General features: G+C 63.0%; 52 protein-coding genes (2 of these 52 running past the window's edge). 26 read left to right on the top strand and 26 right to left on the bottom strand.

Going from position 1 to position 56541, the window contains the following annotated elements:
- The 3 genes from ACL58G_RS04560 to ACL58G_RS04570 all read left to right on the top strand — a co-directional run.
- Nucleotides 1-508, top strand: the 3' end of a protein-coding gene (locus ACL58G_RS04560; protein WP_440965406.1) for a hypothetical protein. 734 nt of this gene lie to the left of the window's left edge; 508 of the gene's 1242 nt are visible here — the last part of the coding sequence; the start codon falls outside the window, past its left edge; its stop codon occupies nt 506-508.
- Nucleotides 505-987: a three component ABC system middle component gene (locus ACL58G_RS04565; protein ID WP_440965407.1), complete on the top strand. Its 483-nt coding sequence runs from the start codon at nt 505-507 to the stop codon at nt 985-987. Before ACL58G_RS04560 ends, ACL58G_RS04565 begins: the two co-directional genes overlap by 4 nt.
- 74 nt (nt 988-1061) lie before the next feature.
- Nucleotides 1062-2831: a DUF3732 domain-containing protein gene (locus ACL58G_RS04570; protein WP_440965409.1), complete on the top strand. Its 1770-nt coding sequence runs from the start codon at nt 1062-1064 to the stop codon at nt 2829-2831.
- Nucleotides 2832-3089: 258 nt separating this feature from the next.
- Here ACL58G_RS04570 and ACL58G_RS04575 read toward each other — a convergent pair whose 3' ends face one another.
- From ACL58G_RS04575 to ACL58G_RS04585, 3 genes are all read right to left on the bottom strand, one after another.
- On the bottom strand, nt 3090-4187 hold the full coding sequence (locus tag ACL58G_RS04575; RefSeq protein WP_440965411.1) for a hypothetical protein: 1098 nt from the start codon (nt 4185-4187) through the stop codon (nt 3090-3092).
- Nucleotides 4188-4533: 346 nt separating this feature from the next.
- On the bottom strand, nt 4534-5298 hold the full coding sequence (locus ACL58G_RS04580; protein WP_440965413.1) for a hypothetical protein: 765 nt from the start codon (nt 5296-5298) through the stop codon (nt 4534-4536).
- Nucleotides 5299-6903: 1605 nt separating this feature from the next.
- Nucleotides 6904-7086, bottom strand: a complete 183-nt coding sequence (locus ACL58G_RS04585) for a hypothetical protein (protein ID WP_440965415.1) — start codon at nt 7084-7086, stop codon at nt 6904-6906.
- Between the two features lie 28 nt (nt 7087-7114).
- Between ACL58G_RS04585 and ACL58G_RS04590 the strand changes: the two genes are divergently transcribed.
- Genes ACL58G_RS04590 through ACL58G_RS04600 form a run of 3 tightly spaced genes read left to right on the top strand, consistent with a single transcriptional unit; the run spans nt 7115 to nt 9589 of the window.
- Entirely contained in the window at nt 7115-8332 is a 1218-nt protein-coding gene (locus ACL58G_RS04590; protein WP_440965416.1) for a PfkB family carbohydrate kinase, read from the top strand.
- On the top strand, nt 8329-8931 hold the full coding sequence (locus ACL58G_RS04595) for a 7-cyano-7-deazaguanine synthase (protein WP_440965418.1): 603 nt from the start codon (nt 8329-8331) through the stop codon (nt 8929-8931). The genes ACL58G_RS04590 and ACL58G_RS04595 overlap by 4 nt, the downstream gene beginning before the upstream one ends.
- Nucleotides 8912-9589, top strand: a complete 678-nt coding sequence (locus ACL58G_RS04600; protein WP_440967957.1) for a nitroreductase family protein — start codon at nt 8912-8914, stop codon at nt 9587-9589. Before ACL58G_RS04595 ends, ACL58G_RS04600 begins: the two co-directional genes overlap by 20 nt.
- Here the strand turns inward: ACL58G_RS04600 and ACL58G_RS04605 are convergent, their stop codons facing one another.
- The 6 genes from ACL58G_RS04605 to ACL58G_RS04630 form a co-directional block, all read right to left on the bottom strand.
- A complete protein-coding gene (locus ACL58G_RS04605) occupies nt 9590-10159 on the bottom strand; it encodes an 8-oxoguanine DNA glycosylase (protein WP_440965420.1) in 570 nt (189 codons plus the stop codon).
- Between the two features lie 254 nt (nt 10160-10413).
- On the bottom strand, nt 10414-11091 hold the full coding sequence (locus tag ACL58G_RS04610; protein WP_440965422.1) for a DNA adenine methylase: 678 nt from the start codon (nt 11089-11091) through the stop codon (nt 10414-10416).
- A gap of 1239 nt (nt 11092-12330) precedes the next feature.
- Entirely contained in the window at nt 12331-12543 is a 213-nt protein-coding gene (locus tag ACL58G_RS04615) for a hypothetical protein (protein WP_413337471.1), read from the bottom strand.
- A gap of 161 nt (nt 12544-12704) precedes the next feature.
- On the bottom strand, nt 12705-13031 hold the full coding sequence (locus ACL58G_RS04620) for a DUF1496 domain-containing protein (RefSeq protein ID WP_440965424.1): 327 nt from the start codon (nt 13029-13031) through the stop codon (nt 12705-12707).
- Nucleotides 13032-13085: 54 nt separating this feature from the next.
- Complete coding sequence (locus tag ACL58G_RS04625; protein WP_440965425.1) at nt 13086-16223, bottom strand: TonB-dependent receptor; 3138 nt, start codon at nt 16221-16223, stop codon at nt 13086-13088.
- A 65-nt stretch (nt 16224-16288) separates the two neighbouring features.
- The gene (locus tag ACL58G_RS04630) at nt 16289-17611 is read right to left on the bottom strand and encodes a hypothetical protein (RefSeq protein WP_440965427.1); all 1323 of its coding nucleotides are present in this window, start codon (nt 17609-17611) and stop codon (nt 16289-16291) included.
- Between the two features lie 421 nt (nt 17612-18032).
- On the opposite strand from ACL58G_RS04630, the gene ACL58G_RS04635 reads away from it, so the two are divergent.
- Genes ACL58G_RS04635 through ACL58G_RS04645 form a run of 3 tightly spaced genes read left to right on the top strand, consistent with a single transcriptional unit; the run spans nt 18033 to nt 23127 of the window.
- Nucleotides 18033-18797, top strand: a complete 765-nt coding sequence (locus ACL58G_RS04635; RefSeq protein WP_440965429.1) for a foldase protein PrsA — start codon at nt 18033-18035, stop codon at nt 18795-18797.
- Nucleotides 18798-18811: 14 nt separating this feature from the next.
- Nucleotides 18812-21868 (top strand): peptidase domain-containing ABC transporter, encoded by a 3057-nt coding sequence (locus ACL58G_RS04640; RefSeq protein WP_440967959.1) that lies wholly within the window; start codon nt 18812-18814, stop codon nt 21866-21868.
- A 5-nt stretch (nt 21869-21873) separates the two neighbouring features.
- A complete protein-coding gene (locus ACL58G_RS04645; protein ID WP_413380865.1) occupies nt 21874-23127 on the top strand; it encodes a sigma-54 interaction domain-containing protein in 1254 nt (417 codons plus the stop codon).
- Nucleotides 23128-23134: 7 nt separating this feature from the next.
- Here the strand turns inward: ACL58G_RS04645 and ACL58G_RS04650 are convergent, their stop codons facing one another.
- The 8 genes from ACL58G_RS04650 to ACL58G_RS04685 all read right to left on the bottom strand — a co-directional run bounded on the left by ACL58G_RS04650 (nt 23135) and on the right by ACL58G_RS04685 (nt 26215).
- A complete protein-coding gene (locus tag ACL58G_RS04650; protein WP_413380867.1) occupies nt 23135-23902 on the bottom strand; it encodes a PP2C family protein-serine/threonine phosphatase in 768 nt (255 codons plus the stop codon).
- Entirely contained in the window at nt 23902-24231 is a 330-nt protein-coding gene (locus ACL58G_RS04655; protein ID WP_229501859.1) for a hypothetical protein, read from the bottom strand. Before ACL58G_RS04655 ends, ACL58G_RS04650 begins: the two co-directional genes overlap by 1 nt.
- Nucleotides 24232-24271: 40 nt before the next feature.
- The gene (locus tag ACL58G_RS04660) at nt 24272-24547 is read right to left on the bottom strand and encodes a hypothetical protein (RefSeq protein ID WP_056133721.1); all 276 of its coding nucleotides are present in this window, start codon (nt 24545-24547) and stop codon (nt 24272-24274) included.
- 19 nt (nt 24548-24566) lie between these two features.
- Nucleotides 24567-24821 (bottom strand): hypothetical protein, encoded by a 255-nt coding sequence (locus ACL58G_RS04665; RefSeq protein WP_036237151.1) that lies wholly within the window; start codon nt 24819-24821, stop codon nt 24567-24569.
- Nucleotides 24822-24831: 10 nt separating this feature from the next.
- Nucleotides 24832-25107: a hypothetical protein gene (locus ACL58G_RS04670; protein ID WP_440965432.1), complete on the bottom strand. Its 276-nt coding sequence runs from the start codon at nt 25105-25107 to the stop codon at nt 24832-24834.
- Nucleotides 25108-25117: 10 nt separating this feature from the next.
- Complete coding sequence (locus ACL58G_RS04675; RefSeq protein WP_440965434.1) at nt 25118-25387, bottom strand: hypothetical protein; 270 nt, start codon at nt 25385-25387, stop codon at nt 25118-25120.
- Between the two features lie 259 nt (nt 25388-25646).
- Entirely contained in the window at nt 25647-25826 is a 180-nt protein-coding gene (locus tag ACL58G_RS04680; protein WP_440965436.1) for a hypothetical protein, read from the bottom strand.
- Nucleotides 25827-25927: 101 nt separating this feature from the next.
- A complete protein-coding gene (locus ACL58G_RS04685) occupies nt 25928-26215 on the bottom strand; it encodes a hypothetical protein (RefSeq protein ID WP_056133709.1) in 288 nt (95 codons plus the stop codon).
- Between the two features lie 221 nt (nt 26216-26436).
- Between ACL58G_RS04685 and ACL58G_RS04690 the strand changes: the two genes are divergently transcribed.
- The gene (locus ACL58G_RS04690; RefSeq protein WP_440965438.1) at nt 26437-28470 is read left to right on the top strand and encodes a protein kinase domain-containing protein; all 2034 of its coding nucleotides are present in this window, start codon (nt 26437-26439) and stop codon (nt 28468-28470) included.
- Between the two features lie 3 nt (nt 28471-28473).
- On the opposite strand, the gene ACL58G_RS04695 is transcribed toward ACL58G_RS04690, so the two are convergent.
- Nucleotides 28474-29640: a formylglycine-generating enzyme family protein gene (locus tag ACL58G_RS04695; RefSeq protein WP_440965440.1), complete on the bottom strand. Its 1167-nt coding sequence runs from the start codon at nt 29638-29640 to the stop codon at nt 28474-28476.
- Between the two features lie 154 nt (nt 29641-29794).
- On the opposite strand from ACL58G_RS04695, the gene ACL58G_RS04700 reads away from it, so the two are divergent.
- The 6 genes from ACL58G_RS04700 to ACL58G_RS04725 are packed head-to-tail and all read left to right on the top strand — an operon-like array spanning nt 29795 to nt 36991.
- On the top strand, nt 29795-30214 hold the full coding sequence (locus ACL58G_RS04700; RefSeq protein ID WP_440965442.1) for a DUF4399 domain-containing protein: 420 nt from the start codon (nt 29795-29797) through the stop codon (nt 30212-30214).
- Nucleotides 30215-30227: 13 nt separating this feature from the next.
- Nucleotides 30228-30647: a DUF4399 domain-containing protein gene (locus ACL58G_RS04705; RefSeq protein WP_440965444.1), complete on the top strand. Its 420-nt coding sequence runs from the start codon at nt 30228-30230 to the stop codon at nt 30645-30647.
- 54 nt (nt 30648-30701) lie between these two features.
- The gene (locus tag ACL58G_RS04710) at nt 30702-32651 is read left to right on the top strand and encodes an HD domain-containing phosphohydrolase (protein WP_440965446.1); all 1950 of its coding nucleotides are present in this window, start codon (nt 30702-30704) and stop codon (nt 32649-32651) included.
- Entirely contained in the window at nt 32648-34045 is a 1398-nt protein-coding gene (locus ACL58G_RS04715; RefSeq protein WP_440965448.1) for an efflux transporter outer membrane subunit, read from the top strand. Before ACL58G_RS04710 ends, ACL58G_RS04715 begins: the two co-directional genes overlap by 4 nt.
- Nucleotides 34046-34056: 11 nt before the next feature.
- Complete coding sequence (locus ACL58G_RS04720) at nt 34057-35628, top strand: FHA domain-containing protein (protein WP_440965450.1); 1572 nt, start codon at nt 34057-34059, stop codon at nt 35626-35628.
- Entirely contained in the window at nt 35615-36991 is a 1377-nt protein-coding gene (locus tag ACL58G_RS04725) for an HlyD family efflux transporter periplasmic adaptor subunit (protein WP_440965452.1), read from the top strand. The genes ACL58G_RS04720 and ACL58G_RS04725 overlap by 14 nt, the downstream gene beginning before the upstream one ends.
- A gap of 3 nt (nt 36992-36994) precedes the next feature.
- Here ACL58G_RS04725 and ACL58G_RS04730 read toward each other — a convergent pair whose 3' ends face one another.
- Together ACL58G_RS04730 and ACL58G_RS04735 are read right to left on the bottom strand one after the other, a co-directional pair.
- The gene (locus tag ACL58G_RS04730; RefSeq protein ID WP_440965454.1) at nt 36995-37615 is read right to left on the bottom strand and encodes a hypothetical protein; all 621 of its coding nucleotides are present in this window, start codon (nt 37613-37615) and stop codon (nt 36995-36997) included.
- A gap of 1 nt (nt 37616) precedes the next feature.
- Nucleotides 37617-38204: a papain-like cysteine protease family protein gene (locus ACL58G_RS04735; protein WP_440965455.1), complete on the bottom strand. Its 588-nt coding sequence runs from the start codon at nt 38202-38204 to the stop codon at nt 37617-37619.
- Nucleotides 38205-38359: 155 nt separating this feature from the next.
- Here ACL58G_RS04735 and ACL58G_RS04740 point away from each other — a divergent pair, with 155 nt between their 5' ends.
- The 5 genes from ACL58G_RS04740 (at nt 38360) to ACL58G_RS04760 (ending at nt 45290) form a co-directional block, all read left to right on the top strand.
- A complete protein-coding gene (locus ACL58G_RS04740; RefSeq protein WP_413380893.1) occupies nt 38360-38722 on the top strand; it encodes a hypothetical protein in 363 nt (120 codons plus the stop codon).
- A gap of 188 nt (nt 38723-38910) precedes the next feature.
- A complete protein-coding gene (locus ACL58G_RS04745) occupies nt 38911-40143 on the top strand; it encodes a TolC family protein (RefSeq protein WP_440965457.1) in 1233 nt (410 codons plus the stop codon).
- A gap of 10 nt (nt 40144-40153) precedes the next feature.
- Nucleotides 40154-41344, top strand: a complete 1191-nt coding sequence (locus ACL58G_RS04750; RefSeq protein WP_440965459.1) for an efflux RND transporter periplasmic adaptor subunit — start codon at nt 40154-40156, stop codon at nt 41342-41344.
- Nucleotides 41345-41354: 10 nt separating this feature from the next.
- Entirely contained in the window at nt 41355-44489 is a 3135-nt protein-coding gene (locus tag ACL58G_RS04755) for an efflux RND transporter permease subunit (protein ID WP_440965460.1), read from the top strand.
- 93 nt (nt 44490-44582) lie between these two features.
- Entirely contained in the window at nt 44583-45290 is a 708-nt protein-coding gene (locus ACL58G_RS04760; RefSeq protein ID WP_440965462.1) for an MOSC domain-containing protein, read from the top strand.
- Between the two features lie 9 nt (nt 45291-45299).
- Here ACL58G_RS04760 and tssG read toward each other — a convergent pair whose 3' ends face one another.
- Genes tssG through tssE form a run of 3 tightly spaced genes read right to left on the bottom strand, consistent with a single transcriptional unit; the run spans nt 45300 to nt 48720 of the window.
- Complete coding sequence (tssG, locus tag ACL58G_RS04765) at nt 45300-46394, bottom strand: type VI secretion system baseplate subunit TssG (protein ID WP_440965464.1); 1095 nt, start codon at nt 46392-46394, stop codon at nt 45300-45302.
- Nucleotides 46358-48214, bottom strand: coding sequence for a type VI secretion system baseplate subunit TssF (gene tssF / locus ACL58G_RS04770; RefSeq protein ID WP_440965465.1), 1857 nt, complete (start codon nt 48212-48214; stop codon nt 46358-46360). The genes tssG and tssF overlap by 37 nt, the downstream gene beginning before the upstream one ends.
- A gap of 2 nt (nt 48215-48216) precedes the next feature.
- A complete protein-coding gene (gene tssE / locus ACL58G_RS04775; RefSeq protein ID WP_440965467.1) occupies nt 48217-48720 on the bottom strand; it encodes a type VI secretion system baseplate subunit TssE in 504 nt (167 codons plus the stop codon).
- Nucleotides 48721-48930: 210 nt separating this feature from the next.
- Here tssE and tssK point away from each other — a divergent pair, with 210 nt between their 5' ends.
- Together tssK and ACL58G_RS04785 are read left to right on the top strand one after the other, a co-directional pair.
- A complete protein-coding gene (gene tssK / locus ACL58G_RS04780; protein WP_413385935.1) occupies nt 48931-50271 on the top strand; it encodes a type VI secretion system baseplate subunit TssK in 1341 nt (446 codons plus the stop codon).
- A gap of 77 nt (nt 50272-50348) precedes the next feature.
- Nucleotides 50349-51740 (top strand): hypothetical protein, encoded by a 1392-nt coding sequence (locus ACL58G_RS04785; RefSeq protein WP_440965468.1) that lies wholly within the window; start codon nt 50349-50351, stop codon nt 51738-51740.
- A gap of 4 nt (nt 51741-51744) precedes the next feature.
- Here ACL58G_RS04785 and ACL58G_RS04790 read toward each other — a convergent pair whose 3' ends face one another.
- The gene (locus ACL58G_RS04790) at nt 51745-52113 is read right to left on the bottom strand and encodes a hypothetical protein (protein ID WP_440965470.1); all 369 of its coding nucleotides are present in this window, start codon (nt 52111-52113) and stop codon (nt 51745-51747) included.
- 154 nt (nt 52114-52267) lie between these two features.
- Here ACL58G_RS04790 and ACL58G_RS04795 point away from each other — a divergent pair, with 154 nt between their 5' ends.
- A complete protein-coding gene (locus ACL58G_RS04795) occupies nt 52268-52615 on the top strand; it encodes a GFA family protein (protein WP_413339002.1) in 348 nt (115 codons plus the stop codon).
- 3 nt (nt 52616-52618) lie between these two features.
- On the opposite strand, the gene ACL58G_RS04800 is transcribed toward ACL58G_RS04795, so the two are convergent.
- Together ACL58G_RS04800 and ACL58G_RS04805 are read right to left on the bottom strand one after the other, a co-directional pair.
- Nucleotides 52619-54463, bottom strand: coding sequence for a hypothetical protein (locus tag ACL58G_RS04800; RefSeq protein WP_440965471.1), 1845 nt, complete (start codon nt 54461-54463; stop codon nt 52619-52621).
- A 47-nt stretch (nt 54464-54510) separates the two neighbouring features.
- Complete coding sequence (locus tag ACL58G_RS04805) at nt 54511-55278, bottom strand: TOBE domain-containing protein (RefSeq protein ID WP_440967961.1); 768 nt, start codon at nt 55276-55278, stop codon at nt 54511-54513.
- A 106-nt stretch (nt 55279-55384) separates the two neighbouring features.
- Here ACL58G_RS04805 and modA point away from each other — a divergent pair, with 106 nt between their 5' ends.
- Nucleotides 55385-56125, top strand: a complete 741-nt coding sequence (gene modA / locus ACL58G_RS04810) for a molybdate ABC transporter substrate-binding protein (protein ID WP_440965473.1) — start codon at nt 55385-55387, stop codon at nt 56123-56125.
- Nucleotides 56122-56541, top strand: partial view of a molybdate ABC transporter permease subunit gene (gene modB / locus ACL58G_RS04815; protein WP_440965475.1) — the 5' portion only. The gene runs 267 nt beyond the window's last position; only the first 420 of its 687 coding nucleotides appear in the window; its start codon is at nt 56122-56124; the stop codon falls past the right edge of the window. The genes modA and modB overlap by 4 nt, the downstream gene beginning before the upstream one ends.

A 56541-nucleotide genomic window follows, 5' to 3' on the forward strand; every position in this document is an offset into this window, starting at 1 on the left:
CGCAAAGCTGCAACTGACTTTTGAAGAATTCTGGACAAACTATAAAAAATACTTCAGTGATGGACGCTCCAAAAAGCTGCAATATACGAAGTACCAGCATCCGCTGCCGGCTAACTTGTTTGCTCAGACGTTCGTCAAACGCCTCTTAGAAATTGGCGCAATTACACAAACCGACATCGATAAAGTTACTACTTATACCCTCGCGAAATTACGGCTGGTCACCAATTTGGAACGTTGGCGACAACAAGGAAGGATAGTTTCTGATGATATAGAAGCCCTGCACGACGAGGTGATAACGCGTTGGGAAAATGAATTTGACCTAGCGTTTGCTGGATGCGGGACGGAACAAGAAATCATCACCGCTGCGCTCGAAATGCTGCGCGAACTACGCCGTGCAAATTTCCTCCTCGACGGAACTCAATTACCCATCGAACTGAGCAACGGTGAGCTATATCATCTTTCCGACCTTGTTCAGATTGGCTGGCACAAAGATTGGAGGCAGAAATGACACCTGAAATATCAACTGACGTGTCCAGTGCGACTTCAAGCGAATGGAACGGTTACAATAATGTTGGCATTTGCGCAGTGGCTTTAATGGCAGTTCTCGCTCATATCAAGCAGTTATCGCTGCCTAAAGCACTTCTTGTGATGCCTCTCGTCATGCACGATGGCACCGTGAAATTCATGGGCAACAGTCTCGTCCGGCATCGCCAAATCGCTGCACTTGTCGCTGCTCGTGCGGACCTCTTTGCAAATTTCCGACAGCGATACGAAAGCAGTCTTGTGGTAACAATAAACGCTATCCAGATGTTAGTAGCATCCGAGCACATTCACTTCGATAATGCCATACGTGTGAATCGCTCATTGGAGGTCAATAAGAATTTTGGCTCTCGGGCGCTCAAAATTGAGAAAGCATCGGCAAACCTTGCCGCCTTATTGGAAAGCTCGGAAGAAGAACTGTATCTAAACATGAGGGTGTGGCTTTGAACTTCGGAATTGACTCCATCACGGTATGGTCCAATAGTGGCGTCAGCCGTAGCTTGACGTTTGCACGTAACCGCGTGAACATCCTTACCGGCGAAAGCAACACGGGCAAAAGTGCTCTGCTGTCCATTATCGACTATTGCTTACTGGCCAGTAAGCATAACATCCCGCACAGCATCATCAACGACAACGTCGCTTGGTATGGCCTTAGGTTTTTCATTAACGACAAAACCTACAGTCTTGCCCGAAAAAGCCCATTGAACAATGACGTTTCCAAAGACTACTATTTCTCTAGCACAGGCGTAATCCCGGATGTTCCTTCGGCCAACATCGCTGAAGGTGATTTGAAATCCATCTTAGAGGCTGAATTCAGCATTAGTGAGAAGACGGTGATGCCATTTGGTGGAAAGACCATCAAGGCAGGTTCCAAATTTTCATTTAGGTACTTCTTTCTTTTCAATACAATATCGGAAGACATCATCACCAATAGTCGCGTATTTTTCGATAAACAGTCGGAGAACCGATATCGCGAGGCGCTACCTCGAATCTTCGATATTGCGTTAGGCATCGATGATATTGCCAATATAGATGCACGCGAAAAGGCCGAACGGTTGCAAACCAAAATCGACAGGCTTCAAAACAAGAAGAATCATCTTGACACAGGGAGCGTCCTGTTCAAACAAGAACTGGCTGACGTGACCCGGGAGGCCGCTAGTTACGGTTTAACCATTGACATTCCTGACGATGCCACGCTTACATCAACAACGGAATACTTCGAAAAGTTTAGGGACAACGATTATTTTGAGGAGAGCGCGGAGCGAGAGGCCTTGAAATCAGAGCTGTTCGACCTGAACCGCCAAATTCGAAATATTACCCAATTTACGTCCGAATTTCGCGACTATAAAGAGAATTTAAAAGCGTCGGCCGACAGCTTACGGCCGTTTGATGAGTTGCTACGGCAATCTTCAGAACTGCTGAAGTCGTCTATCTTCGAGCAACTCATCGTCAACCTGCAGCAAGATTTGCAGGCTGTTAAACAGGCTATTACTGAAAAACACCCGGTCGAAAGCCAGTTAGCAGACCAACTTGCTCCTCTAAAAAAGCGCCGCAATATCATCAATGAGCGTTTGGCAAAGATTGCTGTCGAACAGAAGCCACCATTAACTGAGCGTGACAAATTGCTCTTCATTGGGAAGACGATAGGTAAGCTTGAAGTCTACAGCAAGACTCCGAGCACGATGGCCGTTCCAGGAGAAAACGCAGAATCGCTGAAGGACGCTTTAGATGAGCTCAACGTACGTGATGTCAGCGAGGTACGCGACACTGTTGTTTCATTAATTAATGAAACCGCACGCGAGCTATTGGCCGAGACAGGCCAGGCTCTGCAGAACTATGCAAACTACCAGGCCGACTTCAACTATACCGAGAAAAGGCTGCGCCTACGACGCCCTAAGTCCACGGTCGTGGAAAACATCGGTAGCAGCTCGAATCATATGTTCCTTCACCTGCTGCACTTCTTAGCTTTGCATGAGGTTGCTCTTGCTCAGAAATCGGTTTTCATTCCGAGCTTCTTAGTCATCGACCAGCCAAGCCGCCCGTATTACTCCGATAAAAAAGCGGCGAGGAAGGAGATTTCAAATAGCGACAGCGAGAAGGTGCGTATTGCATTCAGCTTGCTCAATAGCTTTGTGCGGCGTGCGAACAAAGATTATCAAGCGCAATTTCAAATGATTGTCTTTGAACACGTTCCCCGGGAAGACCTCGAAAACCTGGAATTCGTACACCTACTTCCGGATTTCTCTGAGGGTGAGGCCCTCATCCCTAGTTCTTGGATTAACGCAAATTGACGACGAAGTGGTCATTCAACAGAAAAGCATTTACACTTCAATTTCTTATAGCTATGGCTAACTGACGCCCACGACATTTGTCGGACGCTACCAGCTGGGCGTCAGCCAAGTCGCGTGTCCTATGAAGATACAAAACAAGGTGCACTTCGGTTCACTAGCCCCAGCCTTCCGGAGCACTTCTCTTACGTAGTCTGAGACGGTTCAGCAGCCTTGTTTAAAATGAAGGAATATAGACGGCCAACTTTGAATTTAATTTTTTTATAATAAAGCAAATATTTTATCTAGACCAAAGAATTTTATCTTTTCTTGTGCGGAAATTGTATAGGTGACGACCTGTATCCCCAAATCATTTTCAATAATACATCCTAACATTTCCTCTGGACTCTCCGGAACTACTAGCACTTTTTTCACATTTTTCTCAAGAATTTGACTTACAGTTGGGGAGTGAACAGCAAGCTGTCCAACTGCGGTATATATGCTTTGAGAGTCAGATTTTGTTTTCACTTCAAAGAGCACGGCAACTTCGGCGAAATTGGCGACTAGGTCAATTGCACGCGACTTTAGAGTCGCACCGCGCTGAACCATTTCCTCGTGGAGCGCATGTACTACTTTGCCATGGTAGGAGGTTGGAAAAGATTTCTTTGGGATGTATGCTCGCCGATTACCGCTAAATTCTTTAAAGTAGTCTTGTAAGCCGGCTGCGCCTTTTCGAGTTATCCCGGCTGCCGATGGGCCATCAATCTCAACAGAATCGTCTTCTCCGTTCGCCTCATCCTCTGTGTCTACTGCAATTTCCGAATCCTCTCCCAGATTACGAATAGCATTTCGGAGCCGACGCGAAAATTTACTGAGGTCGTCCACTAAAGTTGCCGAACTTAATGGAGCCACGAGCATATATTCGTCAATCCTCTGTGAATTCTCTGCCTCGAATACCTCTGCGGCCATAGCTTCAAGTATCTTATCCTTAGGGACTCTCTGACCGAGCGTCACGATGCCTCTATGCGCCAGAAATACGTCGCCTGTAATCACATCCTCTAGAAACGCGGCGCCCATACGCCGGTGAAATTTTCCCAGTGGATAGTTAAACTGAACGTCGATAGAAAGCCAATCATTGCTACCGTATGTGCCATGACCAAGTAGCGTTATCATTTTGTTACCTTTTACGCCAGGCCAGCTTATATACCAGAGAGAATCTTCTCTATTTTCTTCTAGGAAATAGACATCCTTGTCAGCATGTCCTCCGGGATATCCGATTCTGCGAGTCTCGTGATGTATATAATGTTGCTGAAGTGAGTCAGTAAAGATTTTTTGCAACGTTGCAATGCGATTTACGTCTTCAATTTCTCGATATTGCATATGCTTCCATTCATTTTTAAAGGAGATTTTCTTTACTAAAAATTTTGGGAAGTGGAATTAATGTCAAAGTGCCAGCTCCCCCTAAGGCAGGAATGTAATCTATTTGTGAGAATGTTAGCATCTCGTCGTCGACATGCTTATTAGACATGGTTTAATAACTCCTAGGCAATCCAATCTGGTGCAACTTCATGCCGTTTCAGATGTGATGCCGGAAGCAGATTGCGCGTAAATCCGAAAGCGCGCAAGAACATCTCGGCCATATCGAGTTTTCAAACCGTCTCATAGAGCGGCTATGTTGTTTAACATAGCCACCATCTATAAAGGTGAAAATTGGACTAAAAATCGCCTATTTTGACGGGCAGATGAAACTAATTCGAGAGTTGAAATGGTCCTTCCAAAATTGGTCGCCTGCTCGCGAATGTCCCGCCACACAGAGGACGCAAATCACGCATATGGCGATAAACTGACGCCAGCCAGCGGCCGATTCCAACACGGTTTGCGCCCACTCAGGAAGCTCTTCCGCGTCGCACATTGCGAGGGTAGCCGAGCGCCAAGTCTGCAGTCCGGTCAAAACTGCCAACGGGACCATAATGAATGTCCCGATAATGGAATGCTGCGACGCGACCTGCTGACCGAACAGATTCAGTCCGCACCAAAAGCTGTTAAAGGTACCGATTTTGGAAAACTCGGCCAAGTCGGTTGGCATCGTGTCCGAGGCTGCGCCGACGCTGAGATAGGTAAGCAAAGCGATTGCAGCGAGGGAGAAGCTCCGCAGTGCCTCCAGGTAGTCATCGTCATAGAACTGCTTCAGCGCGGCCATTACACCAAATGCCCCGTTGGTAAAACTGAAGAAAATCAAAGTGCCATAAATTACTGCCGAATAACGTGTGAACCAAAACGAAAGCGCTGCCAGAGCGACCGCGCCGCCAACAAAGCCTAAAATTGCCAGCGCGCCGCCCGCGTCCTGACCTTTCCCGTCGTCGCCGCTGCCGGAACCGTTGTTATTGTTGATTATTGTCTTTTTGACGTACGTGACTCGGTTCCCGTTTCCCACTGCATTTCCGTTGCCGTCGATTCGAATTGAGTCACTGCTAAATTTACTACTTGACATCGAATTACCTCCGAACAATGTAATAGATTCCACATGGAATCTGTAATTGCACTGTATCAATGTTCCTTTGAGGCAACAAGAAAATTTAACAAAAATCAAGCACAGTGTTGTTTTTATTGCGAAATTGCCAATTTAAAATATTTCGCAACGGAAATTATCGATGAGAAATTATCCTGCATTGCAAGCGAGAATCTGGGGCTCTTGCCAACTTTCCCTGAATTGCACTTACTGTGTCCGGTACATTCTGAGAGTCGCTAACGTGACGGGGACGATAAGAAGATGGCAAAGCGCTTGGGCCTCGGGTTAACCACAAGCTGCGTCAGCCCGGATGTGGCGACGTGGTCAATACTAGGCACCCATACACCGAGTTCCCCGGTAGCGACCACCAGCGCACCTTCCGCGAGCGTCTGCCACTCGCGAACGGGAAGTTCGTCGAATACACCACGGCGGTAGTTTCAATGCCTACGCCGACTCGTCCAACATTGGAAGGCTCCCGAAAGCGCGTATCGTAGCTGACCGGATTGGTTGGGAGTGCAGCATTCTGAAGGATGGACGTGGTACGCGGTCGGCGCGACGACGCTTGTCCTGTTCCGTCGTCGGACCACGCACGAGGTCATGCTGCGCTCGTGGGAATCGTCCTTCAAACGCTGGCTGCTCGAGAACAAGACTCGCCTTCTGAAGGGAGCGTGCGCGGACCGGCGCCACGTCATCTCTGATGCGATTGACTGCCCCCCACCTGCCCTTGGGCGTCGATACCTGGGAGGACTTTCGTGAGAGCTACCTCAAGGAGTTCGCGTTTCGCTTGTACGCGAACGAGCAGGAGCCGATGGCTAAGGCACTCAAAAAAGTGTTTGACAGGTGGTACGCCGAAAAACCTGGCTCCGCAGCGGCTACGAACCTGATGTAAGCAGTTCGGCGGCCGGCTCGTCCCCATTCGCCCTTGGGCGCAGTCCACCCTCGCGGTGGTAGGCGACGCGCAGCCCGCGAACATAATATAGACGGTCACAATTATTTCTTCACCGCTACTTGAACTCCGGAAAGGCAACCCAACTTGTGGCCGAAGTATCATGACGAGCGCTTGTCCGCGCTCAGTCGCACTGAACAACAGAAATCATTGAACCATTCACCAACACCCATTGATTATCCTACCTGTGTAAGTTGAGGTTAAACGGCCGGGACGGCCGTTATCATACCCCGGATGACGCTGAGTGAACCGACCGAGCCGGGCCAATCAGCAAACAGCCCGACGCTTAATCCGACGACGTAGCGAACCCCATACGAAGTGCAATGAGAAGGGGGAGATTTGCTCTGAGATTAAGAAAGTAATTGTTGGGCCGACGTTAGAATTAGTGAAAATTCTACATCGGCAAGTAGATATAATCGAGGAAAGGCCACGCACTCGACAGTTGGCACCGGGTAAGCTGCAGGGGTATGGCGGCAATTTAGGAAACATTTCGTTTCGTGTAGCTAACCAGAGCTGTTGAGAGGAGCAGTATGTCAGGTGGTGGTGGTGGGGGCTCATGGACTCCCGATAGTGATGTTCAATGCAGTCGCTTGCGTTTCCAAACTCAGATTGCAACACCTCAGCCAGGTGCAGTACTAACTTTACGGGTAGGTGATGTACTTGATGTCTCCGTCATAAACATGGGCGGTGCTTTGGCCGTAGCTGTTTCCAAAAACGGGAACGTGGTCGGTGGGCTGGCTGGCGGCTTGGTCAACAAACTGCGCGAGTGTCTGCTTGGCGGTACCAACTTCAAAGCTACTGTCCTGACCATCAATGGCGGTCAAGTCATGGTCGAAATCGAACCAATTTAATATGACTATTCACGTAGTTGGCGGCGTGTACAACGAATACTGTGTACGCCCTGCATGGAACAGCCTTTACGGTTCGGCAGGCCGTGCGGCGGTCGCTATTGCAAGGATGGAAGCCGACGTCAATCTGCACTCGTACTTCACAAAGAACACTGGGGAACAGTTCAGAGCGGATTTCGTCTGGCACGGAAACCTCCATGTCACAGAGACGCCAGCACAGACCGTTGCTCGATTTTGGTATTTGCATGACTCAGCAAAGCCAAAAATCTTCGACCGTCCAGCTCAAGCAGAGCCACCTATCGTTGTTAACGAGGCCAAAGTAGTTCGGTTCGGTATTTTGGAGGGTGATGCGGTCGTTGACGCGGAATGGGCGGTCTACGACCCCCAAAACATGGGAACCGCGATACCGTTTGGTGCGAACGGTTCAAAGGCAAAGCACTTGGCTCTCGTACTAAATGCGTACGAAGCTCAGGCAATGGCGAACGCGTTTGGCAAGCCGCTTCAAGAATGCGCAAGGTTGTTGGCCGAGCAGCAGGGTGCAGAGGTTGTCGTCATAAAGATGGGGCCGGCAGGAGCACTTGTGTGGGCGGATAATCAAGCACACACGGTTCCAGCGTATCGGACGTCCAATGTCTGGAAAATTGGCTCGGGCGACTGTTTCGTTGCACACTTCGCGGTTGCATGGATGAACGACGGGTGTACGCCGCTGGCTGCTGCCGAGAGTGCATCAAGGGCTACCGCGTTCTATTGTGAGCGCATGAGTCTACCTACACGTGAGGAACTCGAGAAGTTCGCGCCACCGCCTATAGAACCGTCAGCTGCATTCTTAAGTGGGACAAAGCGGCAGGTCTACCTGGCTGGGCCGTTCTTCGACTTGGCTCAGGTGTGGATGGTCGAAGAGGCTCGTCGCAACCTGGTAGAAAGCGGCCTGAAGGTATTCTCACCATTTCACGACATCGGACTTGGAAGTGCACAGCAAGTGGTGCAGCAAGACTTGGACGCAATTAAAGCCTCAGACCTCGTCTTTGCCATTGTGGATGGCCTTGATGCGGGAACCTTGTACGAGATTGGATATGCACGTGCGCTGGGCATACCCGTTATCGTTTTCAGTGAGCGTGAAAGCGAGGAGAGTCTGAAGATGGCTGAAGGCTCGGACTGTATCGTCAACCGAAACTACACGACTGCCTTGTACACAACGCTTTGGAGAGCTGCTGAGCTTTGAAAACTGCACTACTACTTTCTGGCGGAATGGACTCCGTCTCGCTCGCATGGTGGAAGCGTCCACAGTTCGCCATTACGATTGATTACGGGCAAAAGGCGGCGGAGGCAGAAAAAAGGGCTTCAGCCGCCGTCTGTCAGCAGCTCGAAATTGAGCACCACATTGTTACGGTTGACTGCCGCTCGCTCGGCTCCGGTGACATGGCTGGTTCTGCGCCGGACGGCTTGGCGCCGGCAAGTGACTGGTGGCCCTACAGGAACCAATTGCTTATAACTCTTGCGGCTATGAAGTCCATTAGCCTGGGGGCAACGACGCTGCTTATCGGTACAGTTCGCTCAGATGAAGGGCATCGAGATGGAACGACTGAGTTCGTGGGTCTCATCGATAGGCTGCTCAGTTTCCAAGAGGGTGGGTTGCGTGTCGAGGCGTCGGCCATTGGTATGAGTACGCAAGAGTTGGTACAAGCAGCGCAAGTCCCACGAGAGTTGCTGGCATGGGCACATAGCTGTCACAAGGCGAATCTGCCATGTGGTGATTGTCGAGGCTGTAACAAATACAATCAGTCGATGTTCGACCTTGGATATGCAGGGAAACTTTGCTGAGCCGCGGCCGCGTCTAGTGCCTGAACCATACTCACCGTTTGAGTGGCCTGCAGGCGGGCGGGTAACACATTTAAATCCAGCGCCGCCGCAACTCATCGTTGACATCGTACAGGTGCTGCAGAACCGTCAATCGCGCCGGCTTCTCGGGCCTCTTTCTCTTACTCAGCTTGGTCATCTACTTTGGCTCTCGTGTCGGACACATAGCCTACGCTTCTCAGACTATGGATTCGACCAAGAGTTTCGACCGCACCCATCGGCCGGGGCAATGCATCCAATCCACCTCGTATGCCAGCGTTCAGCCGGCATGCCATGGGAGCGCTATGACCCGTTAGCGCATAGTCTTGTTGTACTTCCTCAGAGCGAACGCCACGCGCAAGAAGCTCGTGTCAGGGCCGCCAACATTTTACCTACTGATGAGGCAGTCCTACTTGCACTCGTTGCCGAATCAGGGAAGACAGGGGCCAAATATGAAGACGGGCAGAGCCTTGTCTGGAGGGACGCGGGCGTAGTCTTGGGCTACCTATCCTTGATTGCAGAAACATTGAAGCTCGGCTTTTGTCCGCTTGGGATGACGGGAGACGCGTATGTGGCGCCGATGTCCGCACAAGGTCAGCTCCAGGGGGCCGGATTAGCCCTTATCGGTGTGAGCGCCTCGTAGTCAGACTGCTAAAAGCAGTTGCTGCTCGCCTTTTGCCAATCTTCTGGGGCGGCGTATCTTCGCCGGCTCACCTTTGAGCTCATTCACCAGGCTTTTGACCGTAAGTGGGGACGTAGCCATTTCGTGCCAGATGACAGCATCGAGTTCAGACGGACGGACATCCATATGAGAACACAGGTTGAGGAGCAAGCTCTCGAGCTCGAGATAGTTGCGCTCTACTGTCAGGGCTGTCGGGAACAATCGGATTGCTTGCCCAAAACGAAGAATATGGATATCGAGGATAGCTACATCATCTGCGCTTAACCAGTTTCGTGCGACCCAAGACGCAGTTTTGTACCCGATACCAGGTAGCTCTCGTAACCAGTCGCGAAGGGCACGACCAGACTGTACTGCTGGCGCGTTAGGCAGGGCGCTCAATGCTTGCGTCAAGTACTTGGCTTTTTGGGAGGCGAATCGATATCGAACCTCTTTCCCACCCACAGCCACAGGCTGCGTGAGCCAGCTCAACAGCTGGTCTTGCGATGGCGCCGCGCCGCTAAATGCACCGTGCGAACGCAGCTTTTCATACATGGCTAATCCAACTGCTGCAGGAATGCCGTGTCCTCCCAAAAGACATGCTCCCACTTCCTCAGCAAGGGTACGACCAAGCTTGTACTGTGGTGGGCCGCCAGAGATACGTCGATGCACGACTTGGAAAACCCAATATGCAGGCGTCGGAAATGCATCGACGGCACCCCACGGAACCCCGGGAGCGACCTCGCAATCGGGAGAGGGTAGCTCGACACGCAAGGCGCCGACCTTTGAATAAATTGTGGCTGTTTGGGTCATGGCGTCAGTTCGCGTTGCGGGTAAGCTTCGTAAAGCCACGTGGTAAATGCGGCGCGCTCACAAGGGTCCATAGCGCATACTTTTTCCTTAAGGCGCTCCAGGCGGCGCTTGCTGTCTTGGCGCTGGCGAAAGTTTGCTCCCATGTAGCGGCTGTCGTGCAGGAGACGAGGCGCCTCGTAATTGAACCAAAGTGTCTCAACGCGCACATCAACATGGGTTTTTGCTTGAAAAGTGTGCTTGTTCCATCCTTGCAGGGTATTGTCATACAAGGCGTTCTCATACCCGGACACGAGAACCATGCATGGCAGACTTACAAGGATATGAAGTAAGCGGACATGGTCATCGACATCGTAGTCGCACCTATAGACTTTGGCCCGGCGCCGGGTTTCTGGGAGATATGGCGGGTCAACGTATAGCAGCTCTCTGCCAGTAAAGGGATACGTCTTCAAGAAGTCTTCAGCGCGACCATGAACCAAGTCAATGTTGGTGCCAGGCATCTGTGCCCATGACGCGAGAACCGAGGAATCAGCATCGATTCCAATATTAGTCGTCGCCGGCTTTTTATGCCGCATGACAGCACCGCCGCCAAGATGAGTCTCGATGTAGACATCATGACAGGGCATCAAGTTGATGATGTGCTGATAGGTTTTACCTTTGCCGCCTGGGTATCGCATTCACGCATCATCGTCAAATCTGCCGATGATGTCAATAGCCGCCCAAGGCGACATCCCTCGTGCCAAGTCGGGTCCGCACGGGTAAACCCTTAGTGGAGGTTTAGATGTGCCTAACCGTTAACAGAGCGCAAATCCGCTCATGCACTCCGAAGGCCCTAGGAAAGCAGACCGTTTTCGCTCCACACAATGGACGGCGGCGCGACCGGCCTGCCGGTGGCGACCTCACGCCACTGGCAACTCAATGGTTAGGCCATGCCTTGGGAAAGGCACTGAGCGAGCTCTGGGATGATGGTCTGTGGATACCGCACGAAGCGCCGGGACTCAAGCCTCTGAGATTTCTGTGACTGCCTCAATCGGGCACGGAGCAAGGGCTGGCGCCGTCGGAAACGCTTTTATTTCCCTTTGACGAAAATTCATGCACGAGTAGGTAGTTTGCAAGGTGAGAAGCGTTCGTTTTCGTGAAAATTCTTTTTCTATCAATGGCTTGCGGTTTTTCGACAACTGGAAACACGCCTTTTTGTTTCCCGCCTACAGACGAACAATAAAGCCGGACACAAAACAATAAAGTTAGACACAAAGGTGCTGTGAAGCGATGATTTTGGTAACGTCAGTTATCGGTTGCGCAATCCAATAGGGAGTCTTCCTTGGAAATCCGGTTTAGAAGAGCTTCATCCAGTAGGCCGACGTTCCAGAGGCTAGGTATCGTTTTTCTCTACTACGCTTTCTCATTGCCAGGGATATTCGTCATGAGCGTCGGGATCGGGACTGACCAAGTTCCGGTTTTTATGAAATGCATGTGGGTTGTGGCTTGGGTGGCACATATCGTTATGAGCGTCCAGTGGATACGCAATGCCCGACTGTCCAAGTTATGGCCAGCAATAGGTGTTGCCAGCGGATTGGGCAGTTTCCTTATACTTATAATCCTGCCTGTCGCCATGTTTATCCAGCTTCTTCTTGTACTGCCGTGCGTTTTACTTTCATTCTGGCTTATAAAATTCCATTGGGCGAAGCCTGTTTAGAAATCCAAGGTCGATAGCGGGTGGTGGTGTGGCCTTGCCGCCGACGTGCAGGCTGTGTCAAACTTTATTGTTGCAAATCGTGGACCCGAGGCGCCCCGAAGGGCGTTTGTGTTGAACATTATTTCGATGCTCGGCATATCGGAGTCGGTACGCCATAGGTGCGCTTGTGTCAAACTTTTTTGTTCTTCCACAGTCGCACGGCCGCATCGGCAGGCTATGGTCACACCACCATCGGCCCCCCGATGTTCCCTTTGAATATCTCCATATTCAGCGAGAAATCATCCACGGTGCCCGCAGTCCGCCCATCGACCAGCACGCTGATCGCCCGGCCGCCGCATACCCGCTTCATCTCGTCGATCGACAGCGAGCGCACGCGCGAGCCGGCCGGCGCCGTGCCGTCAAAGGCCAGGTCTTCGATAATCAATGTGTTCATGATGGTTCTCCTCGAATGGTTGGAAGTGGATCGGCGCGCATGTCACGCGCCCACTTCCCACCATGCAGGGAGCATGCCACCTGCCGCGTAACGGGCAGGCCGGCATTGACGGCGGTTTGTGTTGGTCCGGGACCAACACATCGCCTGAGACTGTTGGGAGATCAGTTCTTGCCGGACGATTTGGCCGCCACTTCGCGATACCGGGCTTCCGTCTCGGCCAAGCCTATGCGGGCCTGGACGAGCTGGGTCTGCATGCGTATGCGTTCCACCTCTTGCTGCACGCCTGAGAGTCCGGAGCCCTCTTGCGGTGCCCAGATCAAATCTCCGCCTTTGCCCGTGGCATTCCCGCGCGTGCACACGCGGCCATTCAACGTGGCCCCTTCGGAAAACTTCTGGTCCTGGTAAAAACAGTAGGATGGGTCGGCGGCCTTGGCGGGGCCGACGAAAACGGCCGCCAATGCGGCGGCCGTGATGAACATTGATTTCATTGCGCTCCTGTTCAGGTAACGCCGCGCCGGCTCGCACCGGCGCGGCACTTCAGGTTAGAACACGTAGGTGGCCTGCATGCGGAAGCTGCGGCCCGGATCGAACCAGGAACGGCCCATGTCGCCAGGCGTCTGCTGGTTGACCTGCTTCGTCACGGTACGGGTCAGGTTGCTGATGTTGAAGCTGCCCGAGAAGTGGTCGCTGAAGCGGTAGTTGATGCCCGCATCCCACTGGCCCACCGGCAGTTGCCACACCGGGATCCCGAAGCCGGCATCCTGCAGCGGGTTGCCCTTGTCGTCCACGTGCGCCGGATCGGCGCTGGTGCCGTTGGAGCCCTTGGCGCCATAGACACCCGTCGCCAGCAAGGTACGGTCACGCCAGGAATACGCCAGACGTGCCGACACCGGGCCGCGGTCGTACATGAAGGCCATGTTGAAGGCGCGCTTCGACATGTACGGCACCGGCAGATCCTTGTACGGGATGCCGTTGGTGTCGCAGCCATACAGCGCCGCAGATCCCTTCAGCTCGCCACCGGACGGGCAGAAATTCGACGGGTTCGGGTGGTACAGCTGCTGCTTGCCTTCGATATAGGTGAAGTTCGACGACACGCCGAAACCCTTCGCCCAGTCCGGCAGGACATCGCTCACGCCGGGCACGTGATCGAGGTAGGTCATGCCGGCCAGCTCGATACCGCGCACTCGGGCCTTGGCCGCGTTGGCCGGACCGGTGATCGTAAACTCCATATCATTGCCGGCGAGATCCTTATACGTCCTCGTATAGGATTCGTTCATGATGATGTCCTTGACCTGCTTGTAGAAGAATGCAGCGGTCAGGGATTGGCCCGGGCGCGGATACCATTCCAGCGTCAAGTCGACATTGTTCGACTTGAGCGGCTTCAGCTTCACGTTACCGTCGTTGGTGCCGGTGTACGAAATGGTGGTGATCTTCTTGCTGTCGTTGGGATCGTTGATCACGTTCTGCGACAGCGTGATGTACTCCTGCAACTGATCGAAACCGGGACGGTAGATGCCGCGCGACAGCGCCACGCGTGCCTGCAGCTTGTCCGTCAGGCTCGCCTTCAGGTTCAGGCTCGGAATCACGTCGACGTGGCTGGACTTGAGATCCATCGGGTCGCTGATCTCGCCGAAGCGCGGGACGTTCGGATTGGTGGTCTCGCCGTAGCTCGGCTTGAACACCGTGTAACCGTGGGCCACGGTATTGGTCCGGACCACGCGTACGCCGGCGACGCCGTCCACCGGATATTTCCAGTTGTCGAAGCCGAAGCGCAGGTTGCCGTACAGGGCCTGGGTGCCTTCGCTGTGCCGGCTGACGTACTGCGGTTCGGTGCTGAAGCCAGGCGGGCGCCAATCGCTGCCGGCCGTCGAGCAATCGCTCGTCGCGCCCGTCAGCCTGTTGTCGTCCTCGCAGTTATAGCGCAGCGCGGTCAGCAAATTCTTGTACGCGGCCATGTCCCTGACCATCGACTGGGCGGGCACGACGAACGCCGGCGGTGCAGGCATCCTGCCGTTGAAGAAGTCGGGGAACGCGAACGTTTGGACGTTGCCCAGCGCTGCGTATTTCGGGTCGCTCAGGTAACCGAAGTTCGGGCGCTGCCAGTCCCAGCTTTCGAGGTGCGGGATTTGTCCTGGGACGTCGGTTTCCTTCACGCCCCATTCTTCGGCATAGGATTTCCAGCCCGAACCCGCATTCTTGTCCTTGCGCGAGGAACGTTCCGTGATGCGAACGCCAAAGCGGACGTCGCGCAGCACCGGATGGTCGAAGCTGTATTTGCCATCCAGTTTCCAGGCATACAGATCGGCCTTGGCACGGTTGAATTCAGGCTGCGAAATACCCCAGTAGTAGTTGCGGGGATCGGCCAGGAAGGCGATCGCCTTGTCGTTGAAATTGAATGCGGGCCGCGAACCGGAGACGTCCAGGCCTTCGCTCGGCAGGAATGTGCCGAGGTTGAGCATGCCGTAATTGCCGTTGTTGGTGGCGTGCACCCATTGCAGGTCGTTCTGGAACGACCAGCTTTCGTTGACGCGCCATTTGAAGTTCCACGCCAGCTCGCGCGTGCGGCCATGCACGTCGCGGAAGTTCTGGGTGGTGTTCATGCCGAGACCGCCGTCCACGAACTGGTTCGCGCCCTTGCCGCCGATCGGATAGCTGAGAACGCCCGACTGGAACACGCCGGCGCTGTTGAACTTGGCGTCGGTGTAGACGGTCTTGTACGGGTTTTCAGGGTTGACACCCATCGAGACATTCGCGTTGACCTGATGGAACGCGGAGTCGAAGTACGTCAACGACGATTCCAGGTTGTCCTTCTTCCACTGCAACGCGCCATAGAAGCCCACGCGGCGGGTATCTTCGTTGTTGCTACCCCAGTTGCCACCGGCCGGCACCCACGCGGTCTGGCCTGGGATGAGATCGCTCCTCGGGTAGTAGACGTTCTGGTCGATCGTGTCGTAGCGGAACTTGGTGCGATTGAACGACAAATCCACCAGCGCGCCGAATTCGCCCGCGCGGGTCTTCCACCGGTTCGAGTACAGACCCGAGAAGCCCGGCGATTTGGTCTTGCCCAGTTCGGCGTAATTGCCCGTGGTGGTCAGCGCGCCGTACTGGCCCGGCGCGTCGAACGGCAGCCGCGTGCGCAGGTTGATCTGGCCGCTGATGCCGCCTTCGATCAGGTCGGCGGACGGATTCTTGTAGACCTCCACGCCCGCCATCAGTTCCGGCGGCACGTCGCCCCAGCTCAGTTCGCGTCCAGGCCAGCCGGCCGAGAACGTTTCGCGGCCGTTCATCGTGGACGAACCCCAGGACAGGCCGCGCACCTGCACGCCCGAACCTTCCACGTTGAATTCCAGGCCGTTCGCGGCCAGGGAGGCGCCCTGGCGCGACTGGTTACGGTCCATCGTGACGCCCACCACGCGCTGCAGCACTTCGGTGATCGAGCGGTCCGGCAGCTTGCCGGCCTCGTCGGCCACGACCGCATCGACGATCTGGTCGGAATCGCGCTTGATCGCCGTCGCGGTCTCGAGCTGCTTGCGCTGGCCGGTCACCACGACGGTGGTGGTGGCGCCATCGGCCGTCTGCGCCTGCGCGCTGCCGCACAGCATCGCGAACTGCGCCGCGGCCATCGCCAGCGCGGTCATCTTGATCGTCTTCCTGACGACCTTCGTCTCTTCTCTTGTCATTGGATGTCCTTTGTCTATGCCTTGGTTGCCACCGCCGTGCGGTGGCCATGAATGTCAGTCGAATGTCACTGGAAGTAGATCGGGCCGGTCAGCTTGAACTGGGTCTGGTACTTCGACGCTGCGTTTTTCACCTGCCCGTTCGGCTGTACCGCGGAGAACCGCATCTCGAGGACCGGGTAGTTCTGCACTTCGTTCATGATGTCCAGCCCGCTCAGGCCGCAGGTCTCGCTGAATGCGAACTGATCCTTGAGGCCGACGCTGTAGTTCGTGGCGGCGGCGGCGGTCGGCTGGACGGTGGCTTTCAGGGCTACGTTGCAAGCCTTGCCGTCCTTCTGGTTGAAGTGACCGAGGAAGAGTTCGACGTTGAACTTGTTGTTGGCCGCGCCGAACCACTCGGGATTTTGCGCAAGGTTGAAATGCAGCGCCGACTGGATCTCGAGCTGCAGGCCTTTCGGCGCGGCGCCCGGCGTGGTGAGGGCGGTTTCCTTGACGCCGGCCCGGTACGTGCCGTCGGGCGACAGGAGATCGGCGTCCGCGAGGCCTTGGGCGAAGAACTGGAACGACGCGCGGCTATACCACCATGCGTCCGGCGGCGCATCGGACGTTGCCGTGAAGGTAAAGCTGTTGTTGGAAACAGCGCGATCGCAACTGTCGCACCACCATTGGTTACCGAAATGGCCAATGAGGCCTTCGTTGGTGTTGTCGGTGTCCTTGTAGCCGGTCAGGAAAGTCATCTTGGCCGGCAGTTCGGTGCCGATCGGAATGTCCTTCTGCATGAACTTCGCCATTGCCACCGACGTCGAATCTTTCCCCGTCACCAATGCCGGCAGATAGAAGTCATTACCCTCCTGCTCGGCGACGATGGTGCACATCCCGTTGGCGAGCTTGGTCATCGTCGTCCCGCTGACCGAGCACACGTCCGGCGTCTTGCTCGTGAATTTGGCCGGCAGGCCCGAGGTGAAGGTGGCGGACAACTGCACCGGCTTCGAATCGAGCGGTTGCCAGCCCGGGTTGGGGAACTTGGCGATCATCTGCGGGTTCTTGGGAACGACGAAGATCTGGCGCTGCGAGACCGGCGCATAGCCGTTGGAACCGGCCTGCGTGGCGGTCACCGAGCACTCGCCCAGTTTCAGCAGCGTCAGTTGATCCCCGCTGACGCTGCAAACGTCCGGCGTGTTCGACGTGAACGTCACGGCACCGCCGGAACTCGCCGTCGCCTTCAGCGTGGCCGTTGCGGAATTGGGCGGCACGCCGATCAACGCCTCGCCCGAGAACGGGAGCTGAAAACTGATGGTCTGCTCCGCGGCCCCGTCAGTGCCGCCGCCGCCGCCGCAGGCGCTCAGAAGTGCGATGCAGCCGAGTGCAATCGCAGAAACATGGAATTTCATCGCTTCTCTCCTCATGGTCGTGTTCCTCTATGTCGTATTGATGCGTTTTCATGAGCCCATGGCACCGTGCCGCGTGCTGACACGCGTTAGGCAAATGCTTCCGAAGGGATGCACTGGACTGGTAGTGGGACGGGAAGGCCCGGAAAGCGCGGTACAACAATCGCGCTTCTGTCGTTAATGTTCTTTATATATAACGGACATTCTCATGAGTTATGATGCCATTGGAAGACGCATGGCTACAATTACAATAACTTTTAAGTTAAGACATGAAATTCACCAGCCGTTGCTGTTAAGCCAATTAGACGCAGGAGACACGCACCGCTGATGTTGTTGATTAGCAACGTAGAACGAATGCGAACCTAAGCGCTGCCGCATGCTCTAACACCTGCTCCGGACATCGACCGGACGCAGGAGCGTGACCATGGCAGGCATCGTGCGCATCGACGACGAAGTGATCACGACGGATGACTTCATCCGTACGCTGAAGTTGAACGGACAGTTCGAAGGATTGGTCGAGCAGATGGTGCGCGACCGCCTCACGGCGCGCGCCGCGCGGCAGGCCGGCCTCGTGCTCGCGCCCGGGCAGGTCCAGGAGCGTGCCGATGCATTCCGCCGCGCGCTTGGCCTGCATCGCGCGGCGGACACCAACCACTATCTCGACGCGCTCGGCGTTTCGCTGGACGAGTTCGAGGCGTACATCACCGACAGCCTGTACCAGGAAAAGATGCTGGAGCAGGTGTGCAGCGAAGCGGCCGTCGCGCAGTATTTCAAGCTCAATTCGCCGCGCTTCGACAGCGTGGAAATCAGCCACGTCGTGCTCGATGCCGAAGGTGCGGCGCGGGAGATGCTGTCCGTGCTGCAGGAGGAACCGGAGGCGTTCGCCGAGATGGCGCGCGAACACTCCATCGACGAGGGCACGCGCCAGCAGGGCGGCGTCATCGGCAAGGTGTTGCGCGGCTCGCTCAAGGGCGACATCGAGGCGCGCGTGTTCAATGCGCGTGAGGGCGAACTGCTCGGGCCGTTTCCATCCCCCGATGGCGCGTGCTGGGAAATTTTTTGCGTCAACGCGAAACACCCGGCCTCGCTCGATGCCGACACGGCCGCCGAGGTGCGCCGCCTGCTGCGCGAAGCGTGGCTGGTGGCGCGCGCGCAGGAGCACGTGATCGAAGCGTGTCCGACGCGCTGAGCCCGGCTGTCATCATGGAAACGCCGTCCAGAGCGCCGCCGTCCACGGATTTCCTGGCATCCGTGGAGATCCTGTCGCCGCTGGGGCGCGAAGCGCTGGAACAGCTGGCGGACGCGGTGCAGGTGCGCCATTACGCGTTCGGCCAGACGATCTGCAAGGCGGGCGACCCGGCCGAGGGTCTGTATGTGGTGAAATCCGGTTCCGTGCGCGTGTTCTCCGAAGAGCACGGCAAGGAGCTCAGCATCGGCGTCCGTAAAACGGGCGAGACGTTCGGCGACATCGCCATGCTGCGCGACGCCCACCATGAATTGTCGGCACGTGCATCGCTCAAGACGGAGCTGTGGCTGATCCCGCGCGCGGCGATCGAGCCCGTGCTGGCGCGCAATCCGCAAGCGCTCGATTTCGTCACGAGCTATGTCGCGATCGGTTCCGCCGGCGGCCTCGTGGCGCGCCTGTTCGATTTGCGCGGCAAGGTCGGCAAGGAAGAACTGGAAGAGATGGTGCGCAGCGTGGGCGTCAAGCGCGTCCCGGCCGGCAAGGAAATCCTCAGGCAGGACGGGCGCGACGACCGCCGCCTGTACGTGCTGCGCCAGGGACAAGTGAAACTGGTCTACCACGACGGCGCCGACGAATTGACGTTGGCCACCTTGCAGGCGGGCGACATGTTCGGCGAGAAGGCGTGTTTGATGCGGCAGGAACAGATGGCATCGGCCGTGGCGGTATCTGCCGCCACCCTGCTCGTCATCCCCGAAAAGACGGCACACATGATCCTCGAGCGCAACGCTGGCCTGCGCGAAGTGCTGGAAGACCGCATCCGCTTCGTCGAACGGGAGCTGGAGCGGCAAAAGAAGCTGGCCGAACGCCGCAAGCGGCCGCTGCGGCTCGACCTCGCCGAGCCCGAGTCCGGCGAGCGCGTGATCCGCCGCTTCGCCCTGGTGGAGCAGGCCGAGGAGATGGATTGCGGCGCGGCCTGCCTTGCCATGCTATGCCGCCACTACGGCCTGCAGATTACGCTCGGCAAGCTGCGCGAACTGGCCAACGTCACCACGCAGGGCGCGACCCTGGACAGCCTCGCGCGCGCGGGCGAGACGCTCGGCTTCTCGGCGCGCGGCGTGCAGTGCACCTTCGATGCGCTGCAGGGGTTCGAGTTGCCCTTCATCGTGCACTGGGAGGGCTACCACTACGTGATCGTGTACGGCATCTCGCCGCGCACCATCTGGGTCGCCGATCCGGCGGTGGGCTTCCGCAAGATGTCCGTCGAGGCGTTCGAGCGGGGCTGGAGCGGCACCTGCCTCGTCTTCACGCCCGGCCAGGACATGGCGGCGCAGGCCGCCCTTCGCTCGCCGTGGCTGCGCTTCGTGGGCTATTTGCGGCCGTATCGCAAGATATTGCTGCACCTGTTCCTGGCCACGTTCGTGATCCAGATGCTGGGCATCGTGCCGCCCCTGATCATCCAGAACATCCTCGACGGCGTGATCGTGCACCAGAACGTCAGCCTCCTGCATCTCCTGATTGCCGGGCTCGTCATTTCAAGTGTGTTCTCGCAGCTGATGGCGACCGTGCGCGCCTACCTTGCCAACTACATGGTGCGCAATCTCGACTTTTCGATGATGGCCGGGTTTTTCAAGCACACGATGTCGCTGCCGTTCTCGTTCTTCGCCAAGCGCAAGACGGGCGACATCGTCGCGCGCTTCCAGGAAAACCAGACGATCCGGGCCTTCCTCACCGAATCCACCGTCACGACGTTGCTGAACCTCTTGATGGTGTTCATCTATTTTTCCATCCTGTTCGTCTACAACGTCAAGCTGACCCTGCTGCTGATTGCATTCGTCATCCCGATCATGGCGCTGACGATCCTGACGACGCCGCACATCAAGCAGTACGCGCGCGACGTCTTCAACGCCTCCACCGATGCGCACGCCTTCCTGATGGAGGCGCTGGGCGGCGTGGAGACGATCAAGGGCATGGGCAGCGAGCGTCCCGTGCGCCTGAAGTGGGAAAAGAAGTACGTGAAGGCGCTCGACACGCAGTACCGCGCGCAGCAATTCAACATCCTCGTCGGCCTCGCGAGCCAGTTGCTCAATGCGGGCACGACGATCGCGATCCTGTGGGCCGGTGCCAGCCTCGTCCTCGACCACGAGCTGACGATCGGCCAGCTGATCGCCTTCAACGCCCTGATGGGCAGTGTGCTGGCGCCGCTGATGGGGCTGGTAGCGCTGTGGAGCCGGCTGGCGGACGCGGGCGTCGCCATGGAACGCCTCGGTGATGTGCTCGACATCGAACCGGAACAAAAGCCCGGCGAGGCGGCCAGCCGCGTCGTGCTGCCCGACCTGCGCGGCGACGTCAAATTCGAGAACGTGTACTTCCGCTATGGCGGCAACGACACGGCCTATGTGCTGGAAAACATCAGCATCGACATCCGCCGCGGAGAACTGGTTGCCATCGTCGGCCGCAGCGGCTCGGGCAAGACGACGCTGGCGAAACTGCTGGTCGGCTTTTATGCGCCCACGGACGGCAAGATCCTCGTCGACGGCTACGACATGAGCGCGATCGACAAGGATTATTACCGCGCCCAGGTCGGCTACGTCATGCAGAGCAATCTGCTGTTCTCCGGCACCATCGCCGAAAACATCGCGAGCGGCGACGAGAGTCCGGACCGGCGCCGCATCGAGCAGGTCGCGAAGATGGCCGATGCGCACGCCTTCATCAGCAAGATGCCGCTCGGGTACGAGCAGGTGGTGGGCGAGCGCGGCGTCGGGCTGTCCGGCGGCCAGGTGCAGCGCTTATGCATCGCCCGCGCGCTGTACCAGGATCCGCGCCTGCTCGTGTTCGACGAGGCGACGTCGGCACTCGATACGCAGTCCGAAAGCAACATCATCGCGAACATGCACGAGATCCTCGCCGGACGCACGGCCGTGATCATCGCGCACCGTCTCAGCACGATCATGCGGGCGGATAAAATCGTCGTGCTGTACGAGGGCGGCATCGTCGAGCAAGGCCGGCACGACGAGCTGCTGGCGGGGCGCGGCATGTATTACGAGCTCGTGCAGAGGCAATTGGCTGCGGCTTGATTATCATGAAACTGTTCAACCAGGATCTGCCGCAGGGCGCATCGTCGATGTCGTACGCGGGCTTGCTGGAGCGCCTGGAAATCCTGCGCTCGACCCTGCGCTGGGCCAGCCGCCTGGACCGGCCCGACATTGAAAAGCTGCTGCGCCAGGCGAATGCCGTGCGCGACGAGGTCATGCAACTGTCGCACACGGAGCGTTTCATACAAGCAGTCGGCAGTCAGGCGGCGCCGGAGCAGATCCCGGGCGAACGCCGCCAGGCCCTGCTCGCGCGCAGCTTCGTGTTCGAAGGCACGTTCGGCGACAACCCACGCCTGCTGGACGCGCTCGAGATCGCGGAAAAGGCGGCGCCGACCGACCTGCCGGTCCTCGTCGACGGCGAAAGCGGTACGGGCAAGGAATTGATGGCCAAGGTGATCCATGCGAACGGCGCGCGCGCCGACAAAGCGTATATCTCCGTCAACTGCGGCGCCATTCCCGAGAGCCTGATCGAATCGGAACTGTTCGGCCACAAGCGCGGCGCCTTCACCGGCGCGGCGACGGACCGCAAGGGCAAGTTCGAAAGCGCGCACAAAGGCACGATCTTCCTGGACGAGATCGGCGAGTTGCCGCTGCAGGGACAAGTGAAATTGCTGCGCGTGCTGCAGTCGCACGAGATCCAGCGCGTCGGCTCGGACGAGACGATCGCCATCGACGCCCGCATCGTCGCGGCCACCAACAAGAACCTCCGCCAGCTGATCGAACAGGGCCAGTTCCGCGAAGACCTGTTTTATCGGCTCAGCGTGATCCACGTGACCTTGCCGCCGCTGCGCGAGCGCAAGGACGAGATCCCGCTGCTGCTGGCCTATTACGGCGACGAGGCGGCCGAAGCGCTGAAGAGGCGGCCGGTCGCGCTGACGCCGGTCTTGCGCGCCTTCCTGCTCGACTACACCTACCCCGGCAACATCCGCGAATTGCGCAACCTGATGTACCGCCTGGCCTGCCTGGCCGGAGACATGGCGGACATCGCGCACCTGCCCGAGGACATCCGCCCCGTTGCGCCTGCCCGGATCGAGACGGCCTCACTGGACCCGCCGGCCTCGCTGGCCGAAGCCAAGCGCGCGGCCAGCGACGAAGCCGAGCGCGCCTGCCTGGAACGCGGCCTGAAGGACGTCGGCGGCACCGTGGCCGAACTGGCGCGGCGCTGGGACATGAACCGCTCCCACCTGCAGATCCTGCTGAAGAAGCACGGCCTGCATTCGAAGGATTTTCGGCGGCATTAGCCGCGGATCACAAGGAGGGATTGAGAACGGTCTGGTCGGCCTCGACGTCGTCCGCTCGCACGACGATGACGGAGATGTTGTCGCGGCCGCCCCCTTCCAGCGCGAGCCGGACGAGCGTATCGGCCGCCTGCGCGCAGTCGCCGCCGGCCAGCGCGCCGAACATCGCCTCCGGACTGACCGCATTGCTCAGGCCATCGCTGCAGAGCAGGAAGATGTCGCCGTCGCTCACTTGCACCTGCACTTCGTCCAGCTCCAGCGTCGTGGCCGCACCGAGCGCCCGCGTGATCATGGTCGCGCCCGGGTAGGCCGATGCGTCGGCGGGAGACAGGTGGTTCCGCGCTTGCAGTTCCTCGAACTGGTTGTGATCGCGTGTGAGCTGGTGCAGGCTGCCGCCGCGGCATAGATAGATGCGGCTGTCGCCGGCCCAGACGCAGACGGCGGTGCGGCCGGATGCCAGCAGCAGGACGAGCGTCGTGCCGATGACGGGCACGTTGCGTGCGGCGGCCTCCGCCACCAGCAAGCCGTTCACTTCGAGCAGGCAGACGCGCGCGGCGGCGACGGCCTGCTGCAGCGCGTCTTCCGGCGGCAGCGCGTCCAGCGCCTCCACCGTCATCCGGCTCGCGATTTCGCCGAACGCATGACCGCCCATGCCGTCGGCGACGGCCCATAATCGCCGCGCCGGCCGGTCCAGCACGGCATCCTCGTTATTCGTGCGCACCAGTCCCGTGTCGGTGCGCGCCGCCGAGATCCAGCGGAGTTGCAGCGTCTCGCCCATCAGACGTGTCCGTTGTTGGTACTCCGTTCATCCACGCCGACGGTCACCACCGAGTTCGGCGCCGAATTGCTCACGCTGACCGTCTGGAACTGGTTGATCATCTGGTCCGCGTAATTGTTGATCTGGTAAAAATTGATGACAGGTGAAGCGCGTAGCTGCTCGGGCAGATAAGCCTGGATCCAGCCGAAGCACCACGCCGCGCCGTCGCCGCCGCGGACACGCGCCATCGCGCGCGCGTCGAGGGTGCGCTCGACGCGAAGGTCATCGATCCTGATGTGCGCCATGTGGGCCTCCTGATTGAAAGACAGCGGCTGGTCGTTTTGGTTCATCGGTTTGGCGGGAACCGTATCAGGTTCCCGCCCTCCCGGGTCAGATCACCGCGATGTTGTTCTGGCCGAACTGGCTCGTGTTGTTGTTCGCGGTCACGCCGTTGACGAAGGCCGATCCGTTCGCAGTCGCGTTGACGACGTTCTGGAACTGGGTCAGGTTCTGCGTCGCGTCCACCGTCGTACCGTAGGTCGGCGACGGCGAGGGCAGCGGGTACCAGGACGTCTGGCTCATGTTATAGCCACCGCGTACGGCGGCCATGGCGCCGTGGTCGAGTTCGGCGGTGACGGACAGGTCTTTGATGATCAGGGTTTTCATGATGATGCTCCTTAAAAAATTACAGCGGGACGACAGCGTTATTGGTAGCAAATTGCAGTGGGTTCAAGGTCACGGCGGGGGCCGTGAAGCCGTCGCCGATCACACTGTTGTTGAGCACGTTGACCTTGATGTCCTGGACCTGGGCGATGCGCTGGTCGAGGTTCAGGTTGACGTTCACGTTCGGCCCGAAGGCCTGGCCTCCGCGGATCGCGGACATGGCATGCGTGTCCAGTGCGCGGGTGCGGGTGAGGTCCTGGATGACGATCGACGACATGGTGTTCTCCTTAGATGACCAGCAGGTTGTTCTGGCCGAATTGCGACGTGTTGTTGTTCGCCGTGACGCCGTTCACGAAGGCCGAGCCGTCGGCCGTCTCGTTGAGCACGCTCTGGATCTGGGCCAGGTTCTGCGTCGCGTTGACGGTTTTCGAATACGTCGGCGACGGCATCGGGTACAGCGAGTACGACGGGCTGCTCATGCCATGGCCACCGCGCACGCTTGCCATTTGCTTGTGATCCAGTTCGCAGTTCTGGGCCAGGTCGTTGATGATCAGGGTTTGCATGACGTTCTCCTTACAGGACGGCGATGTTGTTCTGGCCGAATTGATCGGTGTTGTTGGTGGCGCTGACGCCGGAAATGAAGGCCGAGCCGTTGGCGGTCAGGTTCTTCACGTCCTGGAACTGCATCAGGTTCTGGTCCGCCTTGATGGACGAGTCGTACGACGGGCTGTACATGGTCGACCAGGGCGTGGACGCGGCGCCGTGGCCGCCGCGGATGGCGGTCATGTCGCTGTGGCTCAGTTCGCAGGTGGCGGCGAGGTCTTTGATGATCAGGGTTTTCATGTTGATTCTCCTTGCGTCAGTGATTTGGTTGGAAGAGCGTTTGATTTGCGCTCACCAGGGTATGAGCAGAATGCGTGCCAGCCCAAAAAGCCCGTAAAAACAGGTTGTCTGGCTGTTTGGAAGGAGAATCTGGCGGGCACGGACCAACACCGCGCCGTATCTGTTGGATCCAGCCGAACACCGAACCTGAAGGTACAAAAAAAACCGCCCGGCTGGCGGGCCGGGCGGCATGGTGATCGTACTAAACGGTTTATATGGTTTATCTGGAAGGCGGCTTGCCCGGCTTCGCCTTCGTGCGGAAGTCGACGATCCGCTGCGGTTGCGCGGGCCGCAGCACACCCGTGTGCGAGCGCGCGCGCGAGCCGCCCGAGATCGCCCGCATTGCCTTGCGGTCCAGGTCCGTGTTGTCGGACAAGTCCTTGATGGTGATGGTTGCCATGTCGTTCTCCTGAATGGGGAATGCCGGCCCGGCCATCGCGAGATGACCGGGCCGGCATGAGTGACAGATTAAATTCGCGTTGGTTCCGCTCAGTGATCCATTTAATGAGCAACCACCGCGTTATTCTGGCCGAACTGGCTCGTGTTGTTGTGTACGGTGACGCCGTCGATGAAGGCCGAGCCGTTCGCGGTCGCGTTCGTCACGTTCTGGAATTGCTGCAGGTTCTGGTCGACGTCGACGGTCGAGTTGTAGCTCGGGAAGTAGACCGGCATCGGGGACAGCCCATGCGACGGTTGCTGCATCTTGCCGTGACCGCCACGCACGTGCGCCATCGCGCCGCGGTCCAGTTCGCAGGTGAGTGCCAGGTCTTTGATCGACAGAGTGTTCATCGTGTTTCTCCTTGAGTGGATTGGGTTGGTTGGCGAGCCGCTTTCGTCGTGCTCACCCTACTCTTTGCGAGAACCGTGCCAGCACTTTTTTGCGCCCATTCGCGGCGTTTTATCGGGTATCCGGTGGGTTCGGTCCAACACTGGAAGTGACGCCGTTTGGCCGGGAACAACACATCGTCTGTGCGGTGAATTTGCACACGGCGCACCTGTCAGAGGAAGACATGGACAACCTCGCCGATACCCTTCGCCAGTTCCAGAGCGGCACTCTCGGGCAAGCCGAGTTGTTCGCGCGCGTCGACCGCCTGCTGGCCAGTACGCCCGAGAGCGTATCGAGCCTGCTCAAGACCCTCAACGACGCGCATCGCCGCGCGCCGCTGCCGGCCGAGGTCTATGGCGAAGTCGAGCGCCGCATCGCGCAGGCGATCGAGGCACGCCAGCGTCAGCGCGTCGGCGACGAAGAAACCTATGTCCAGACCAAGCCCCTGCAACCGCCGACGCAGCCTGCGGGCATCGCCGGCCCGCCGGGCGCGGCGGTCGAGCGCATGAAAGGCGTCGGCGACACGCTCAACGGCCGCTTCGTGCTCGAGGAATGCGTCGGCTTCGGCGGCATGGGCACCGTCTACAAGGCGCTCGACCTGCGCAAGCTGGAAGCGTCGGACCGCCATCCCTATATCGCGATCAAGGTGCTGAACGTACAGTTCCAGGGGCACCCCAAATCGCTGATCGCCCTGCAGCGGGAAGCGCGCAAGGCGCAGACGCTGGCCCATCCGAACATCGTGGCCGTGTACGACTTCGACCGCGATGGGCCGATGGTCTACATCACGATGGAATACCTGCAGGGCAAGTCGCTCAGCCAGATGCTGCGCGCGCCCGATTTCCACGTCCTGCCGTTCGACGAGGCGATGAAGATCGTGAGCGGCATGGGCCGGGCGCTCGCCTATGCGCACGAGCGCGGCTTCGTCCATTGCGACTTTAAGCCGGCCAACGTGATCCTGACGGAGACCGGCGGCGTCAAGGTCATCGACTTCGGCATCGCGCGCGTGTTCCAGAAGGCGGAAGAGGACTCGGACGTGACCGTCTTCGATCCCGGCAGCCTCGGCGCCCTGACGCCCGCCTATGCGAGCCCCGAGATGCTGGAAAACCGCGAGCCCGATCCGCGCGACGACATCTATGCGCTCGGCTGCATCACGTATGAATTGCTGACGGGGCGCCACCCGTTCAACCGGCTGTCTGCCCTCCAGGCGCGCGATGCGGGCCTGCGTCCGCAGCGGCCGCCCGGGCTCGGCCACAGGCAATGGCGCGCGCTGCGCAATGCGCTCGCGTTGCGGCGCGAGCTCCGCACGCCCACCGTCAACGGTTTTTTGAAGGAGATCGGTGCGCGCGACGCGCGGCGCCGGCAGCCGCTGCTGATCGGGGCGGGAACCGCGCTGGCCGCCGCGGCCGCCGCACTGGTCGTGTTCGTCGCGCTGCGCCTGCTGTTGCCGCGGCATGGCACCGCGCCGGCCGCGCAGGGACCGCCCGCGTCCGTCGCCGCCACGCCGCCGCCCGCGAACTCGCCACCCCCTGCGCCTGCGCCTGCGCCGCCGCCGACCCTGGCGGCCGTCTCCACCGTGCTGGCCGGCGTGCCGTGCTCGGCGCTCGTGCCCGCCATCGACGGGCGTGTCGTGAGCGTGCAGGGCTATCTCGCGCACAGCGTGGGTCCGGCGCGCCTCAAGATGATGCTGGCGGCTCTGCCGGGCGTGACGCGGGTCGAGCTGACTCTGCACGACGTCGACGATGCGAAATGCCCGTTGATGCGCGTCCTCGGCCGCTACTGGGCCGCGTCCCGCGCGGCCGGTGTGTCGCTCCGCCTGAACCCGGGCAGCGGCCGGGGCGGCAACCTGGCGGCAGGCGATACGCTGATGGTCGACGTGGCCACGCCGGACTACCAGTCGTACGTGTCGGTCGATTATTTCGTCCTGGACGGCAACGTCGTCCACCTGCTGCCCAATGCGGGCGCGCGCGAAAACCTGGCGCCGCCGCGCTACACGGCCACCATCGGCAGCCTCGGCAACTGGGTGATCGGTCCGCCGTTCGGCACCGAGATGCTCGTGCTGGTGACCACGTCCGTGCCGCTGTTCGACGGGCTGCGTCCGGATGCGGAACCGGGATCGGCGTATCTGCGCGCCCTGGACGAGCGCCTCGCCGCGATCGCCGGGGCACATGGCGCGATCGCCGTCGACTTTTTGCAGATCACGACGCACGCGCGCCGCTAGCCGTCAATCGAGCGACCGCGCAACCCGGAATCCGTTCTGCGACTGGCGCACGCTGGCGTCGTATTTGAAACGCGTGGTGGACAGCATGTAGCTGCCGTTTTCGCGCCATGAACCGCCACGGATGACGCGCGCCTGGCAGTTGCCGTCGACCCAGGCGCTGCCGTCGGCGGGCGCCCCCTTGTACGTGCTGTGCCAGCAATCCTGCACCCATTCCCACACGCTGCCGTTCATGTCGCTCAGGCCGAACGGATTGGCGGGGAAGCTGCCGACCGGCGGCGGGCGCTCCTCGCTCCAGGGCATGCCGCAGCCTTCGCAACTCGAATTCCCGCCTTTCATCTCTTGCCCCCACCAGTAGCGGGTCGTGGTGCCGCCGCGCGCCGCGTATTCCCACTCGGCCTCGGTCGGCAGGCGGTACGGCTTCCCGCTCACCGTGCCCAGCCATTTGAGGTACAGCTGCGCCTCGTCCCAGCTGACGTCGCGCATCGGCAGGTTCTCGGGCACGTTGCCCAGCGACGGCATCGCCGGACACACGCTGGCCCGGACGCACTGGTTCCACTGCCCCACCGTGACTTCGTACTTGCCGATCGCGAACGGCGTGTGCAGCGCCACCTTGTGCGCGGGACGCTCGGACGGGTCGCTGCTGTTGTTGCCCATCATGAACGGCCGCGGCGACAGCGCGACCATCACCGGGCAGACGTCGCAATCCTTCATCGTGGCAACGGAACCGGCTGGTCCCGCTGCGGGCGCCTCTTCACGGCCGCCGTCGACGGGTGCCGGCACCGGACGTATCTTGTTGTCGGGCGGCCGGGTTGGCTGCGATTGCGGTGGCGGCTTCGGCGCGGTCTTCGTCTGCGGCTGCGTACCTGTGGGCTTGCTCCCGGCCGGCTTCGCGGGCGCGGGCGCGGGCGCCTGCGGCGGGGCCGCCTTCAGCTGCTGGATGCGCGTGCGCGCCAGGCTGGCGAAGCGTCCCTTCGGATAGGCCTGCAGGTAAGCCTCGTAGTCGCCCACCTGCTTGCTGTCCTTGACGGAATTCCAGAACGCCAGCTCGAACTGCTCGGCGCTGTTCTTGGGCAGGACGCCCGCCACCTGGAACGTCGTGGGCAACCCATGCGCGCGCACGGGCGCGACGGCCGTCAGCGCCATCAGGCTGCACAGGATCAAGAGCCTCATCCACACAGGCCGCCTCCGCAAGTGTCAGGAAACCGCTTAGACCACTGGCCGCCGCGATTGTGCCGGCCGCACGTTTGTTCTGGCACAGGTGCCATGCATCCCGGTTGACGGATGCTGCCGGAACAGCGGCCCGCACGGCGGGCGGGAGAGGACGATGCGCAAAACAATTGTCTTGATACTGAGCGCGGTGGTCTTGCAGGCCGTGCCCGTGCTCGCACGCACGCCGTCGCCCGAGAACGCGCTGGTGTATTTCATCTGGCCCGGCGACGGCATGGTCGTCCGCCACGCCTTCTGGGTGCGGATGGGCTTGCGCAACATGGGCGTCGCGCCCAAGGGCACGGACATCGCGAAGACGGGCCACCACCACCTGCTGATCGACACCGACCTGCCCGAGAACATGGACCAGGCCGTGCCGAACGACCGCAACCACCTGCACTTCGGCGCCGGCGAAACGGAGGCGAGAATAGAACTGCCGCCGGGTTCGCATACGCTGCAGCTGCTGTTGGCCGACAAGGATCATATTCCGCACGATCCGCCGGTCTACTCGAAAAAGATCACGGTCACGGTCAAGTGAAACAGGAGCCCCCATGCGCATACGACTGGCAGCCGCCCTTCTCGCCGCCGCCGTTTCAGTTCTTGCCGCCGAGCCGACGCCGGCGCCGCCCAACGCCTACCTGTACATCGGCTGGCCCAACGACGGCCAGGTGGTCGCATCCGGCAAGCCGATCCGCGTCTGGTTCGGCCTGCGCAACATGGGCGTGGCGCCGAAAGGCGTGAAATTTCCGAATACGGGGCACCACCACCTGCTGATCGACACGGACGCGCCGGCGCCGGGCGTCGAGATTCCGAACGACCGCAACCACCTGCACTTCGGCGCCGGAGAAACGGAGACGACGATCGAGCTGCCGCCCGGCAGGCACACGCTGCAGCTCGTCATGGGGGACGACCAGCACGTCACATTCGAGCCATCTGTCCAGTCCAAAAAAATCACGATCACTGTGAAATGATTTGCGAACTGTAGCGCGGCGTCACTGTCTTACAGGTCTCAAGGCGAGGACGACATGGCGATCGAACCGGCACCGGAACCCTATGCGGCACCGCCCGTGGAAGGCGGCGTCAGCGCATATCTCGAGCTGCTGGGCGGGCGCGACGTCCGGCCGCGGCTGTTTCCGCTGCACGACGAGGTCGTGATCGGACGCGATCGCCAGGACGCGCTCGCGTCCGACCAGTTCATCTGCATCCCGCTGCACACGATCAGCCGCCGCCACGCGCGCGTGCGGAGGCGCGGGGACGCCTGGTCGGTCGAGGACCTGCACTCGTCGAACGGCACGTTCGTCAATGGCGAGCGGCTGCAACCCGGGTCGTGGCACGTGCTGGGCGACGGCGACGAACTGGCGCTCGCCTCCACCCAGCTCGTGTTCCGCTCGCTGGTCGCACCCGGCGCGGCCAGCATGCCGACGGTGATCAGGAAGTCGGTCGACGCCACCCAGTACGTGCCGGCGGCCGGCCCGCGCGATGCGCCTCGCGGCGAGCTCGAGAAATCGGTGCTGAAACTGCATGCGATGGCCCAGGTCAGCATCGCGCTGGGCGCCGTCACCGACCGCGCGACCTTGACGGAAAAGATCATGAATTTCATCTTCGACCTGTTCCCGCTGGCCGAGCGCGCGTTCATCCTGCTGCGCCAGAACGAACGCGACCCGCCCGTGCCGGTGGCGGCGCGGCGGCGCAACGGCATGGTCGAGGATCCGGGGCAGGCGCGCCTGTCGCACACGATCGTCGACGAGGTGCTGGGCAGGAAGCGCGCGATCCTGTCCGTCGATACCCTGGCCGACCGCCACTTCGCCGCGCAGGATTCGATCGTCGCCCAGGCGATCCGCAGCGTCATGTGCGCGCCGCTGATCGTGGGCGAGGAAGTGCTGGGGCTGATCCAGGTCGACAGCTCGTCCGACCCGCGCGCGTTCCAGGAGGCCGACCTCGAACTGCTTACGGGCGTGTGCGCGGAAACGGCCGTCGCGCTCAAGAATTTCCAGCTGTACTCCGACATCGAACGCCTGCTCGACGGCTTCGTGCGCGCGTCCGTGCAGGCGATCGAGGAGCGCGATCCCGTCACGGCCGGCCACTCGTTCCGCGTGGCGAGCTATGCCGAGCGCCTCGCCATGGCGCTCGACCGCGCGCAGGATCGGGACGTGCGCCGTATTGCCTTTACGCGCGAACAGTTGCGCGAGATCCGCTATGCCGCGCTGCTGCACGACTTCGGCAAGGTCGGCGTGCGCGAGCACGTGCTGCGCAAGGAGAAAAAGCTGCACCATGCCGACATGCGCCTGCTGGAACAGCGCTTCCTGTACGCACGCGCCTGTCTGGAGCGCCAGGCCTATCACACGCTCGCGCAGCGCCACATCGACGAGGGCTGGAGCGCGGCGACGTTCCGGGCCGAAAAGGAGTCCGCCGACGCGCGCCTGGCCGAGGAAGCGGCCCGGCTCGACGGCTTCCTCGCCACGATCCGCAGCGCCAACGAGCCCGCCATCTCGCGCAGCAGCACGCTGCCCGATTTGCGCGACATCGTCCACTACGGCTGCCACGACCCGGACGGCCAGCCGCTCGCGCTGCTGGAAGACCACGAGGTGGCGGCGCTGAGCCTGGCGAAAGGCTGCCTGACGGCGGACGAGCGGCGCCAGATCGAGGAACACGTGGTGGATTCGTATTCGTTCCTCGTCCTGATCCCGTGGACGAGAGACCTGGCCGGCGTGCCCGCGATCGCGCACGGCCACCACGAGAAGCTGGACGGGTCCGGCTATCCGTCGGGCCTGCGCGGGCCGCAGATCAGCATCCAGACGCGCATCCTGACGATCTGCGACATCTACGATGCACTCACGGCCGGTGACCGGCCGTACAAGAAGGCCGTGCCCGTGGAACAGGCGCTGGACCTGATGCACGAGGAATGCGACGCGGGGCATATCGATGGGCGCCTGTTTCAGGTGTTCGTCGACGCCCGAGCATGGATGGCGCCATGACCGGCCGTCTCCTTTGCCTGGTTGCCGCCCTGCTGCTTGCCGCCTGCGCGGACGTCGGCATGCGCCCGTACGCGCGGCCGTCCGTGCCGGCCAAGACGGCGTGGGCGAACTCGGCCAGCTTGCCGCTGTCCAAGACGGAGCTGATCGTGCCGGATTGGTGGCACGAATTCCGCGATCCCTACCTCGACCAGCTCGTCAGCCGCGCGCTCGCCGGCAATGTCGACCTGGCGGTGCTCGCCGCGCGCATCGGCGTGGCCGACGCGCAGATCGGAGAGGCGCGGGCCGGCGCGCTGCCCACGCTCGACGCGGGTGCGGGCGCGAGCTTCCAGAAGGTCACGGGTCAACCGTTCACGAAGCAGTTCAACCTGGCCACGCAGACCAACTGGGACATCGACATCTGGGGCAAGGTCGAGAAGGGGGTGCAGGCGCAGAAGGCCGAGTTTTCCGCCACCGAGGCCGAGTGGCGCGCGGGTTATCTGAAACTCGTGTCGGACGTGTCGACGACGTATTTCCAGATCCTGCAATTCGACGAACAGATCGACCAGCAGCGCCAGACGCTGGCCCGCAACCGCGACATTCTCATCACGTACCAGGCGATGGAGCAGAACGGCCTCATCCCGCACACGCGTGTGCTGCAGCAATCGGCCGAGGTCAACCGCCTGAGTACGGAGCTGATCGAATTGCAGCGCCTGCGCGCACTGGCCGGCAATGCGCTGGCGACCTTGATCGGCGTACCGGCCGGCGACTTCCAGATGCCTGCCGGCCGCCTGCAGGAGCGGGTGCGCGTGCCCGAGGTGCCGGGCGGCCTGCCGTCGCAATTATTGAAACGCCGGCCCGACGTCGTCGCGGCCGAATACCGCGTGCTGGAAGCGTACGACCTGACGGGGCAGGCCAAGCTGGCGCAACTGCCGTCGATCAGCCTGACGGGGCGCGGTGGCACGTCCAGCTTCGCGCTGTCGACCTTGCTGAAATCGTTCACGTTCGGGCTGCTGCCCAGCATTAATTTCCCGATTCTCGACCCGGGCGTGAAGGCGCGCGTGCGCACGAGCGAGGCGCAGACGAAGGTGGCGGAGCAGGCGTATCGCCAGACCGTCATGGCCGCGTTCGAAGACGTGGAAAATGCGCTCGTCAACCTGGAGGCGCACAAGAAGCAGCGGGGAGAATTGCAGCAGCAGGTCGACCAGTTGCGGCTCGTGGCCAGCACGACGGATGCGCAGCGCAAGGAGGGCGTGGCGTCGCAGCTGGAAGTGTTCGAGACCGAGCGCACCCTGCTGGGGGCCCAGCTGGCGCTGCTCGCCAACCGGCAGCAGATCCTGTCCGACACGGTGACGCTGTACAAGGCGCTGGGCGGCGGCTGGCCGCCCGTGGAGGTGGCCGATGCGGCGCAGCATTGAAAGACGCTCCGATGGTGCCTGACGAAGTCCTGGTCGGCAAGATGCAGGCACCGCCTCTTCAACGCGTCGGCATCGTGCTCGAACCGCTGAACCATCCCGAGCTCGGTCCGCTCGCCATCGACGACGGCCTGTTCGCCATCGGCCGCACCGAGCCGCCGTTCGCCGCGTATCCGCCCGAGATCGTGGCCGATTTGTCGCGCCGCCATGCGCGCGTCTTCGTCGAGGGTGGCGACGCGTATATCGCCGACCTGGGCAGCAAGAACGGCACCACCGTCAACGGCGTGGCCGTGCGGCACGGCATCGTGCGGCTGCACGACGGCGACGAGGTCGGCCTGGCGCGCGTGCTCGCGTACCGGGTGCGGCTGCAGGCATCCGCACCCGCGGCGGCGCCGGTGGCGCGGCTCGCCAGTCTCACGCTGGAACCGGAGCGTGCCGGCCTCGGACTGGAAGCCATCGTCATCACCAGTTTTCCCTTCCTGATCAGCAAGGTGGACGATACGTTCGCGCGCTACAAGGAGAAGGAGCCGCACCAGGTTGGCTATCTGTCGCGCCGCCACGCGCACATCTTCCTCAAGGCGGGCGTGCCGTACGTGGAAGACCTGGGCAGCACGAACGGCACCTTCATCGGCGCGGTGCGGCTCGACGAGCACGCCCATGCGCTGGAGGAGGGCGACGTGCTCGCGTTCGGCGGTCATCACTTCGTCTACCGCGTGCGCCTGCAATGGGAACAGGCCGGCCCCGAGCCGACGGTCACGCGGGTGTCGTTGCCGCCGGCGGCCTCCCCCGCGGCGATGGATGCGGACCACACGACGTTCGTCGCGTCGGCCGGCTCCTTCCTCGACATCTTTTGCGCCGACGAGCAGCCCGGCGCGCAGGAAGACGAGGTGAACCCCGCTGCCGTGGAACCGGCGCACGGCAAGAGCGACATGCGGCGCAGCAAGGCGGCCCTGATGACGGCCGCCCTGCTGGATGCAATGGGCGCCGCCGGCGACGCCGACGCCGCGCGCCTGCGCCGCTGGCTGATGACATTGAGCGCGCTGGTGATCGCTGTCATCCTCCTGTTCCAGCTGGCCGGCGCGCCGGAGCGGGCGTTGCAGGGCCTCGTCGACCGCGGCGATTTCGCGACCGCGGCCCGCCTCGCCGACGACCGCCTCGCGCGCGACCCGGACAATGCGGACGTGAAGACGCTGGGCACGGAAGCCCTGCTGAAAGCGGAACTGCCGCAGTGGATGGCGGACCTGAAGGCGCGCCGCTTCGACCGCGCCATCCAGGCCGAGACACGCATGCGGCGCCTGAGCACCCATAACGCGGATGCCCGGCCGCTCGTGGCGGAAATCGCCTGGGTCGGCGACGTGGAACGGTTCGTCCATGCGCGCGGCGGCGCGGCGGCCCCCGTGCGCGACGCGGCCGACGGTGCGCGCCTCAGCCGGATGGTGCGCCAGTGGCAGGACGAGCAGCCGGCGCACCAGCGCGCGTTCGCGACGATCTCGGCGTACGTCCCGGCCTTCCGCGACACGTATGCGCAGGCGGCCAGCGACCTGCGCAAGCTGGCCCTGACAGGAGGCGGCGATGGCAACGAGTGACAAACCCCTGCGCCCGCTGATCGGCGCGCTGGAAGACCACAGCGACGAGGGCATCGGCATCCTGACGGCCACGCCGGCGCGCTTCACGCACCTGGCCATCTACGTGATGGTGGCGCTGGTGCTGGTCGGCCTGGCGTGGTCGTTCTTCGGCCGCGCGGATGTGCTCGTGATGGCGCCGGGCACGCTGGTACCGGCATCCGAGGTGCGCCGCCTGTATGCGCCCATCGACGGCGAACTGGCCAACATCTATATCGCCGAGGGACAGCCCGTGCTCAAGGGCGACGTGGTGGCGCGGCTGTACGCCCGCGGCGCCATCGAGGCGGCCCGCAATGCGCTGGAGGCGCGCCTGAAACTGGAAGATGCGGAACGCGAATGGAAGGAGTTCCCACAAAAGAAAGCTTTATTGGACGAGCGGGTGGCCGCGCTCAAGGAAGCGATGGACACGGAGGAACGCCAGCACGAGCGCCGCCAGGCCGAGGGCACGAGCAGCCTCGCCGCCGGCCAGCGCGCGCAGGCGCAGGAAGCGCGCACGAATCTGGAGGACGCGCGCCGTGCACGGGATGCGGCGCGCGACGAAGCGGCCAAGTACGAGCGCCTGTTCGCGCTGCCGGGCGGCGGCGGGGTCTCGCAACTGCAGGTGGAGGGCAAGAAGAATGCGCTGCAGGCGGCCGAGAACGCGGTGCGCGTGGCGGAATCGCGCGCGAGCGAACTGTCGGCGCGCCAGAGCCTGGAAACCACCGAGGCCCGCTCGCAGCTGGAGACGAGCGGCCAGCAGCTCGCGAGCCTGCGCCTGCAGTACGAAGCGGCGACGCGCGAGGCGACCAACGTCGAGGAAAAGCTGCGGCTGCAGGTGCAGACGGCGCGCCTGGTGGCGGATGCGGCATCGCGCATCCAGTTCGAGAACATCGACAAGGACAATTTCCTGCGCATCCTTGCGCCCGTGGACGGCGTGATCACGGAGGTGACGTCCACGCAGCCCGGCGACAAGATCCAGGCGAACACCCCGCTGGGCGGCATCGTGCCGAAGAACACGCGGCCCCTGCTCAAGATCGAGATCCCCGAACAGGACCGCGCCTTCCTGCGCGAGGGCTTGCCGGTGCAGGTGAAATTCAACGCCTTTCCCTACCAGCGCTACGGCATCATCGACGGCATCTTGCAGACCATCGCGCCCGCGACCCGGGCCTCGCCGCAGACGCGGCTGCCCGTGTACGAAGGCCGCGTCGCCCTCGAGCGCGACCACTACACCGTGGGCGACACGTCGTACCCGCTGCGCTACGGCATGACGGCGAGCGCGGAAATCGTCGTGCGCAAGCGCCGTCTCATCGACCTGGCCTTCGACCCGTTCCGCCAGCTCGGCGGGTGATGCCTATTGCGGCAAGCCGTTGTCGCCTTCGGACGCCGCCTTGAGCTGCAGGAAGACGACGTCCGCCGGCACGGTTTCTCCCGCCCGGAGCTTGGTGCGCGGGTCGTCCATGACGGGTGTCAGCATGAGCTTGCCTTCGACCCGGTCGGCGACGAACCAGGACTTCATCGCCACCACGTGCACGAGGAAATCGCCGGCGCCGTGGCGATAGCGGCTGACGAGCCGTGCCACGGCCGCGTTGCCCAGTTCGGACGCCCGCCAGCCTTCGCGCGATCCGGTGACGAAGATCGATGTCGCCACGCGGTCGCCGACCTTGACGGGGTACAGGCTGCGGCGGATGTCGACCAGCAGCGTTTCCGGATCGGTGTTCCCGGTAAAGGCACGCAGGGCGTCGAGCTGGACCCGGTAGACCTGCAGCGGCTCGCCGAGCGTGGCCTGGCGTACCTCGGCCTCCGACTCGAAACCGAGCGACGCATAGTTGCCGGCATTGACGACCTGCCGGAGCGTGGCCAGGCCATGCTGCGCGGCGGTGTCCTGGCTGTGGTTGGGGCGGGGTTGGCTCGTCTGGCAGCCGGCGAGGAAGAGGACGACCGCAACGACCAACGCGAAAGGAAGTTTGCGCATGTCAGTCACCTTTGTACGTGATGTTGTAATAGTCGTTCCAATGGGTGTGGTCGCCCGTGCGGCTGACGTAATCGGCATACGTCATGATGGTTTCCGTGCCGCCGACCAGCGTGCCCAGATCCGTATAAGGCTCGGGATCGTTGACGTCCACGTATTGCACGCCATTCACGGTGAAATAACCTTTTACGACCATCATGTGGCCACCGCCGCCGGGCCAGTGCCAGCTGAATGCGATGGGTTTCTTTTTGCAGTAAATCTGCGATTTGATCTGGCTGAACGTGAGTGCCGTATCGGAGGTCTGGTCGGCCGTAAAACCGTATTTCTCGTATTCCGGCCAGCCGCCGTTATTGCAGCTTCCGGAATTATTTTCGCAGCACGTCGCGAGGCCGAAACGGTTATTCGCTTCCACGCATTGGGCGACGTCATGACCCAGGAAACGCATGGTCATCTGGCCGCTCGCCGCCCAGCACCAGTTCGACGCCTGCTGCGGTAATGTCGGGACGTCGATCGTGGATACCAACGGTGGATGACAACAGGCGGATAAAGTTCCCAATAAAAAAATTCCGCCAAGTATATTTGCGCTTTTCATTACGGCGACCCTCCAGCGAGTTCAATCGTTTATTTCCGGAATCATCCACGTATGGATAAACCCTCCCGATAAAGGTATATGCAGATCGGTTGCGAACCCAACCCGATTCCCGTGATTGGTTGAGGCCGCTCATTGATGAATAACGCCATCTTTTAATGCGGTATCATTGCGCCATGCGCCGCCTGATCCTCATCCTGCTGCTGGTCGTCTATCCATTCCAGGTCGCCCTGGCCATGGCGGACAAGTGCTGCGCAATGACGCCGGCCGGCGTGAGCCACCACAGCGTCGTCGCGCCAGGCGTAGACGGGACCGTGTTCGTGGCCGACGACGACGGCGCGTCCCTGGTCGACCCGCACTGCGCGGCCTGCACGTTCGGACATACGGCGTGCCTGCCCGCGGCGTTCGTCGTGATACCGGCCGAGCGCCGGCACGCTTCCAGCATCGCCTTCTTCCCGCCCTACCTCAAAGCGCCGCCCGCGAGCCGTCCCGAACGGCCGCAATGGCCTGCCGCCGCCTGACCCGCGCGCGGCTTGACACCCCACAAATCTCCGCGCGCCTGAATCGACCATCGGGAGCCTCGAAAAACCGTCGCGAGCGGCAGCAATGTCGTTCGAGAAGCACAGCTGTACGCTAGTACAGCGAGCATCGCAGGACGATAGGGCAACGCGCAGCAGGTTTTTCGACGCTCCCATTTTCAGGAGCACGCATGAACACATTCAGACAAAGACTGGCGGTGCTCGTCCTCGCATCCGCATTGGCATGGCGCTGCGGCGCCGAGCCCCTGCGCGTCGCGGCGGACACCGCCCCCATCGACTTATCCACAGCGATCCGGCTTGCCCTCGACCAGCCCGCCGCGCGCGCGGCCGCGCATGAGGTGGCGGCGAGCGACGCGCTGGTCGGCCAGGCCGGCCGGCTGCCGAATCCCGAGCTGTCCTGGCTGCGCGAAGGCCAGCAGGCCGGCACGCGCACGACCACCGTGCAGATCAACCAGCCGATCGAACTCGGCGGCAAACGCCAGGCCCGCGTCGCCCTCGCCCGGGGAGCGGCCGACGTGGCGCGCGGCGACCGGCTGGCGCAGCGGCTGGCCATCCGGGCCGACGTCATCGCCGCCTACCATGACGTCCTGATCGCCGGACACCGGCTCGCACTTGCCCAGGCCTTGACCGACCTCGCGCGCCGGACCGTCGACGTGGCCGGCAAGCGGGTCGCGGCCGGGAAGATATCCCCGATCGACGAGACACGGGCCCGCCTCGCGGCCGTCGATGCATCGACCGCGCTGACCCGGGCGGCGGCCGCGCTGGCCATCGCCCGCACGACGCTGGCCGCGCTGGTCGGCCGCCCTGCGGACACCCTGGCGCTGGCAGACGACAGCGACCGGCTGCCGGACCCCGCACCCATCGCGACCTTGCTGGCCCGCGAATCCGCCGCCGTCCGCCGCGCGCGCGGCCAGCTCGCGGCGCGGCAGGCGCAGGCGGATGTCGAGCGGGCGGCGCGCATGCCGGACGTCACGCTGTCCGTGGGCACGCAAAAGGATGACCAGGTGGGCCGGCGCCAGGCCGTCGTCGGCCTGTCCGTGCCGCTGCCCCTGTTCAACCGCAACGAGGATGCCCTGCACGCGGCCTTGCGCCGCACCGACGCGGCGAACGACGAACTGGCCGCCGCCCGGGTCGAGACGGCGGCCGCGCTGACGGCTGCCCACACGCGCTACGCAACGGCGAAACAGGAAGCCCGGCTGCTGCGCGACGACGTCGTGCCGGGCGCCAAGACCGCGTACGAGCAGACGCTGAAAGGATTCGAGTACGGGAAGTTTTCCTTCCTGGACGTGCTCGACGCGCAACGCACGTGGTTCCAGGTGCAGACGCGCCACTGGGACAGCCTGGAAACCGCCTGGCGCGCCTGGGCCGACATCGAACGCCTCGCCGGCACCGATCAAGATTGAAGAGAACACCATGACGAAGAAACAGACCCTGGCGATCGCGCTGATGTGCGCGTTCGCCCTCCTCCTGGCCGGACTGATGCTGTTTACGCGCGAGGACTCGGCACCCACGAAAGATGCGCACGGCCACGACGACCGCGGCGCGCAAACAGGCGGCGCAGCGGAAGATGCAGGCGCACGCGGCATCGCGATGACGGCGGCGCAGATCAAGGCGAACGGCATCGCCCTCGACACGGCCGGTCCGGCCACCTTGCGGCAGCGGCTGCACCTGCCCGCGCAAGTCAAATCCGACGCGGAACGCACTGTCGCGCTGGCCGCGCCCGCGCCGGGCATCGTGCAGGCCGTGCTCGTGGCGCCGGGCGCCCTGGTGCGCAAGGGGCAGGCGCTCGTGACGATCCGGAGCCCGGCCGTCGCGCAGTGGCGCGCCGACGCCGCCAGCGCGCGCCAACGGCTGCAGCTCGCCCGCACGACGTACCGGCGCGAAAAGGCGCTGTGGGACGAACGCATCTCGGCCCGCCAGGATCTGGAAGCCGCGGCGACGGCGATGCAGGAGGCGGAGATCGCCGCACAGGCGGCGGCACAGCGCCTGGCCGCCCTGGGCATCGAAGCGGGCGGCGGCGTGTCCAGCAGCGTGACGATGCGCGCACCGCTGAACGGCGTCGTCGTCGACAAGCCGGCCGTCGCCGGCCAGGCGGTCGACGAGACGAAGCCGTTGCTGACCATCGCCGACCTGTCGCACGTGTGGATCGAAGCGGCCGTACCCGCCGACAGCCTGGGCCAGGTCGGCGCGGGCATGGCGGCGAAGATCAGCGTGGGCACGCAACCGGGCGAGATCGACGGCACCGTCGCATTCGTCGGCCCCGTCCTCGGCGAGACGACGCGCATGGCGACGGCACGCATCGTCCTGCCGAACCGCGACGCGCACCTGCGGCCGGGCATGCTGGCCAGCGTCGACCTGATGGGGCCGCAGGCGCAGGTGCCGGTGACCGTGTCCGGCGATGCCATCCAAACGATCCACGAGCACAGCGTCGTGTTCGTCCGCACGAAGGCCGGATTCGCGCTGCGCGACGTCGTGCCCGGGCGCTCGGACGGCAAGCGGATCGAGATCGTGCGCGGGCTGGCGGCGGGGGATGTCGTCGCGGCCGGCGGCAGCTTCCTGCTGAAGGCGGACCTCGGCAAGAGCGAAGCCGAACACGACGACTGACGAGGCGCCCATGTTCCAACAACTTATCGCATTCGCCATCGCGCGCCGCTGGCTGGTCGTGCTCGCGGTCCTCGCCCTCGCCGGCCTGGGCGTGGTCAACTACCAGCGCCTGCCGATCGACGCCGTGCCCGACATCACGAACGTGCAGGTGCAGATCAACACGGCCGCGCAGGGCTATTCTCCGCTGGAAGTCGAGCAGCGCATCACCTTCCCCATCGAGTCGGCGATGAGCGGCCTGCCCCGGCTCGAGCAGACGCGGTCGCTGTCGCGCTACGGCCTGTCGCAGGTCACCGTCGTCTTCAAGGAAGGCACCGACATCTATTTCGCCCGCCAGCTCGTGAGCGAGCGGCTGCAACAGGCGAAAAGCCGGCTGCCGGACCAGGCCGATCCCGCGCTGGGGCCGATCGCGACGGGCCTGGGCGAGATCTTTTACTGGACGGTCGAAGCGCGCCCGGACGCATTGAAACCGGACGGCACGCCCTATTCTCCGGCCGACCTGCGCGAGATCCAGGACTGGATCGTGGCGCCGCAACTGCGCGGCGTCGCGGGCGTGACGGAAGTGAACACCATCGGCGGCTACCTGAAGGAGTACCAGGTCGCGCCGGACATGGCGAAGCTGACCGCGCGCGGGCTGTCGCTGGCGACCCTGGTCAATGCCATCGACCGCAACAACGTCAACGCGGGCGCCGGCTACATCGAGCGCGGTGGCGAACAATTTGTCGTGCGCACGCCGGGACAGGTAAAAACGCTGGAGGAGATCCGCAACATCGTGCTGGACGTCGTCGACGGCGCACCCGTGCGCGTGCGCGACGTGGCCGACGTGGAGCCGGGCCGCGAACTGCGCACCGGCGCCGCCACGGAGAACGGTCGCGAAGTGGTGCTGGGCGCCGTCTTCATGCTGATCGGCCAGAACAGCCGCGCCGTCGCGGACAGCGCGCGCCGCAAGCTGGACGAGGTCAACCGCTCGCTGCCGCCGGGTGTGCAGGCTTTGCCGGTGTACGACCGCGCGGTGCTGGTGAACAAGGCGATTCGCACCGTCCGCAACAACCTCGTCGAAGGGGCGCTGCTCGTCATCGCGATCCTGTTCGCTTTTCTCGGCAATCTGCGCGCGGCGCTCGTCACGGCGCTCGTCATCCCGCTCACGATGCTGCTCGTGTTCACGGGCATGGTGCAGGCGGGCGTCAGCGCCAACCTGATGAGCCTCGGGGCGCTCGACTTCGGCATCATCATCGACGGCGCCGTCGTCATCGTCGAGAACTGCATCCGCCGGCTCGGGATCGCCCAGGCCGAGGTCGGGCGGCCATTGACGGGTGAGGAACGCCGCACGGAGGTCGCGCTTGCCGCGGCGGAAGCGAGGCGGCCGCTGCTGTTTGGCCAGGTGATCATCATGACGGTTTATCTGCCCCTGCTCGCACTGTCCGGCATCGAAGGCAAGATGTTTCATCCGATGGCGCTCACGGTCGTGATGGCGCTCGTCGGCGCGATGATCCTGTCGGTGACGTTCGTGCCGGCTGCCGTCGCATTGTTCGTCAGCGGCAACGTGGCCGAACACGACAACCGCCTGATGCACAAGGCGCGCGACTGGTACCGGCCGCTGCTGGACTGGACCCTGCGCAACCGCCCGGTCGCCCTGACCTTCGCCGTGCTCTCCGTGCTGCTGACAGGCTTGCTGGCGACCCGCCTCGGCACCGAATTCGCGCCGAACCTGAACGAGGGCGACCTGGCCGTGATGACCTTGCGGATTCCCGGCACGAGCCTGCAGCAATCGGTGGCGATGCAGCAGCAGTTGGAGACCGCCCTGCTGCGCGAATTCCCCGAGATCGAACGCGTGTTCGCGCGCATCGGCACGGCCGAGGTGGCGACGGACCCGATGCCGCCGAATGCGGCCGACAGCTATTTGATCCTGCGTCCGGAAAACCAGTGGCCGAAGCCGAGACGGACGCATGCCGAGCTCGTGGCCGCGATCGCGGAAGCGGCCAACCGCATCCCCGGCAACAACTACGAGTTCTCGCAACCGATCCAGCTGCGCTTCAATGAGCTGATCTCGGGCGTGCGCAGCGACGTGGCCGTGAAGGTGTTCGGCGACGACACGGCGACCATGCTCGCGACGGCCCAGCGCATCGCCCAAGTGCTCGATCGGCTGCCGGGCGCCGTCGAAGTGAAAATCGAGCAGACGGAAGGCTTGCCGGCGCTGACCCTGGCCGTCGACCGCATCAAGGCCGCGCGCTACGGCCTGAACGTGGCGGACGTGCAGGAAGCGTTCGGCACGCTCGTCGGCGGCCGCGACGTGGGCACCGTGTTCGAAGGCGACCGCCGCTTCGCGATCACGGTGCGCCTGCCGGAAGGGGCGCGCAACGATGTCGACACGCTGCGGCGCCTGCCGATCTCGCTGCCGGCGCGCGATGGGCGGGCCGCCTGCATTCCCCTGTCCGAGATCGCCACGTTGGACTTCGTGCCGGAAGCGAACCAGATCAGCCGCGAGAACGGCAAGCGCCGCATCGTCGTCACGGCCAACGTGCGCGGGCGCGATCTCAGTTCGTTCGTCGCCGCGCTGCAAGCCGACCTGGCCAGGCTGAAACTGCCGGCGGGCGTGTGGCTGAGCCTCGGCGGGCAATTCGAGAACCTGCAGGCCGCGGGGCAGCGCCTGGCGCTCGTCGTCCCGGCCGCGCTGGCGCTCGTGTTCGCGCTGTTGTACCTGATGTTCGGCAGCGTCAAGGATGGCCTGCTCGTGTTCAGCGGCATCCCGTTCGCCATGACGGGCGGCGTGCTGGCGCTGTGGCTGCGCGGATTGCCGCTGTCGATTTCGGCGGCGGTCGGCTTCATCGCGCTGTCCGGCGTGGCCGTGCTGAACGGGCTCGTGATGCTGGCGTTCGTGCGTTCGCTGCGCGACCAGGGGCACTCCGCGCAAGATGCCATGCGCGAAGGGGCGCAGGTACGTTTGCGCGCAGTGCTGATGACGGCGCTCGTCGCCTCGCTGGGCTTTTTGCCGATGGCGCTGGCGACGAGCACGGGCGCGGAGGTGCAGCGGCCGCTGGCGACGGTCGTCATCGGCGGCATCCTGTCGTCGACGGCGCTGACCCTCTTGATCCTGCCGGCCTTGTACACGTGGGCGCATGAAAGTTCCCGCGACCCGGCCTATCGTTGAGCGTCATGGTGCGACCGTCCGGTACGCCATCCGGACCGGCCGCACCTGTGGCAGACTTTGTCATCGCTGACTGACACGGACATGGACACGCACATGGACATCGGACGGATCGAAGCCCTGGCCCTGCGCCCCAGCCTGGCCGCGCCACCCGTGCGCGTGGACGGCGTGAGGGCCATCGCCTACCAGGGACTGGAAGGCGACGTGTACGCCGACCCGCTGTCGCCGCGCCAGTTGCTGCTGGCCGGCACGGATGCTTACGGCGCCTTCGCGCTGCCGCCGCACACGCTGCGCGAGAACCTGCTCGTGGACGTCGACACGTCGCGGCTCGTCTCCGGCACCGTGCTGCAGGTCGGCGACGGCGCCCTGCTGCGGCTGATGTTCCAGTGCGAAGCCTGCGGGCACCTGGACGCGCACCAACCCGGCCTGTCGACGCGCATCGGCACACGGCGCGGCATGCTGGCGCGCGTGCTGCACGGCGGCGAGATCCGGCCGGGCGACCGGATCCGCGTGGCGGGCGCGCCGCTGCAGGCGTGGTCGGACGACTGGCGCGAGCGCATCGTCCACGTGCTCGATACGCTGCCGCCCGCCAGCGTGATCACGTATAAGCGGCTGGCCCAGCTGGCCGGCGTCGCGTCCAGCTATTGCCGCGCTTTCCCGGGCATGATCGCCCGGCTGGGGCCGCGCTACGCGGACAAGGCCGTGCCCTCGCAATCGGATATCGACCTGCCGCGCTGGGATGGGCGCGGGCTGTTCGATCCCGCGCCGGTGGAACGGTTGTTTTCCGCCGAGGTGGTGCCGTAGGCTTGCCCGTCAGGCCAGCTGTTCGATCGGCTGCAGGGCGTAGCGGACGTCGCCGCGGTCATCCGCCTGTGGTCCGGTGACGAGATAGGCATCCCAACCCAGTCTCCCGCTCGGCGCGGGGCCGAGGACGGTGCTGCGGACCGCTTCTCCGCGCAGGATCAGTTCGACCTCGTATTCGAGCGTGACGCCGGCCAGTAGGCCCAGCAGGCTTTTGAGGGCGCGCGCCGCGAGGCCACCCGGCAGGAACGACGAGAAACCGGCGTGGTCCAGCGGACCCACCACGACGCGCAGGCGCAGGTCGCGCTGCCACACGCGGTCGCCGGCCATCGCGCTCGTGCCCAGCACCGCGGTGGAGTGGCCGAGGACGGTCTGCTGGGCGGACGGCACGTCGTACCAGGCCCCGACGAATTGCTCGATGCGCACCGGGTGGTCGAAATACTCGGACAGCACGCGCCCCATCTGCACGGCCGAGGGCGGGCGCTGGCGGATCGACGCGGCGAAGTAGCCGATCGATTCGTCCAGCAGGGCGCCGTCCCTGGGGTGCGTCAGGCGCCGGCGCAGCGCATTGTGGCCGAGCCCTGCCAGTGCCAGCAGCAGCGGCAGGAAGGTGTCCTGGCCGTCGAGCTGGTATTTGAAGTGCAGCCGGTATTTGCGCCAGGCTGCGTAGAACAGGGCCAGCGAGCGGTTCGAGAACGTGTCCAGCAGCGCGCGTGGACCTTCGTCGGAATGGCGCTGCTGGTGGTCGGCGATGCGCTCCGTGTAATGGGCCGGCAGCACGCCGGTGGCGCTCAGCAGGCCCATGAAGGAGGGGGTGACGCGGATGTAGGTGAGCCTGGCTTCCCGCAATGCCTTGCCGAGCGCGTGCGCGCCGCGGTCGAGGTCGCGCGGCTCGGGCTGGATGGCTTCCAGCTGGCTGGCCGGAAATCCCAGCGACGTCGAGTTCTGGAAGCGCACGTAATGTGCGATGGCGTCGTGCTGGGGGCTGCCGTGCCGCTTGAGCCAGAGCTCGAGCATGCGCACGGCCTGGAAGTACTCGAAACGATAGGGTTCCCTGAACAGGCGCTCGATTACAGCAGGCTCAAATCGCCGCTTCTCGGTAGGCATTTCAATAATTCCTCTCCGGTTTTATTGGACACCACCACCAGTTGCGTGAAGCTGTTGGCGTGCACGTACAGGGCGAGAAACCGTTCGATGATGTGGGCGAATGCGTAGATGCCGCTGCCGACGAAGGCTTCCTCGTCGATGAGGATGCGCACTTCCACGCCGCGCACGAGGCAGGTGAACGGATTGCCCGCCATCCACGCGCTGGCGGTACGTTGTTCGATGCCGGCAATGCCGCCGATCTGGCGCTGCGACGATGGCGAACGGGGCAGGTCGTACAGGGCGAGCATCTCGCGGAAGGCATCGACGCCGCCGTTTGCCAGTGACAAATGGTTCAGCGTCAGGTGCGAGATCAGGCGCCAATGGGCGCTGCGGGCGCTCTCGAAGCGGTAGGTGATGGTGGGCTTGCGCAGGAAGTGGATCGTCTTCATGCTCGAGCCGCCTTCGAGGAACAAATCGCCGCCGAGCTGGCCATAGGAGAGTGAGGCCGGCAGGTCGCGGTTGCTGCAGATGAGTTCGATGTTCAGCGTTTGCGTCTCGACGGCGGCCGGATCGAAGTCGATGTCGACGATGGCGATCTGCGTCTCGTAGCCGGGGCTGCGCTCGGCCAGCGTCTCGTCGCGCCGCAGCACCCAGTAATGCCCGTTCCGCTCGGGCGTCTGGGCGTGCTTGAGCGAGTAAAACGGATGGAATTCGACGACGGTTTCTCCCTGCGGCGTCTGGCGCACGAGGTTGACGGATTCGATGGATTGCACTTCGTAGGCGAAGGCGCGGCGCGCGTCGGCCAGCACGGGGTAGCTGGCGCTCGCGTGGGTCAGGCGGATCGGCTCGCCGCGCTGCGGGAACAGGTTGATGACGGGCGTGCAGCCGAGCAGCAGGTTGTTGGTCGACAGCGTGCCGAGCATGCGCGCCGTGTTCGAATCCGCGCGCAGGCCCGCCAGCGCCAGGTGCAGCGTCACCGTCGTCGCGCCGGCCGCCAGCGAGGTCGGCAGCGCGGCCATGAGTGCGGCGAGGTCGATGTCGAAGAAGTTGAACTTGTCGGGGAAGCAGAAGTACTCCGTCAGCAGGCGGTAAGCGGCATGCGAGCGCGCGGGAAAATCGATCAGGGCTTCGTCGTCGGCGAAGCCGGCGGGCTCGATCGGGATCGCGCCCAGGGGAAACCAGCGGCCATTGCGGTCCGCCTCGACGTATGCGCCCACGGCCCGCATGAACAACGTGTCGCGCAACGCCGCGCAGAACGACGGTTCGCCGTCGATGAACACGCGCAGGCGCGGCAGGGCCAGCCGGCCGAGGCGCAACTGGTCGGCCGTGGCGGTGAGCGTCAGGCTCAGGCCGGAGCCGGCGCCTTCCGGCAGGCGTACGACTTCCGGATGGTCGATGATGGCGGAGAACGCGGCGCTGGTGAGCGCAAGCGGCGCGACGGTGACGGGATAGACGGTGCGGAACGTGCAGGCCGCGCCGCGCACGGGCCGCGTACTCAGCGCGGTGCCGCGCGGGAGGACGCCGATGCCCGTCTGCTGGTTGGCGGTCCCGCCGAAATCCATCTGGGTGATCGAACAGGAGGGAAACGGGCGCAGGTAATGGGGGTACAGGACGTCGAACAGCGCTTCCGTGAATTCGGGATAGTCGTCATCGAGCCGCTTCGCGATACGCGCGTTCAGCAGCGCGAACGATTCGATCATGCGTTCGGTGTGCGGGTCTTCGCACACTTCCCCGCTGATGAGCAGGCGGCCCGCGATCTTCGGATAGCGCTCGGCGAATTCGCGCAGGTGACGGCGCAAGTGGCCGAGCTCGCGCTCGTAATACGGTAGCAATTGTTCCAAGCTTAGCCTCGCGCGGACGCGGCCGGCGACGCCCTGCCCGCCTTGTTGATGCTGTATTGCAGGGTCGACGGCTGCAGCAGCGCGTCGAAATTGACCGGTTCTTCCGATGCGCTGGCGACGAGCAACGCCGTGATCGAAAACTTCAGGCGGTTCACCGCACTCTCGTCGCGCACTTCGAGTACCGCCTTCACGTTGCGCAGGCGCGGTTCATGGCGGGCGATGGTTTTTTCGAGGCAGTCGCAGATGTAAGCGCGGTCGCTCGGACTCGACAGCGAGCGGTCGGCGAAATCCGTCAAGCCGTAGGTCACGAGCGACTCGCTGCACTCGGGGAAACCCTGCAGTGAATTTTCGGGAATGACGGAGCGCGTGTTCAACAACGCCTCGAGGTCGCGCGCGACGGCATCCTTGAAATCCTCGGCGGTGATGCGCGAGACGGAGGCGTTACCGGCGCCGCGCACCGATGTGCCCAGCAGACGGTCGAAAAAACCAGGCGTGAATCCTTCCATCGAACTCCTCCATGCCGGCAGCGCAAGCGGGCATCTTCACACAGTCAGGCGCGAAAAAATAGTTCAGTTGGGAAAGACCCACGGTTACTTTGAGCAGTAGCAAAACTGCAGGTCATAGCAGAAAAAAAACCGTCATGAAGGACTAAGGTGATCGACTTGGGACAAGTCAATGACTGGAGGACATGCATGACGAGCACGATGACCGGCAACATGGCCAGCAAAGTATTGTGGGGAGAGGGTCTGCTCCTGCGTCCGCAGCATTTCCAGCGCCAGGACCAGTACCATGAACACCGCCTGTACAAGAGCATCCGGGCCGTACACCCGTATGCCTGGGGCATCGAAACATTGCAGATCGACCGCGAGGCGCTGTCCAGCAACGTGTTGCGCATCCTCGAACTCGCGCTGCGCTTCCAGGACGGCGAACTGGTCGATGCGCCGGGTGCCGACGAACTGCCCGACACCGTCGACCTCAGCCAGCTGCCGCAATCCCAGCAAACCGTCACGTATTACGCCGCCCTGCCCGGCCTCAAACCCTTCAGCGGCAATTTCGCCCAGCCGGGCCAGCCGACCAAGACGGTCCGCTTCGTGCAAACCAATGAGGAAACGCCCGACCTCTACACGCAAGCGGCGCCGGCGTCCGTATCCTACCTCAGGAAAACCGTGCGTCTCGTCCCGGAATTCGAGCCGCGCGACGCCTACCTCAGCTTTCCGGTGCTGCGCCTGCGGCGCGCCCCGTCCGGCGGCTTCGAGATGGACCCGTCCTTCCTGCCGCCCAGCCTGTCGGTGGGTGCCGCACCCGCCCTGTTCCAGCAGGTGCGCCGCCTGCTCGAGGCGCTGCAGGCCAAGGTGAGTTCGCTGTATGGCCACCACCGCGAGCCGAGCCGCAACGTGATCGAATTCCGTTCCGGTGACATGTCGTCGTTCTGGCTATTGCACACCGCGAGTTCCGCGTGCGCATCGCTATCCCACTACGTGCACCATCCTGACCTGCACCCGGAACGCCTGCACGAACAATTGCTGGGCGTGGGCGGCGCGCTGATGACGTTTTCGAAAAGCTGGACGCTGACCGACCTGCCGGTGTACCAGCACGCCGATCCCGGTCCCGGCTTTGCCAAGCTGTTCCAGATCATCCGTGAACTGCTCGACACCGTGATCTCGTCGAAGTACTTCGCCATTGTCCTGAACGAAGTGCGGCCGTCGTACCACCACGGCATGCTCGACTCCGGCAAGATCGACGACAAGACGACCTTCTACATCGCCGTCTCGGCCGATATCCCGACGCTGGAGCTCGTCGACACCGTGCCGCTGCGTTTCAAGGTCGGCGCGCCGGACGACGTCGAGAAATGCGTGCTGTCGGCCCTGCCCGGCGTGCGCCTGCAATACGCGCCACAACTGCCCGCCGCCGTGCCAGTGCGCCCCGACACGTGCTATTTCATCCTCGATGCCAAGGGACAAATGTACGAGCGCATGCTGCAGGCGCAATCGATGGCGATCTACGTGCCGTCGGGGATGAAGGGGTTGAAGCTGGAACTGCTGGCTGTTGCTGCGTGAGCCCGCGGTGCATGTTCCTCGTTGAACTCATCGCAGGCCAGCAGGCCACTATCGACAAACTTTGACGCCACACCATCATGTCGACACCTCTTGCCGCCGAACCGCTCCCCGCTTCCCATACCGTCCCCGGCTGGATCAGGCAGGCCCTCATCGCCGCCACCGTTTTCGTCGCCTGCTGGGGCGGCGCGATCGTCTGGTGGCGCGCGAGCGGGAGCGTGCCCGCCACGTTGGAATGGATGCTGGTGCTGTTCGGTCTGCCTGTAGCCCTGCTGCTGGCGGGCTTCATCGGATCCAAATGGATCGCGCAACGCAGCACCACCGTCCAGGCCGACGCGCTGCCCGCCGCACCCGCACGACCGGCCAGCGCCGCCACGCGCCCGGCGCAGGCGCGGCACCTGGCGATCCTCGCGACGGCACTGCGCGCTCCGCAGGGTGTGTCCGCCGAAGAACTGGCGGCCGCCATCGCGGACAACAAGGCACGCCCGGGTCTGGACCGGGAACTCGTCGACGACGACGGCTTCCCCGTGATGTGCGCCCGCTGCGGGGAAGCGCTAGACGAGGCGCTGCGGGAAGACATCACCGACTGGCTGGCGGCGCACGGAGCCAGTGAGGCAAACTTCAGCGACGAGCAGTGGCGCGCGCTGACGCTGGCAAGCGGCGTGGTCGCGGAACTCGCGGGACGCGCGGCGATCGAGTGGGCCGTGCGCGACGATGCCATGCCCGGGCTCCAGGTGCTGCCGCTGCTGCCTGCGGATTGGTCCGAGGGACAGCGCGGTGCCGCTGCGGCGTGGCTGCGGCATGCGGCGGCGCAGGCCGGATGGTGTGGCGAGATCGGTGCGGCCATGTGCGGCACCGATCCCGTGACCGGCATTACTGCGGCCGGCGCAGCGCCCGGTGTCACGCTCGTGGTGGCGGCAGCGTCCCATGTGGGCGAGGCAACGGTCGCACGCTGGGCGTCGGAACAGGTCTTGTTCACGGCCGCGCAGCCGCAGGGGTTGATGCCGGGCGAGGGCGCCTCCGGCCTGTTGCTGGGCGACGCGGCGCTGGCCGGGGCATCCGATGGCCAGGCGGTGGCGCTGCTCGCGCCGCTCGTGGAAGTGCGGGTCGCGGAGCCGGCCGACACACGCAGGCGCGGTACCGACCGCGTGCTCGCTGGACTCGTCGAGCGCATGCTCGCCGATGCGGGTGCCGGTGCGGATGGCGTGGCGATGATCGTCGCCGATACCGGCCACCGCTCGCGCCCGGTGTACGAGTTGATGGAATACGCGGCCACGACGATGCGGCAGCTCGACGGCAGCGCGGACATCGTACGTGTCGGGGCGTCGAGCGGCGCATGCGGCGTCGTCCCGTTCGTGACGGCGCTCGCGCTGGGCGCGCACTACGCGGGTGCGCGCCACGCGCCGGTGCTGTGCCTCGCCAACGAGACGCCGGGCCGCCGCATCGCCACGCTCGTGCAACCCGTGGATTGAACTCTCAGCGGACCGGCGCGCGCCATGCCCGCGTGCGGCCCAGCACGTGGCTGTCGATGGATCCCTTCCTGGCCAGCTGGCCGCCGATGCCGAAGTTCAGCAGGCAGACATCGTCGTCTTCGTTTTCCCGTCCCTGGAAGCGGCGTGCCCACGGATCGCGCGTCGTGTGGTCCCGCGCGGGGCGGCCTGCCGCTGCAGCCGTCCGCGCGGCGCGGCGTGGTTGCGCCGGTTCGGCGAGCACGGCGGCATGCTGGCCGCTGGCGCCGCAGGAGACGAGTGAGCAGACGTTCACGCCTTGCGCAAATGCGGGGAACGGTATGAGAAGCGCGGCGGCGGCCAGCGGGAGGAGCTTCCTGATCAAACCGGATGTCATGGTCTGCACCTTGTCGATGACGATGCGGCCACTCTAGCGGGTTGCGCGCGCAGGTCGATGTCCGATTGTGTCGGACGCGCGTCCCGACACATGCGCTTGCAAAAATCCTGCGCTACCATGAGTCCCGTAACTCAACGCACGGAGGAGACGACACATGATTTATCAAGGCAGCTGCCACTGCGGCCAGGTCGCGTATGAAGTGGAGGGCGAGATCCAGGGCGCCCTCGCCTGCAATTGTTCGATGTGCCAGCGCAAGGGATCGCTGCTCTGGTTCGTGCCGCGTGCGCAGTTCCGCCTGCGCACGCCCGAGGACGCGGCCGCCACCTACACGTTCAACAAGCACGTCATCCAGCACCGCTTCTGTCCCACGTGCGGCATCCATCCGTATGCGGAAGGGGTCGATCCGAAGGGGAATCCGATGGCGGCCATCAACCTGCGCTGCATCGAGGGTATCGATCTCGACGCGATTCCCGTGCAGCACTACGACGGCCGCGACGCCTGACCTTCAGTTCAGGCGCGGCGCGATCACGAGTTCCGGCTGCGGCCGCGGTGCGTGGGCGGACAGCTCCGCCGGCGCCACTTCCTGCGGCAGCGCGACGATGCGTTCCCACAGCGCGAAGCCGGCCGTGCGGTTGGCCTTGCTGAGCTGGTAGGCGGGCAAGGCGTCCATGCCGTGGGCCATCCACAGCGCTTCGTACGAGGGTTTCAGGCGCGCGTCGTGCCAGGCTTCGGAGAGGGGCGCGAAGGTTTCCTGCAGGACGGCCGCCGTGCTGCGCATGCGCACCCAGCGGTGGTTCAGCCAGCCGTTTTCTTTTTCGACGGGGTTCAGGAAACGCTCGATCACCTGGCGCGCCGCCTCTTCCCCGCTGCGGCTCATCACGTCGATGGCGGCGCGCGTCATGTTCAGGTTCAGCCCACCCTCTTTTTTCGTATGGCGGATCTGCACGACGCGGTCGCGGTAGCCCGGGGTGCGCTTCAGGGCTTCGTCGCGCCACGTGCGGATCGTGCGCAGGATGGCGCCCGCGAAGCGCGGCAGCGACGGGCGGCCGTCGGTTTCGTCGACCGGCATGTACGCGGCCGTCACCCCGGTGTTGTTGTTCGTCGGGAGAGACACGCGCGCGTCGAACGGGTCGTCGTCGGCGAGGTCGTCCTGCAGGGTGACGCCGAAGGTCGGACGGGTCGGGAGGATGTTGTCGAAAAAGTGAATGGGGAAGTTGCTGGTCAGGCCGCCGTCCGAGAACCAGACGCGCAGCAGGTCGACGCCTTCCCCATGCACCGGCAGCGCGCGCAGGCGGTACAGGGGCACGGCCTGCAGCAGCACGGGAAAACTGAGGCTCATGCGCGCGGCCACCACGAGCGGCAGGTCGTCCGGATCGGGCATGAAGTAGTAATCCTCGCCACCTGCGTTCATGCGTTCCAGGACGGTCACCGTGCGTGCGCCGTGGCGCGTATGGCGCGAGTGCGCCGTCATCCAGTCGACGATCGCGGGCGGGAACAGGGCGGCCATTTCCGAGGCGCGGAATACGAGGTCGGCGCTCGAATGCGGCAGGCGGTGCGCGCGCAGTTCGGAGAGGCCCGTCGTCATCAGCGCCAGTTCGATGGGGGGCTCGGATGTGCGCAGCTGGCCGAACGTCAGCGGCGTGTCGAGCGGGAGACCGGCGATGTCCTGCACGAGGCCATGCAGCCATTCCGTCAGCGCGGGGGGATTGTCTGCGGACGTGCGCAGGCCGGAGCAGATGCCGCAGCGGTTGGCGCGCAGCCCGCGCCACGCCGACCACGTGGCCTGCAGCAGCGCCCCGGCCAGCGCGCCCACGAACATGCACAAGCCGAACCACAGGACGCTGGCGAGGCCGACGAGGGGCACGCCTGGCCAGTGTCCGCCGAGCAGGCTGCTGCTGATCAGAAAGCCCAGCAGCCACATGCCTCCGCCCACCACGGCACCGAGCGGGAAATTCCACAGCATGGCGAGGGATAGATAGCCGCAGGCTTTCGACTTGCTCGTTTCGTTGAGCGCCGCCGCGATCACGCGGAAGTGCGGACGCAGCGCGGCGCAGGGCTGGAACAGCGAGAACAGCCGGGTGTGCGCGCCGACGGCTTCCTGCAGGCTGCCGGGTAGCCGGGCCAGGAGATGGAAACCGTCGTCCTCACCCTGCCCGTCCTTGCGCACGCGGTTGCGCTTGAACTGGGCCGCCGCCGCCGCGATGGCCGCCACGGCGCCGACGCTCGTCCCGCCGATCGAGCGCAAGGTGAACTTTTCGGCCAGCCGCGCCACGAACGCGGGGTAGACCACGCCGGAGGTCACCCCGCCCTCCATCACGATATCGCATTCTTTCGGCAAAAAATCGTTCATCGTTCTCGACGCTCGTGCTTGATGCGTCGATTATGCGCTAACACAGCCTAGCCCGGCACGCCCACGATCACGCTGGACGCCTTGAACATCGCGGTGGCCGTCCTGCCCTCGGCCAGCTCGAGCGCTCGCGCGCTCTCGTTGGTGATGATGGCGGCGATGCTGCCGCCACCCGTCAGGTCGAGGACGACTTCCGTGTTGACGGCGCCCGGCGTCAGGCGGGTCACGGTGCCGGCGAGCTGGTTGCGGGCCGAGAAGCGCGCGCCCTCGCCTTCCGTCATGAGGATGATCGAAGACGCCTTGACCAGCGCGAACGCCTGGGCGCCCGCTGCCAGGCCGAGGCTGGCCGCGCTCTCGTGCGTGACGATGGCGACGATTCTGTGGCCGCCGGCGATGTCGAGTTCGATCTCGTCGTTGACGGCGCCGGGCTGGATTCCGGAGACGGTGCCGAAGAACTGGTTGCGTGCGCTCGTTTTCATGTTCAGCCTGCTGATCAGGGTCAGGTCGGCGGACAGGTTGCCGGCCTGTCCGTTGAGTTGTTCCACGAATTGCTGGTGGAGTTGCTCGAGCGCCCGGAAGTTCCTGACGAGTTGTTCGCCGCGCGCCGTCAGCCGCGTGCCGCCGCCGCCCTTGCCGCCGGCGACGCGTTCCACCAGCGCTTCGCCGGCCAGGTTGTTCATCGCGTCGATCGCGTCCCACGCCCCCTTGTAGCTCATCCCGACCGCTTTCGCGGCCTGGCTGATCGATCCCGCCTGGCCGATCGCGGCCAGCAGCTCGACCCGTCCCTGGCCGCCGAATTTTTCGCCGCCGACCGTCATCCAGACGGCGCCCTGCAGCGCGAAGCCTGTGTTGTCGCTTTCCACTTTGCCCTGTTCCGTTTCGTTATATACTCTACTATATAGCGATAAAGAACTGGAGTCGACCATGAAGCAACTTGCCGGCCTTCTGGCCCTGATCGCGTGCCACGCCGCCCAGGCGGACGAGGTGCAAGTGGCGGTCGCCGCCAACTTCACTGCGCCGATGCAAAAGATCGCTGCGGCATTCGAACAGGACACGGGCCACAAGGCCGTCCTTGCGTTCGGCGCCACCGGCAAGTTCTACGCCCAGATCGTCAACGGCGCGCCGTTCGAGGTGCTGCTCGCGGCCGACGACGAGACTCCGGCCAGGCTGGAAGCGGAGCGCCGCACCGTGCCCGGCACGCGTTTTACCTATGCGACCGGCAAGCTGGCGCTGTGGTCCGCGCAGGACGGCTATGTCGACGGCCAGGGCCAAGTCCTCAAGACGGGGAACTATGCCCATCTCGCCATCGCCAATCCGAAGACGGCTCCGTACGGCGCGGCCGCCATCGAGACGCTGAACAAACTGGGCGTCTACGACCACGTGCAGGGCAAGCTCGTGCAGGGCGAGAACATCGCGCAAACGCACCAGTTCGTCAGCACGGGCAATGCGCCGCTCGGCTTCGTCGCGCTGTCGCAGGTCTATCGCGACGGCAGATTCGCGTCCGGCTCCGGCTGGATCGTGCCCGACAACCTGCACGGTCCGATCCGCCAGGACGCCGTCATCCTCGCCAGGGGCGGCGCCAATCCGGCCGCGAAGGCTTTGGCAAGCTATCTGAAATCGAACAAGGCCAGAGAGATCATCCGCTCGTACGGCTACGCATTGTGACCCTGGACGCCGCCGACTTCGCGGCCGTCCGCCTGACGCTGGAGCTGGCGACCGTCGTGACCCTGCTGCTGCTGGCGATCGGCACACCGATCGCGTGGTGGCTCGCGCGCACGCGCTCGCGCCTGCGGCACGCGGTCGGGGCCGTCGTCGCGCTGCCCCTCGTGTTGCCGCCCACCGTGATCGGCTTTTATCTGTTGCTGTTGCTGGGACCGAACGGCCCGGTCGGCCAGCTGACGGAGGCGCTCGGCATTGGGTTATTGCCGTTCTCGTTCGGCGGCCTCGTGCTGGCCTCCGTGTGCTATTCCCTGCCCTTCGTCGTGCAGCCGCTGCAGAATGCCTTCGAGGCGATCGGCACGCGGCCGCTGGAAGTGGCGGCCACCTTGCGCGCGAGTCCGTGGGACACCTTCTGGTCGGTG

Origin of the sequence: Massilia sp. GER05, assembly GCF_052056005.1 — a bacterium.
Classification (GTDB): domain Bacteria; phylum Pseudomonadota; class Gammaproteobacteria; order Burkholderiales; family Burkholderiaceae_D; genus Telluria; species Telluria orientalis.

Excerpts from the sequence above, each read along its gene's own strand:
- ACL58G_RS04565 (WP_440965407.1), top strand. The coding sequence starts at position 505 with ATGACACCTGAAATATCAACTGACGTGTCCAGTGCGACTTCAAGCGAA.
- ACL58G_RS04575 (WP_440965411.1), bottom strand. The coding sequence starts at position 4,187 with ATGCAATATCGAGAAATTGAAGACGTAAATCGCATTGCAACGTTGCAA.
- ACL58G_RS04580 (WP_440965413.1), bottom strand. The coding sequence starts at position 5,298 with ATGTCAAGTAGTAAATTTAGCAGTGACTCAATTCGAATCGACGGCAAC.
- ACL58G_RS04590 (WP_440965416.1), top strand. The coding sequence starts at position 7,115 with ATGACTATTCACGTAGTTGGCGGCGTGTACAACGAATACTGTGTACGC.
- ACL58G_RS04600 (WP_440967957.1), top strand. The coding sequence starts at position 8,912 with ATGCAGGGAAACTTTGCTGAGCCGCGGCCGCGTCTAGTGCCTGAACCA.
- ACL58G_RS04605 (WP_440965420.1), bottom strand. The coding sequence starts at position 10,159 with ATGTATGAAAAGCTGCGTTCGCACGGTGCATTTAGCGGCGCGGCGCCA.
- ACL58G_RS04610 (WP_440965422.1), bottom strand. The coding sequence starts at position 11,091 with ATGCGATACCCAGGCGGCAAAGGTAAAACCTATCAGCACATCATCAAC.
- ACL58G_RS04615 (WP_413337471.1), bottom strand. The coding sequence starts at position 12,543 with ATGAACACATTGATTATCGAAGACCTGGCCTTTGACGGCACGGCGCCG.
- ACL58G_RS04620 (WP_440965424.1), bottom strand. The coding sequence starts at position 13,031 with ATGAAATCAATGTTCATCACGGCCGCCGCATTGGCGGCCGTTTTCGTC.
- ACL58G_RS04625 (WP_440965425.1), bottom strand. The coding sequence starts at position 16,223 with ATGACAAGAGAAGAGACGAAGGTCGTCAGGAAGACGATCAAGATGACC.
- ACL58G_RS04630 (WP_440965427.1), bottom strand. The coding sequence starts at position 17,611 with ATGAAATTCCATGTTTCTGCGATTGCACTCGGCTGCATCGCACTTCTG.
- ACL58G_RS04635 (WP_440965429.1), top strand. The coding sequence starts at position 18,033 with ATGGCAGGCATCGTGCGCATCGACGACGAAGTGATCACGACGGATGAC.
- ACL58G_RS04640 (WP_440967959.1), top strand. The coding sequence starts at position 18,812 with ATGGAAACGCCGTCCAGAGCGCCGCCGTCCACGGATTTCCTGGCATCC.
- ACL58G_RS04645 (WP_413380865.1), top strand. The coding sequence starts at position 21,874 with ATGAAACTGTTCAACCAGGATCTGCCGCAGGGCGCATCGTCGATGTCG.
- ACL58G_RS04650 (WP_413380867.1), bottom strand. The coding sequence starts at position 23,902 with ATGGGCGAGACGCTGCAACTCCGCTGGATCTCGGCGGCGCGCACCGAC.
- ACL58G_RS04655 (WP_229501859.1), bottom strand. The coding sequence starts at position 24,231 with ATGAACCAAAACGACCAGCCGCTGTCTTTCAATCAGGAGGCCCACATG.
- ACL58G_RS04660 (WP_056133721.1), bottom strand. The coding sequence starts at position 24,547 with ATGAAAACCCTGATCATCAAAGACCTGTCCGTCACCGCCGAACTCGAC.
- ACL58G_RS04665 (WP_036237151.1), bottom strand. The coding sequence starts at position 24,821 with ATGTCGTCGATCGTCATCCAGGACCTCACCCGCACCCGCGCACTGGAC.
- ACL58G_RS04670 (WP_440965432.1), bottom strand. The coding sequence starts at position 25,107 with ATGCAAACCCTGATCATCAACGACCTGGCCCAGAACTGCGAACTGGAT.
- ACL58G_RS04675 (WP_440965434.1), bottom strand. The coding sequence starts at position 25,387 with ATGAAAACCCTGATCATCAAAGACCTCGCCGCCACCTGCGAACTGAGC.
- ACL58G_RS04680 (WP_440965436.1), bottom strand. The coding sequence starts at position 25,826 with ATGGCAACCATCACCATCAAGGACTTGTCCGACAACACGGACCTGGAC.
- ACL58G_RS04685 (WP_056133709.1), bottom strand. The coding sequence starts at position 26,215 with ATGAACACTCTGTCGATCAAAGACCTGGCACTCACCTGCGAACTGGAC.
- ACL58G_RS04690 (WP_440965438.1), top strand. The coding sequence starts at position 26,437 with ATGGACAACCTCGCCGATACCCTTCGCCAGTTCCAGAGCGGCACTCTC.
- ACL58G_RS04695 (WP_440965440.1), bottom strand. The coding sequence starts at position 29,640 with ATGAGGCTCTTGATCCTGTGCAGCCTGATGGCGCTGACGGCCGTCGCG.
- ACL58G_RS04700 (WP_440965442.1), top strand. The coding sequence starts at position 29,795 with ATGCGCAAAACAATTGTCTTGATACTGAGCGCGGTGGTCTTGCAGGCC.
- ACL58G_RS04705 (WP_440965444.1), top strand. The coding sequence starts at position 30,228 with ATGCGCATACGACTGGCAGCCGCCCTTCTCGCCGCCGCCGTTTCAGTT.
- ACL58G_RS04710 (WP_440965446.1), top strand. The coding sequence starts at position 30,702 with ATGGCGATCGAACCGGCACCGGAACCCTATGCGGCACCGCCCGTGGAA.
- ACL58G_RS04715 (WP_440965448.1), top strand. The coding sequence starts at position 32,648 with ATGACCGGCCGTCTCCTTTGCCTGGTTGCCGCCCTGCTGCTTGCCGCC.
- ACL58G_RS04720 (WP_440965450.1), top strand. The coding sequence starts at position 34,057 with ATGGTGCCTGACGAAGTCCTGGTCGGCAAGATGCAGGCACCGCCTCTT.
- ACL58G_RS04725 (WP_440965452.1), top strand. The coding sequence starts at position 35,615 with ATGGCAACGAGTGACAAACCCCTGCGCCCGCTGATCGGCGCGCTGGAA.
- ACL58G_RS04730 (WP_440965454.1), bottom strand. The coding sequence starts at position 37,615 with ATGCGCAAACTTCCTTTCGCGTTGGTCGTTGCGGTCGTCCTCTTCCTC.
- ACL58G_RS04735 (WP_440965455.1), bottom strand. The coding sequence starts at position 38,204 with ATGAAAAGCGCAAATATACTTGGCGGAATTTTTTTATTGGGAACTTTA.
- ACL58G_RS04740 (WP_413380893.1), top strand. The coding sequence starts at position 38,360 with ATGCGGTATCATTGCGCCATGCGCCGCCTGATCCTCATCCTGCTGCTG.
- ACL58G_RS04745 (WP_440965457.1), top strand. The coding sequence starts at position 38,911 with ATGAACACATTCAGACAAAGACTGGCGGTGCTCGTCCTCGCATCCGCA.
- ACL58G_RS04750 (WP_440965459.1), top strand. The coding sequence starts at position 40,154 with ATGACGAAGAAACAGACCCTGGCGATCGCGCTGATGTGCGCGTTCGCC.
- ACL58G_RS04755 (WP_440965460.1), top strand. The coding sequence starts at position 41,355 with ATGTTCCAACAACTTATCGCATTCGCCATCGCGCGCCGCTGGCTGGTC.
- ACL58G_RS04760 (WP_440965462.1), top strand. The coding sequence starts at position 44,583 with ATGGACATCGGACGGATCGAAGCCCTGGCCCTGCGCCCCAGCCTGGCC.
- tssG (WP_440965464.1), bottom strand. The coding sequence starts at position 46,394 with ATGCCTACCGAGAAGCGGCGATTTGAGCCTGCTGTAATCGAGCGCCTG.
- tssE (WP_440965467.1), bottom strand. The coding sequence starts at position 48,720 with ATGGAAGGATTCACGCCTGGTTTTTTCGACCGTCTGCTGGGCACATCG.
- tssK (WP_413385935.1), top strand. The coding sequence starts at position 48,931 with ATGGCCAGCAAAGTATTGTGGGGAGAGGGTCTGCTCCTGCGTCCGCAG.
- ACL58G_RS04785 (WP_440965468.1), top strand. The coding sequence starts at position 50,349 with ATGTCGACACCTCTTGCCGCCGAACCGCTCCCCGCTTCCCATACCGTC.
- ACL58G_RS04790 (WP_440965470.1), bottom strand. The coding sequence starts at position 52,113 with ATGACATCCGGTTTGATCAGGAAGCTCCTCCCGCTGGCCGCCGCCGCG.
- ACL58G_RS04795 (WP_413339002.1), top strand. The coding sequence starts at position 52,268 with ATGATTTATCAAGGCAGCTGCCACTGCGGCCAGGTCGCGTATGAAGTG.
- ACL58G_RS04800 (WP_440965471.1), bottom strand. The coding sequence starts at position 54,463 with ATGAACGATTTTTTGCCGAAAGAATGCGATATCGTGATGGAGGGCGGG.
- ACL58G_RS04805 (WP_440967961.1), bottom strand. The coding sequence starts at position 55,278 with ATGACGGTCGGCGGCGAAAAATTCGGCGGCCAGGGACGGGTCGAGCTG.
- modA (WP_440965473.1), top strand. The coding sequence starts at position 55,385 with ATGAAGCAACTTGCCGGCCTTCTGGCCCTGATCGCGTGCCACGCCGCC.